The sequence below is a fragment of the Streptomyces sp. NPDC093984 genome (assembly GCF_044764595.1).
Lineage (GTDB): Bacteria > Actinomycetota > Actinomycetes > Streptomycetales > Streptomycetaceae > Streptomyces > Streptomyces cynarae.
In genome coordinates, this window is record NZ_JBIWIM010000001.1 from 619,456 (window position 1) to 676,084 (window position 56,629).

Genomic DNA, 56,629 nt, shown 5'->3' on the forward strand with positions numbered 1-56,629 from the left:
ACCTCGGCGGTCGCGGAGCGCAGCACCTCGGTCATGGGGACCGGGTTGCTCCACTGCCGGCGGGAGACGGCGCCGCCGAGCACGGCGAGGTTCTCGGCGTGGCGCCGGATGCGGGTGGCGAGGTGGTCGATGTGGAAGAGGCCCTTGAGCAGGTCCGGGTCCTCGATGTCGTTCTCCAGCTCGTCCAGGATGGAGATCTCCCGGTGCACGAGCGACTGCAACCGCCGTGCGAGGTTCAGAAACACCTCGAGCTTCTGTTCGCTGTCCGCCCGGCTGGAGAGCCGTGCCGCCTGGACCACCGCGGCGACAGCACCGTCGTGGGCGCGCGCCAGCTCCGCGGCGAGCTGTTCGAACTCGTCGGCGTCGGCGGCGGGTGTGCCGCGCGGCGCACGCACGGGCGGGGTCTCGCCGTGGCGCAGCGCCTCCACGAGGGCGCGCAGGTCGGCCTCGTCGCGGGCGCTCTCGCGGCGCAACGCGTCGAGCCGGCCGGTCACGGACCGGGCGGCTCGCTCGGCGGCCACGGCGGCGATCACGATGCCCACCACGGTGACTCCGAGGGAGCCCGCGAGCACGGCCCAGAGCGCGGGAGTGGGGCGTGCGCCGGTGGTACGGACCGCGAAGAGCACGGCGGCGCAGGCGGCGAGGGCCACCGCGAGGGGCGGCAGGACGGCCAGACGCCGCAGTTGGGGCCGTAGCCGGATCTCGGGATGCGGGAGGACCGCGTGGGCGGCCGGCCGCCCGTGCCGCCCGCCCTCGCGGCGGTCTTCGCGTGCGGCGGGTGCGCGAAGGTGAGACATCGGCGTCCTCGTCCTGGGTGCGTCGGGGGCGTGGGGGCTCCCGCGGGTCTGCGCGACTCGGGCACGCGCCATCGCGGCGCCGGTCGAGAGAGCCGACGTTCCGGCCCTGCGTCGCCCGACGGACACTCAGAGTAGTCGTCCTTGAGGCAGGCGGGGTGGGCTGTTGACAAAGTCATCCGGAGAGCTTCCCGCTCTGGTATGACCTGTCGTACGACAGACCGATAACCGTGTCGATCACGCGTTCCCGCTTGCCATTGAAGCGATCAAAGCTGGTCAGAAGTGGTCACATGCAAAAGGTGAGCCGCTGAGGAATTTCCCGCTCCGCGACCCTCGCCCCGCTCGAACGCTGATCGAAAAGTCAGCCGGCCCGGGATGCTTACGCTCCCCAGGACCCTGGACGGCCCCGCCGGGATCGTCACCCGGAGTGTCGGCGGCCGTCTGCTGATCGGCCGCCGCGGGACGGAGCTGATCGAGCTGCGGGACGGAGCTGATCGAGCCGCGCGACCAGTCGGCGTCCGAGGTCTGCCGATCATGACGGGTGCGCTTCAGCCGGAGGACGACGGCACGGGTACTGTCGTTGCCGACGAGCAGGCCGCGGGGGCGGCCGGTCCCTCGGAGAACTGACAGCACCACGGGTGGCGCGGAGGAGGACGGCTCACTCACGCCACCCTCATGTGAGGGGATACGACCATGGCTGTGGCACGCCGGCCCACGCTCAGCGACGTGGCGGAGCAGGTCGGCGTCAGCGCCAAGACGGTGTCACGGGTGCTCAACGGCGACGGACCGGTCGCCGCCGAGACCCGTGAGCGGGTGCTGGAGGCCGTGCAGCGGCTGGGGTTCCGGCCCAACCTCATGGCCCGGCACATCCGCCTCGGCGGCAGCGACACCGCCATCGGGCTGATCGTGCCGGACATGAGCAACCCGTTCTTCGCCACGGTGGTGAGCGGGATCGAGTCGGTGACGCACGGCCGGGGCCTCACCCTGCTCGTCGGCTCCTCAGCCCAGGACGCCGAACGCGAACGCTCCCTGGTCGGGACCTTCCTGGCCCGCAGGGTCAGCGCCCTGCTCATGGCGCCGATCGTGAAAGCCGACCACGGGTACCTGAAGGCGGAGCGCTCCGCGGGACTGCCGGTGGTCTTCCTCGACCGTCCCGGCACCGGCCTGGCCGCGGACAGCGTGCTCAGCTCCAACCGGCAGGGAGCACGCGAGGGCACCGCGCACCTGATCGCGCACGGCCACCGCAGGATCGGCTTCATCGGGAACACGCCCACCCATCTCTACACCCGCCGCATGCGTCTGCAGGGCTACCGGGACGCCCTCACGGAAGCCGGGCTGCCGTACGACAGGGCACTGGTGGCCGGCGGCCACGACATGCAGTCGGCGGCCGCCGACACCGAGCGCCTGCTGAGCCTGGCGGACCCGCCGACGGCCCTGTTCGCGGCGAACAACTTCGCGTCCATGGGAGCCGTGCTGGGCCTTGCCCGGGCCGGCCGCAGGGATGTCGCGCTGGTCGGCTTCGACGACATACCGCTCGCCGAGGTCCTCGAGCCCGCCCTCACCGTGGTCGCCCAGGACCCGGCGGCCATGGGCGCCGCGGCGGCGACGATCGCGCTGGCCCGCCTGGACGGCGACCGCTCCCGAGCCCGCACCACGGAGATACCCACCCGGCTCATCCCCCGCGGCTCGGGGGAACTGCGCCCCCGCTGAAGCCACCGGCGCGGCACGACCAAGGGCCCGGCACGGGCCGGGGCGCGGCCACGATCGGCGTTCGCCTGCGGCACCCGCCATGCGCGGTCCCGTCGGTGAATGGCCGGGGATCGACCTGTCCCCCCGATGGGCGACTGCGTACGATGCGAGCGCTCCCGGCCTTCACATTCCGCTCATGGTTTCTCCACAGACCGGGAGTGCGCACGGGCAAGTTTGACGTGCTCATGACTAGCCCGCGCGTGTCCACCCCCCACCGAACGAAGGAGAACCATGGCCGGCGGACTGCTCCTGAGCGGCGCGATCGCCGCTCTTCTCACCACCACGATTCCGGCACAGCACAGCTCGCCCGTGTTCACCGACCCGCCCCCGGACAAGATCGTCATCGACGTCGCCACGGTCAACGGCTCCGGCTGTCCCCAGGGAACCACCGCCGTCGCCGTCTCGGAGGACAACACCGCCTTCACGGTGACCTACAGCGACTACCTCGCCCAGGCCGGTGGGACCTCCGACCCCACCGCCTTCCGCAAGAACTGCCAGCTCAACCTGGTCGTGCACGTCCCGCAGGGCTTCACCTACGCCATCGCCAGTGCCGACTACCGCGGCTTCGCCTCGCTCCAGCAGGGCGCGAGCGGCACCCAGCGGGCCTCGTACTACTTCCAGGGCTCCTCGAACACGGCGTACCGCAGCCACCCCTTCAACGGCCCCTACAACGACAACTGGCAGGCCACCGACAGTACGGACTGGGCGCAGCTCGTCTGGGCGCCGTGCGGAGCGCAGCGCAACTTCAACATCAACACCGAACTGCGGGTCACCGCGGGCACGTCCGCGCCCGGCAAGGTCAGCTTCATGACCATGGACTCGACCGACGGAGACATCAGCACCGTGTACCACATGGCCTGGAAGGAGTGTCCGCGCTCCTGAACAAGAGCCGGCGGGCGGGTGAGCGCGGCGTCGCCCGCCCGCTGGCGGCGCCGCTGCCCGTAGGGCAGGCCGGCGTCATGACGTGGACGGCGTGGTGGACGGCCGTGTGCCGGTGGAGCCCGATGCCGTGTCCTTCTTCCACGGGCCGACACCGAGCTTCCCGGTGGTGCCGAGGTCGAGTTCCGGGGTCACCGTCACCGGGTGTGCGCCGGGCTTGGCCCACACGCGAACATACGGCGCGTTCACGGGAGTTCCGGCTTCGGTGGTGTTCCGCCACACGAGACCCGCGTAGGCGCGCTCCCCCGGCTTCAGGGTCACCGGCTCAGGGCGGCCGTCGGCTCCGGTGCCGGAGGCGATCTCATCGCCGTGGACGATCCTGACTTCGTCCACGCGCCCGTGACTCTCGTCCTGGATCTGGAGCTGCGGGTAGCCGCCCAGCCGGTAGACCTCGGTTCCGCAGTTCTCCAGGTGCAGGCTCATGACGCGCAGGCCCATGGCGGCGTCGCCGTCGTCGGCGTACAGGCGTATCCCCGAGGCTGGGCAGGGTCCCCCCGCGGAGGGCGCTTCGTCGTCGGGGACGCTGCGGACCTTGGTGATCTCGACGCGGGCCCCGCCCTTCATGTCTCCGGGAAGGTGTCCCACGGGGACGGTGCCCTTGACGGTCGCGCCGGGCCGTACGGACAACACGGTCTTCTCGGCGGTCTCCATCGCGCCGCCCGAACCGGGCAGCACCCTGAATGTGATCGTGTACGTCGTCGGCGCCGTGCCCCCGTTGGTGATCTCGAACTCCGCGGACAACGACGACGGCGGATCACAGTCTCCGCGGTGGTCACGGGCCCCGGCGAACAGGCCGGTGATCCGCACGCCGTCCTTGGCCGGGCCCTCACCGCCGGGCAGGGGAAGCGGCGCACCCGAGGGATGCCCGGTCCCGGTGGTGGCCGCCGGATCGTCGGACGGTTCGGCGCCGTACCGGGGAACGGCGGACGGGCAGAGCGGATCGGCGCTGACGATTCCCGGACCGTTGGTGACCTCGGTCCGGGTCCTCCCGTCGCCGCGCGAGTCCGCCTTCTCCGCGCCGCAACCCGTCACGACGACGGCCGCCGCGGCGAGGGCGCTCAGGGCGGCGACGTCGACGATGGTTCTGCGCATCCGCCCAGCCCATCAGCACCACACCGGCCAGGCTGTGACGGAAGCCACTCCTCCCGTCACAGGCACGTCACAGGCCCACCCCTCCACCATGACCCTGCGGCTGTCACCGGTGACGCTTCGCGACGCCAAAAAATCGGCTGCCCAATCATTGGCGGTGTGCCTTCACGACCCAGGTCGACGCCGGAATTACCGGATCTCTCATGCGCCGATCGCGAGAATGGCGAAATAGGCCTTCAATGTATATGCGCACAAGCGAGCAGGCGCACAGATGCACAGCAGCCGATTTCCCTCGTCGGCAGTACCCGAACGTGACGAGTCGCGGGTTACGAAACTTTCCCTTGCTCGGCAGCAATCCCACTGGGAAATCTCGGAATTGAGGCACCATGAAGGATGCGGAAACCGAGGCACGCCCGTCCGGCCAGTCGCTGTCGGACGTGCCCCAGGTCGAGATCACCCTCAACGTCAACGGCACACTCCACCGGCTCCGACTCGATGCGCGGGTGACGCTGCTCGACGCACTGCGTGACCACTTGGGTCTGACCGGAGCGAAGAAGGGGTGTGATCAGGGCGCGTGCGGGGCCTGCACGGTGATGGTCGACGGCCGGCGCGTCGTGTCGTGTCTCGCGCTGGCCGCCCAGTACGAGGGGCGCGAGATCACCACTGTCGAAGCCCTCTCCGTCGACGGCGAGTTGCACCCGATGCAGGCGGCCTTCGCCCGGCATGACGCGTTCCAGTGCGGTTATTGCACGCCGGGGCAGATCATGTCCGCGGTCTGCCTCATCGCCGAGGGACGTGCGAACTCGGAGGACGACATCCGCGAGTTCATGAGCGGCAACATCTGCCGTTGCGGCGCCTACCCGAACATTCGCGCGGCCATTCGCGAAGTGACGGCGAGGGGCTGACAATGGAGCCCTTCGAGTACGCCCGGGCCACCGACGCCGACCAGGCCGTGGCCGTGGTCACCGCTGATCCGCACGCGTCGTTCCTCGCCGGCGGCACCACGCAGCTGGACCTCATGAAGGACGGGGTCCTCCGCCCCGACCGGCTCATCGACATCACCCGGCTCCCCCTCGGCGGCATCACGCACACCGACTCGGCCGTCCGGGTCGGCGCCCTCACGACGATGGAAGAGCTGGCCGCCGATCGCGTCGTGAGCGAGCGGCTGCCCTTCGTACGGGAAGCGCTTCTGCTCGGCGCCTCGACGCAGCTGCGCAACATGGCCACCATCGGCGGCAACCTGCTGCAGCGGGCCCGGTGCCGCTACTTCAGGGATCCCACCGTCGCCGCCTGCAACAAGCGCGACCCCGGCTCGGGCTGCGCCGCCATCACGGGAATCCAGCGGATGCACGCCATTCTCGGCACCAGCGACCACTGCATCGCCCTGCACGCCTCGGACGTCGCGGTACCGCTGACAGCGCTCGACGCGATCGTCCACGTCCAGGGCATGGATGGTTCACGGTCGATTCCGCTGACCCGGTTCTACCTGCCGCCGGGCGGCACACCCCACATCGAGAACGTGCTGCGGCACGGTGAGCTGATCACCGCGGTCGAGATCCCCCTGCTTCCGCAAGGGGCGCGGTCCCACTACCTCAAGGTCCGTGACCGTGTCTCCTACGAGTTCGCGCTGGCCTCTGCCGGAGTCGCTCTCGTGATCGAGGACGGCCTCGTTCAGGAGGCACGCGTGGCGCTGGGCGGGGTGGGCACCATCCCCTGGCGGGCCTGGGACGCGGAGGACGTCCTGCGCGGGGCACCCGCGGGCTCCGGCTCCTTCCGCAGCGCGGCGGAGGCGGCCCTCCAGGGTGCCAGGCCGCTGCCTGGCACCGCGTTCAAGGTGGAACTGGCGAAGCGCACCCTCGTACGCGCTCTGGAGACCGTTGAAGGAGCGCTGTCATGACGACTCTCGGAACCGGCGAGATCGTCGGCGCGGGCATCGACCGCGTGGACGCCCCGCTGAAGGTGACCGGAGCGGCCCAGTACCCCAACGACTTCTCCTTCCCCGGTATGGCGCACGCCGCCTTGGTCCGCAGCACCATCGCCGCCGGCCGCATCCGCAGCATCGATGTGGCCGACGCCCTGGCGGCACCCGGTGTGCTGACCGTCATCACGCATCTGACCGCGCCGAAGCTGGAACGCGGCCCGATGACTCTGCTGGGCGGATCGCCTCCGGCTCCGCTGCAGGACGACCGCATCCTGCACTACGGCCAGCACATCGCGATCGTGGTGGCCGAGAGTGCCGAGCAGGCCCGGCACGCCGCACGTCTGGTACGCGTCGAGTACGAGGCGACCGAGGCCGTGCTCGAAGTGGACGATCCTCGGGCCGAGATCGTCGTCAACCCGTGGGGAATGGACACCGAGCGCGGTGACGTCGCGGCCGGGTTCGCCCAGGCGGACGTGGTCGTCGAGGGGACGTACACCACCCCCGACAACACCAACAACCCACTCGGGCTGATGGCCACCGTCGCGTCCTGGCACGGCGATTCGCTGACCGTGCACGACTCGACGCAGTGGACGCACAATGTGCGCACCTCGCTCGCCGCGGTCTTCGGGATCCCGGAGAGCGGCGTCCGGGTCCTGGCCCCGTTCGTCGGGGGCGGCTTCGGTGCCGGGCTGCGGATGTGGCCGCACGTGATCCTCACCGTGCTGGCGGCGCGCGAGGTCGACCGTCCGGTCAAGCTGGTCCTGACCCGGCCCGAGATGTTCACCTCCGTGGGGCACCGGCCCAACAGTGTCCAGCAGATCAGGGTCGGTGCCACCCGCGAGGGCGACCTCGTCGCCATCGAGCATCACAGCATCTCGTCGGTCGCCATGGAGGACGACGACTGGGAACCGGTCTCCTCCGGGTCCGCCGTCTCCTACGCCTGCCCCAACGTGCGGACCCGTGACCGCCAGGCGCGCCTGAACATCCCCTGCCCGGGCTCCATGCGCGCGCCGGCCGAGGGCCAGGGCAACTTCGCTCTCGAGTCCGCGATCGACGAAGTAGCCCACGCCCTGGGCATGGACCCCCTCGAGTTCCGGCTGCGCAACTATGCGGAAACGCACCCGGTCCTCAACCTCCCCTGGTCGAGCAAGGCACTGCGGGAGTGTTATCTCGAAGGCGCCGAGCGGTTCGGCTGGTCGAGGCGCACGCGGGAACCGGGCTCCATGCGTGACGGCCGCTGGCTCGTCGGTTACGGCCTGGCCGGGGTCTCCTACCCCTTCTACCAGGTACCGTGCCAGGCCCGCGCCTCCATGCGCCGCGACGGCTCGGCGTATGTGCGCAGCGCCGCCACCGACATCGGAACCGGCACCTACACGGTCATGACCCAGCTTGCGGCGGAGTTTCTGGGGCTCGACGTCTCCCGGGTGCGATTCGGTCTCGGCGACTCCGACATGCCCTACTCTCCCCAGGCCGGCGGATCCGGTCTCACCGGGGCCCTGGGCAACGCGGTCCACGCCGCCTGCCGTCACCTGGTGCAGGAATTCCTCGACGTGGTGCGCGACGACGCCGCATCCCCGCTCCGCGGAGCCGCCGTCGATGACGTGACGGTCACCGACGGGCGCATTCACCGCGCCGGCGATCCGGGGCGGGGAGAGTCCTACGTCGACATCCTGGCCCGTCACGGCCTGGAGGAACTAAGCGCCGACGGCAGAAGCACACCGCCTTCGAGCGAGGAGCTGGGGATGGCCCTCTCCGGCGCCTTCGGTGCGAAGTTCGTCGAGGTGCGCATCGATCCCGAACTGGGCCTGCTGCGCGTGGCACGCGTGGTCTCCGCCATCGACGGCGGCCGCGTCCTCAACGAGAAGACCGCCACCAGCCAGATCGTCGGCGGCACGGTCGGCGGCATCAGCCAGGCCATGTTCGAGGAGACGGCCACCGACCGGGGCACCGGGCGCATCGCCAACGCGACCTTCGGCGACTATCTGATGCCGGTGAACGCCGACATCCCCGACATCGACGTGCTGTTCGTCGGCGGTCCCGACCGAGCAACCGCCGTCGGATCCAAAGGAATCGGTGAGGTAGGTCTGGTCGGTCTGGCAGCGGCCATCGGCAACGCCGTCTTCCACGCCACCGGACGCCGCATCCGCTCCCTTCCGATCACCATCGACCAGCTCATGCTCTGAGATCCGCTCCGCGGCCCATCGGCCGCGGAGCGATCCTCGTCGCCGGGGAGAAACACATGCTCGACATCGCACGAGGGTTGTGGCAGTGGATTGAGCAGGGCCGTGACTTCGCCGTCGCTTCCGTGGTCACGGTCAGCGGCAGCGCACCGCGTGCGCCGGGCGCCGCTCTTGCCGTGGACGAGGACGGCACCGCCATCGGCTCGGTGTCCGGCGGTTGTGTGGAGGGCGCGGTGTACGACCTGTGCCGGCAAGCGCTGAGAGACGGTGAGACCGTGCTGCAGCGGTTCGGGTACAGCGACGAAGACGCCTTCGCCGTCGGCCTGACCTGTGGCGGTGTCATCGACATCCTGGTCACGCCGGTGCGGGTCGGTGATCCGGGCCGGGACGTCGTCGCCGCCGCGTTGTCCGCTGCGTGCTCGCGAAAGACGGTCGCGCTGGCTCGTGTCGCCGACGGGCGGGCCGAACTGCTGGGGCGCGGGCTGACGGTCCACCCCGACGGGTCCTATGAGGGGACGCTCGGCGTCCGACGCCAGTTGGATCGCACTGCGGCGGCCGAGGCTCAGGCGATGCTGGAACTGGGGCGCACCGCAACAGTGGTGATCGGCGAGAAGGGGCCCGAGTGCGGTCGCCCGCTGACACTGCTGGTGGAATCCGGCGTGCCCGCCCCCCGACTGATCGTCTTCGGTGCGATCGACTTCACGGCGGCTCTGGTACGGCTCGGCAAATTCCTCGGCTACCACGTGACCGTCTGCGATGCCCGGCCGGTGTTCGCGACCCGGGCGCGTTTCCCTGAGGCGGACGAAGTGGTGGTCGAGTGGCCTCACCGCTTTCTGGAGGCCACTGAGGTCGACCACCGGACGGTCCTGTGTGTGCTCACGCACGATGCCAAGTTCGACGTACCGCTCTTGAAACGCGCGCTGAAGCTGCCGGTCGCCTATGTAGGGGCCATGGGGTCCCGGCGCACCCACGAGGATCGCACGCGGCGCCTGCGCGAAGCGGGGGTGACAGATCAGGAGCTGGCACGGTTGCGTTCACCGATCGGCCTCGACCTCGGCGCGCGCACGCCCGAGGAGACGGCTCTGTCGATCGTCGCCGAGTTCGTCGCCGACCGCCACGGCGGCTCGGGACTCCCCCTGACCAGCACACCTACTCCGATCCACCGTGACACTGCGGCTGCCTCGGGTGGCGCCGTGCGACAGCGGCCCGTACAGCGATCCGTCAGATGACGACTCGTCCTCGCCCCAGGCGGGGACTCCACGGATGCGGTCAGGTGACCGATGCCTCAAGGGCTGATCCGGCGCGATGCTTGCCGCATGCCGCCGAGTCGAGGAAGGGAGGGGCGCCATGCCGGACAAACAGACGCGATCGACTGGGAGTCGTGGGCGGAGCGCCTGATGGACGGTGCCTGAAAAAAGTCGGTCGGCTACGGAGATCGCCTCCCGTCCACACCTGCGCGAGGGCATCCTGTACGCCTGTACGCACTGGTGGCGCGTACACCCAACCAGTCGTTCAATCCGGTGTGGAGAAACGCGACATGACTGCATGGATCGCCGCGGCACGGGGATTCTTCACGATCGGTGGCGAGCTGACCCGGCCGTTGCAGCGTACGCCCGTCGTGCTGCAGATCCCCGGCACCTCGACGGTCGCGCACGGGGAGGACGACGTCGCGGCGGCAACCGTCGAGCTGTCCGACGAGGACTTCGAGGCACTCGCCACCGCGGTCTGAATCTTCACTGCCCCCTTGCCCGGGTCGGACGGGCTTCTGCGACCCGTCGACTGACACTCATGACCCCAACGGAGAGACACATGCCCCGCACGTTCCTCATCACCGGCGTCAGCAGCGGCCTCGGCCGCGCCTTCGCCACCGCCGCCCTCGAGGCCGGCCACACCGTCGTCGGCACCGTCCGGAAGCCGGACCAGATCGCCGAATTCGAGCAACTGGCCCCGGGCCGCGCCCATGCCCGCATGCTCGACGTCACCGACACCGACGCCATCGCGCCGACCGTCGCGGCGATCGAGGACGAGACAGGGCCCATCAACGTACTCGTGAACAACGCCGGGTACGGCGTCGAGGGCACCTTCGAGGAGACCCCGCTCGACACCTTCCGCCGCCAGTTCGACGTCAACGTCTTCGGCGTCATCGCGGTCACCCAGGCCGTTCTGCCCCGCATGCGCGAACGCCGGGCCGGGCACATCCTGTTCGTCACCTCCATGGGCGGTCTGCGCGCCTTCCCCGGCCTGGCCGCCTACCACGGCTCCAAGTTCGCCGTCGAGGGCATCGCCGCCACGCTCGCCCAGGAGGTCGCGCCGCTCGGCATTCACGTCACGGCGATCGAGCCCGGCTCCTTCCGCACCGACTGGGCCGGCCGCTCCATGGACCGCGTGGAGAGCACCATCGCCGACTACGAACCGGTCTTCGCCCCGATCCGCGAACGCCGCATCGACATGAGCGGTCAGCAGCTCGGCGATCCCGACCAGGCCGGCCGCGCCCTGCTCACCGTGGTGGAGGCCGAGAAGCCGCCGACCCACCTCATACTCGGCAGCGACGCGCTCCGGCTCGTCGCCGACGGCCGCGCCGCCTTCGACGCGGAGACAGCCGCTTGGAGCGAGCTGTCGAAGTCCACCGACTTCCCGGACGGGCAGCAGATCGCCTGAGAGCCACTGCGTGGCAGCAGCCCCTGCGTCACCCCGTCCGCGGCCGGCGGCCGGCGGGCGGCGGGCGGCGGGCGGCGGGCGGCGGGCGGGGAAACCGTCGGCAGACGCCCCTCATGGGCTGCGGCGGGCGGGCTGAACGCCGGATGCGAGGCGTGGTACTCGGTCATCGGCGGCCTCTCCCCCGCCACCGCAGCCCACGTCGACCTGCCGGCGGCCTGGACCTCGGTGGCCGGGTTCACCCTGTGGAGGGCGCGGGAGAAACATCCGGCGGCAGGTTGAACGGCGTGACCACCTGGATCGCCGACGGCAGGATCGGGCCGTCGTCCGGCAGTGCGTTGTGGGCCCGCATGATGGTCTGGCAGGCGCGGCGTACGTCCTGGCGCAAGTCGTGGTGGAGCACCGCGGAGAGGCGGCGCTCCCGCAGAAGGCGCGTGTTGTCGTGGTCGAGGTCGTGCGCGATGAAGACGGCGCAGGGCCGGTCCAGGGCGCGGAACGCGTCCAGTGTGGCGAGGTTGCCTCCGCCCATCGAGTAGACGGCGACGATGTCCTCGTCGCTCTTGAGTGCCTGGAGAACCAGGTCGTGCTGGGTGGCGTCCAGTCCGTCGCTGTCGGTGACCTCCACCAGGGAACGCTTGGAGTCGGCGAGGCGCATGGCGCTGCGGAAGCCCATCTCGCGCTCCTCCTCGCCTCGGAAGGAGCCCCGGCTGATGGTGGTGAGCACGTTGCCGGGACGGTCGCCGAGCCACTGCTGAAGGAGGTAGGCGGCGGTGGCGCCCGCCGCGCGGTTGTCGATGCCGACGTATGCCAGCCGCGCGCTGTGGGGCAGGTCGGTCACCAGGGTGACGACGGGTATGCCTGCCGCAGCCAGTCGCCCGACTGCTGCCGCGATCTCCGGCAGGTCGGGGGCTTTGAGGATCACGCCCTTCGTACCACGCTTGGCGATCTTGTCGAGGGTGCCGATCAGTTCGTCGGGTGCACAGGTCTCGCGGAAGTGGAAGCGTGAGCGTACGACGGCGGGATGCAAGGAGGGAAGCTCGGCCTCCAGCGCCTCGCGTACGGCGGTGGAGAATCGCTCCGGCGTCTGCATCACGATGTCGATCATGAAGGTGCGGCCCGCGATCCGGACCTGGGTCTGCTGGCGGTCCAGGTCCTTGATGGCTTCGTGCACCTCCCGGACGGTGCTCTCGCGCACATTGCCCCGGTCGTTGAGCACGCGGTCGACCGTGGCCGTGCTCAGTCCGGCCTGACGGGCGATTTCCCTGATCGGATAAGGGTGACGCATGGTGATCCCAAAGGGCGATGATGGATTTTTGATGTACTGCTGAGGATTGAATGATGAGTTCGGGTTCCCAAGACTGGCAGAAAGGCAAGAACTGCGAAAGGACCCGGATGCCCTCCAAAGCCGTGGGAAAGCGGACTTGGCTGACCGAGGCCGACTGCGATCTCGACGCGCTCCGCTCGCTCGTGGAGCAGAAGACGGACGCCGACGACCACCCCTTGGCCGCAGGCGTGGAACAGAACGTGCTGCTCTACGACAGTGAGCGGCTCCGCATCCTCGCTGCCTCCGCCGAGGGCCGCCGGGAGGTACAGGGTGAACTGATCCGGGCGCTGCTCGACGGACCCGGCATCGTGGTCCTGAAGGGCGCGTTCACGGACGATGCCGTCGTGGACCGGGCGTCCGCGGCCTTCGACGCGCTGATCGAGGAGGAGCGCGCGAGCGGCGCCGCTCGAGGCGACCACTTCGCCGCACCGGGTGCCAACGACCGCCTGTGGAACGCGCTGGACAAGGTGGCGCTACGAACACCGGAGGTCTTCGCCGACTACTACGCCAACGACATGCTGGCGATGATCGCCGACGCCTGGCTGGGCCCCGCCTACCAGGTGACCTCGCAGGTCAACGTCGTCAATCCGGGCGGAGCGGCGCAGCGCGTGCACCGCGACTACCACCTCGGTTTCCTCACCCAGGAGCGCGCCGCCGCCTACCCTGCGCACGTCCACCGCCTGTCGCCCGTGCTGACGCTGCAGGGCGCGGTGGCCCACTGCGACATGCCCGTCGAGTCCGGCCCGACGCTCTACCTGCCGCACTCGCAGAAGTTCGGGCCCGGCTATCTCGCATGGCGGCTCCCGCAGTTCGTCGAGTACTTCGGCACCCACCACGTCCAGCTCCCGCTGGCGAAGGGCGACGCGGTCTTCTTCAACCCCGCGCTCTTCCACGCCGCCGGGCACAACCGCTCGACGAGCATCCGGCGCATGGCCAACCTGCTGCAGATCTCCTCCGCCTTCGGGCGCGCCATGGAGACGGTGGACCGTGCGGCGATGGCGAACGCCCTGTTCCCGGTGCTGCGGCGACGCAAGGCGGAAGGCGTCTCGGAGGACTGGCTGCGCCGCGTGGTCGCCGCGACCGCCGAGGGCTATCCCTTCCCCACCAACCTGGACCTCGACCCGCCGGTCGACGGTCTCGCACCGCCCTCCCAGGCGGACACCCTCTGGCAGGCCGTCACGGAGGGCTGGACTCCCGAGCGGCTGCAGGACGTACTGCGAGCGAGCGCCGAGCGCCGCCTGATCGTGACGAGGACACAGCACTGATGGGACTGCTTGAGGGCAAGGTCGTCCTCGTCAACGGGGGCAGCCAGGGCGTCGGCGCCGGCATTGTGCGGGCGGCCGTACGGGAGGGCGCGGCCGTCGTCTTCACCGGCCGCCGGGCCGACGTGGGCGAGAAGCTGGCGGCGGAGACGGGTGCGCACTTCGTGCGGGCGGACCTCGCCGATCCGGCGCAGGCACGCGACAGCGTCGTACAGACCGTGGACGCCCACGGGCGCATCGACTGCCTGGTCAACGCGGCCGGGCTGACGACACGGGGCTCACTGCTGGACACCACGCCGGAACTGTTCGACCAGCACATGGCGATCAATCTGCGCGCGCCGTTCTTCGCGATGCAGGCGGCGGTGGCCGATATGACGGCCCGAAAGGCGCCGGGCAGCATCGTCAACATCGGATCGAACTGCGCCCACGGCGGGCCGCCCCACCTGGCGCCCTACTCCGCGGCCAAGGCCGGTCTGGCCGGACTGACCCGCAACGCCGCCCACGCCCACCGCTGGGACCGCGTCAGGATCAACGACCTCAACATCGGCTGGACGGACACCGAGGGCGAGGACGCCACACAGCGCGCATTCCACGACGCGGGCGACGACTGGCGGGAGAGGGCCGCCGCATCACTGCCCATGGGCAAGCTCGGGCAGGTCGACGAGATCGCCGACTTCGTCGTCTTCCTGCTCTCCGACCGCAGCGGTGTCGTCACCGGCTCGGTCATCGACTGGGACCAGATCGTCTTCGGCGGCCAGGACTGAGCCGCCCTGTTGGGCTGAAGGAGCACGACTGTCATGCGTATAGGCATCATGGGGCTGGGCCGGATCGGCGCGTTCCACGCGGAGACCCTCTCCGGGCTCGATGCGGTGGACTCCCTGGTGGTCACGGATCCGGTGGCTGCTGCCACCGCCTCGGTGGCCGAACGGTTCGGGGCCACGACGGTGGACTCTCCCGAGGCCGTGTTCGCGGCAGGAGTGGACGGCGTCGTGATCGCCGCCGCGACCGACGCGCACCCGGAGCTGATCCTCGCCGCGGTCAAGGCGGGCGTCCCGGTCTTCTGTGAGAAGCCCGTGGCCCGCAGCCTCGAGGAGAGCCTCCAGGTGCTGCGTGCGGTGGAGGGCAGCGGTGTCGAGGTGCAGATCGGCTACAACCGGCGCTTCGACGCGGGCTGTGTGGCGGCACGCCAGGCCGTGGTGAGCGGTGAGCTCGGCAAGCTGCACACCGTACGGTCGACCACGTTGGACCCCGCACCGCCGCCGGCCGCCTACGTGGCCGTCTCGGGCGGCATCTTCCGCGACTGCAGTGTGCACGACTTCGACATCGTGCGCTGGGTCACGGGGCGCGAGGTGGTGGAGGTGTACGCGACGGGCGGCAACCGGGGTGCGGAGTACATCCGTGAGGCGGGCGACGTCGACACCGCGTCCTCACTGCTCACCCTCGACGACGGCACCATCGCCGTCATCTCCAACTCCCGGCACAACGCCCGCGGTCACGACGTACGCCTGGAGCTGCACGGCATGAAGGACAGCATCGCCGTGGGCCTGGAGGACAGGCTGCCGCTGCGCTCCGTCGAGCCGGGAGCCACGTTCCCCGCGGGCACGCCGCACGACTTCTTCATGGACCGCTTCGCCGACGCCTACCGGTCCGAGCTCACCGCCTTCACCGAGGTCGTCGCCGGCACCGCCCCCTCCCCCTGCACCGTGGCGGACGCCGTCGAGGCCAGCCGGATCGCCGACGCGTGCACGCTGTCGCTGCACGAGCACCGGCCCGTACGACTCGACGAGGTACGCAAGTGACGACGAACGAGCCCCTGCGGATCGGTGTCCTGGGCGCGGCCCGGATCGCCGAACTCTCCATCGTGAAGCCGGCCCGGACGTGCGGCCACCGCCTCGTCGCGGTGGCCGCCCGCGACCGCGACCGTGCCGAGGCGTTCGCCGCCGCGCACGGCGTCGAGCGCGTGGCCGACTCCTACGCCGACCTCGTCGCCGACCCCGAAGTCGAGGTCGTCTACAACCCGTTGGCCAACAGCCTGCACGGACCGTGGAACCTGGCCGCCCTTCAGGCCGGCAAGCACGTCCTCACCGAGAAGCCGTCCGCGAGCAACGCCGAGGAGGCGACCGAGGTCGGCGAGGCCGTTGCCAAGGCGGGCACCGTGTTCATGGAGGGTTTCCACTACCTGTTCCATCCGGTCACCCAGCGCCTGCACGAGCTGCTCGACAACGGGGAGTTGGGCGACCTACGGCATGTCGAGGCCATGGTCGCGATGCCGGCACCGTCGGCCGACGACGTACGGTGGTCGTTTCCACTGGCCGGCGGTGCGCTGATGGATCTCGGGTGCTACAGCCTGCACGCCCTGCGGATGCTCGCTCCCTGGGCCGGTGGGGCGCCCCGGCTGGTCGCCGCTCGCGGTGGAGAGCGGGAGGGGGCTCCGGGCGTCGACGAGTGGCTGTACGCCGATCTGGAGTTCCCGGGCGGTGTCACCGGCACCGCCCGCTGCCACATGGCGTACCACCGATGGCAGATGAGCTGCCGCATCGTGGGCACGCGCGGCGAGGCCACGGCAATGAACTTCGTACAGCCGCACCTGGACGACCGGGTGGTGGTGCGCACGGCCGCCGGTGAGCGCACCGAGGAACTCGGTCGCCGCTCCTCGTACACCTATCAGCTCGAGGCCTTCACCGCGCATCTGCGCGACGGTGCACCGCTGGCGCTCGAGGCCGGAGATGCGCTGACGAGCATGCGGCTCATCGACGAGTGCTACCAGGCGGCTGGGTTCCCCGTCCGACCGCATACGGTCCTTCCGACCACGGCCTGAAGGGAAGACAGTTGTGAGGGCGGTACCGGTCCGGTACCGCCCCAAGAGCAGCAGCTCAGTGGTCAGTGCTGGTCGCGGGTCTCCCAGCCGGGCGCAGTCTTGGGCAGGCTGACGAGTGCATCGATCCCCAGGTGCTCCAGCAGGGGAGCTTTGAGCCCGCGGCCGTCGATAACTCCGAACATCCGATACTTGTGCAGGTGAGCACACCTATCAGCGGCGACAGCGACCGGTCACTCGATCCCGCGCCAACCGATATGGCCAACAACGTCTGCGGCATCGTCGAAGGAGGTATCGATCCCGCTCAGCTCGCATCCCGCTTGGAGTCGCTTGGCTGGAGGACGCGGTCAGCCTCCTGGTACTCCTACGAAGCAGCAACCGCCTGGTGCGCGATCGAAATCGACAAGACCGACGATGGGACAACTCTGATCAACGGCGTCGTTGCCCCACAGCGGATCGACGACCTGAGCGAACTCCTTGCCGGACTCGGCTTGAGACACAGCCTCGAGCTCTCCGACGAGAACAACGACGTCATCGACGAGCGACAGCACTGACCGCCGGCATCACGGAACTGCGGCCAGAGCCCTGAAACGGCCGGGGTCGCTCCTCGCCTCGCTTGGTCGGTCTTTGAAGTGAGTGGGGAGGAGGGGGAGCAAAGAGCAGTTCTTGATCGCCTGTGGGTAGGTTCGGGCCATGACTGGTGAGTGGCGGATGGACCGGATCGGGGCTGCTCTGCGCGGTGAGAATCCGACCGTGCTGCGGCGGCTTGAGTCTGGCTTCGCGGTGATCGGCGACGTTCAGTTCCTGCCCGGGTACTCAGTTCTCCTCGCGGACGAGCCGGGTGTTCAACGGCTGTCTGACCTGCCGAGGGCCAAGCGGCTTTCGTTTCTGTCCGACATGGACCAACTCGGAGAAGCGGTTGAGCGGGCCTGTCGGCGGCTGGACCCCGATTTCCGCCGGGTCAACCTGGAGATCCTCGGCAATACGGACCCGTTCTTGCATGCCCATGTCTGGCCGCGGTTCGAGTGGGAGCCGGCCGAACTGGTGGGCAGGCCAGTGTGGCTGTACCCGCGTGAGCGGTGGAGTGAGGAGCGGTTCAGGCTCGGTCCGCAGCACGATGTGCTGCGGGATGCGATCGGCAGTGAACTGGACGAGTTGCGTTTGAGCGGCTGATGGAGCGGGCCCGGCGACCGTCAGGTCGGCGGCCCGGTGATCAGGGACGGTCAGTGGACCTCACGAAGTTTGTCGCAGCGGAACGATGTCGAGGGGCTCCGGCGGCGAGGCCGGGTCCCCTCCAGGGCCGGTTCCGCATCCTTGCGGCAGGTCGGTGAACAGTAGATCTGGCGGCTGGTGGCGGTGGCGACGGTGAAGACGGTCTCGACCGGGCAGCGGCGGGCTGAGAAAGGATTGGACGGTGTGATGCCCGGGCTTGTAGCTTGCAGTTGCCCGTGACGCCGCCCGAGGAGGTGAGACCCATGAACGCTGTATCGATGTGGGTGCTCCCCCTTCCCGTCACGGTCGGGCGAATGACGTAGGTGTCGCCGGGAGCGCCTCGACAACAGGGCACTCCCGAAAGGCAACACCTATGCACTCTCCGCAGTTCACCGTCGAGCCGTCGTCGAACGATACGGTCGAGCGCGACTTCACCGTGGGCGACGTCCCCGGACTCCGGTCGTCGGCCTCCGGCGCCGATCGCGCGCCTCTCATGTTCGACGTGATCATTGCCGGGTGCGGGCCGACTGGCGCGATGCTGGCCGCCGAACTGCGCCTGCACGGTGTGCGGGTACTCGTTCTGGAGAAGGAAACCGAGCCCGTGTCGTTCGTCCGCATAGTCGGTCTGCACATTCGCAGCATCGAGCTGATGGCAATGCGCGGACTGCTGGATCGCGTTCTCGAACACGGAAGGCAGCGTCCGGCCGGCGGATTCTTCGCCGCCATCACCAAACCCGCGCCCAAGGGCCTGGATTCCGCACACGCCTATCTGCTGGGCATCCCGCAGCCGGTCATCGTTCGCCTGCTCGAAGAACATGCGATCCAACTGGGTGCGCAGGTCAGGCGCGGTAGTGCGGTGGTCGATTTCGAGCAGGACGACGAGGGCGTGACCGTCGGGCTGGCAGACGGCGAACAGCTGCGTTCGCGCTATCTCGTCGGCTGTGACGGCGGGCGCAGTACGGTGCGCAAACTGCTCGGCGTCGGTTTCCCCGGCGAGCCCTCGCGGACCGAAACGCTGATGGGCGAGATGGAAGTGGGTGTGCCGCAGGAGGAGATCGCCGCCAAGGTGACCGAAATCCAAGAGACCCACAAGACTTTCAGTCTCAGGCCCTTCGGCGAGGGGGTCTATCGCGTCGTAGTCCCCGTCGCGGGAGTCGGCGATCGCGCGGAACCGCCCACCCTCGAGGATTTCAGACAACAGCTGCGCGCCGTCGCCGGAACCGATTTCGGCGTGCACTCCCCGCGCTGGTTGTCCCGCTTCGGGGATGCCACCCGGCTGGCCGAACGTTATCGGGTCGGGCGGGTGCTGCTGGCCGGCGATGCGGCACACATCCATCCACCCACCGGGGGACAGGGCCTCAACCTGGGCGTTCAGGACGCATTCAACCTCGGCTGGAAACTGGCCGCACAGATCCGCGGGTGGGCGCCGGAAACACTGCTGGACACCTACCAGGCCGAACGTCATCCGGTGGCCGAGGATGTGCTGGACAACACCCGCGCCCAGATGGAACTGCTGTCCACCGAACCGGGCCCGCAGGCCGTGCGCAGGCTGCTCACCGAACTGATGGACTTCGACGAGGTGAACCGCTATCTGATCGAGAAGATCACCGCGATCGGTATCCGCTACGACTTCGGCGAAGGCCCCGACCTGCTCGGCCGCCGCCTGCGCGACATCGACGTGAAACAGGGCCACCTCTACGGTCTGCTGCATCGCGGCCGCGGACTGCTGCTGGACCGCACCGAACGCCTGACGGTCGGCGGCTGGTCGGACCGGGTCGATTACCTCGCGGATCCCACCGCGGTACTGGATGTTCCGTGCGTCCTGCTCCGCCCCGACGGCCACGTCGCCTGGATCGGCGACGATCAGCAGGACCTGGACGACCACCTCTCCCGCTGGTTCGGCAAGCCCGCCAACTGATTTCGCCTGAGCAACCAAAAGGCCCGAGTCGTCCCTACTGCTGCCGCACGAAAACACGGTGCTGCCCGCGGGTTCCACCACACCTCTGAACGGCACAGGTCACGGTGACGGGCGGTTCGGTTTGTCGGCGTCCTCGCCGCGCTGGTGGCCGCGGCGGGCATCGCGGTCGAAGATGCCCAGGATCTCGCACGGTCCGCCCTCGGCGCCGATGGCGTGTGGAAGCATCGTGGGGAACTCCGCCGCCTGGTTGGTCTCGATCCGGAAGTGCCGGTTGCCCAGCAGCAGGATCGCGGTGCCGGACAGGACGACGAGCCATTCGCGGCCCGGGTGGGCACGCATGCGCGAGGTATTGTCGGGCGGCGGGTTGGTCATGCGCTGACGTACGACGGTCATGCCGGGGTCTGCCTTGACGGGCCAGCGCATCAGCCCGTGGGCCGCGTCGATCATCGGGTTGGAGACGACGTCGTCGGTGGCGGTCTCGACCAGTTGGTCGAGGGTGGTGTCCAGGGCGCGGGCGAGGGTGACGAGCTGGTCGAGGGCCAGGCGGCGCCGGCCGTTCTCGATGCGGCTGAGCGTGGACTGGCTGACCTTGGCGCGGGCGGCCAGCTCCTCCAAGGACCAGCCGTGGGCCACACGCAGTGCGCGGATGCGTTTGCGTACCAGGCTGTCCAGCTCGCCATTGTCTTGCGTCATAGGCAACATCGTATGCCAGTAGAGCAAGGTGCGGTTAGCGTCGTTCGTGCTCGGCCCCACAACGACTGGTGGGGCAGCGACGGAAAGGGGACGACGACATGCCTGCGACGACTACCGCACGCGCGGCCGCCGAGTTGCCGGGCGGGACCGTGGACGCCGTGGTGATCGGTGGTGGCGCCGCCGGTCTGAGTGGAGCGCTGACGCTGGCCCGTTGCCGCCGGTCGGTCGTCGTGATCGACAGCGGCACCCCGCGCAACGCGCCCGCCGAGGGCGTGCACGGGCTGCTCGGCCTGGACGGCACTCCCCCGGCCGAACTGCTGGAACGGGGACGTGAAGAAGTCCGCCGCTACGGCGGCACGGTAAGAACCGGTGAGGTGATTGAGGCCGCTGCGGCTGATCCCTCCGCTGACGGGGATCCACGCTTCACTGTCACCCTGGCCGACGGCACCACCCTGCACGCGCGCCGCCTCCTGGTCGCCACCGGTCTTCGGGACGTTCTGCCTGATGTTCCCGGGCTGGCCGAGCACTGGGGACTCAGCGTGGTGCACTGCCCCTACTGCCACGGCTGGGAGGTACGCGACGAGCCCATCGGTGTCCTGGCGGTGGGCCCGGCTTCCCTCCACCACACGCTGCTGTTCCGCCAGTTGACCGACGACCTCATCTACTTCACCCGCGGCACCCGACTCGACGAGGACACCCGGGCGCGCTTCGCCGCCCGCAGCATCCGTATCGTCGACACCCCCGTCGACCAGGTCGTGGCGGCCGAGGGCGGTGGTATCGCGGGCGTGCGTCTGACGGACGGTCAGATCGTCCCTCGCCGCGTCCTCGCCGTCGCGACCACCATGCGGGCCCGTTCCGCGGGCCTGGAGGGTCTGGGGCTGCCGATGCAGGACCTGCCTGGCGGGATGGGACGCCACTTCGTCACCGGCATGGCCGGGACCACCGAGGTGCCGGGCGTGTGGGTGGCCGGCAACGCCACTGATCCGACCGCCCAGGTCGGCGCCTCGGCAGCAGCCGGCGCCCTGGCCGGGGCCCGCATGAACGCCGACCTGGCCACCGCCGACACCGAGGCGGCCCTCGCCGCCGCGCAGCGCGACATCACTCACGCCTGACCGCCTGCCCGTTCACCGGCCCCGCAGCCGCTGCACTCCCGCCGCGTCAGCGATGGGCGGGGCCCAGCCCTGGGCCCCTTGGTGATCCAGCTTTGCTCCGGCGCCGAGATCGGCATGTCCTGTTGAGAGGAATTGATGAGTACGAACCAGCCTGGCAAGGTGAGCGCTGAGCCGAGCGGCGTCCCTGGCGAGGGGGTGCCCGACGCGCGTCAGCGTCGGACGATCCTGATCGCCGTCTGTGTCGCGCTGATGGCCGTCATCGCCTCGGTGTCCGGGCTCAACGTCGCCCAGCCCGACCTCGCCGTCGCCTTCGGCGCCTCGCAGAGCACGATTCTGTGGATCATCAACGTCTACACCCTCAGCCTGGCCGCACTCCTGTTGCCGCTCGGCGCGATCGGCGACCGCTTCGGCCGCAAGCCCATGCTGCTGGCGGGCCTGACCATTTTCGGCGTCGCCAGTGCAGCGGCAGGTCTCGCCCCGTCAGCAGCGGTCATGCTTGCCGCACGCCTGTTCAGCGGCGTCGGCGCGGCGATGATCATGCCCATCACGCTCGCCGTCATCACCTCCACCTTTCCCGAAGAGGAACGGGGACGGGCGATCGGCGTGTGGACCGGCGTCGCCGGAGGCGGCGGCATCCTGGGCATGTTCCTCTCCGCCGCCCTGGTCGACGTGGCCGGCTGGCGGTGGCTGTTCGTCCTGCCCGTCGCACTCGTCATCGTCGCGCTGACCAGGACGCTGCGATCCGTACCCGACTCCCGCGAGACGCCTCGGCACACTTTCGACACCGTCGGCGCGCTGACCTCCATCGTCGCCGTGGTCGGGTTCATCTTCGTCCTTCAGGAAGGCCCGGTGCGCGGCTGGACCGCGCCCGCGACCCTGCTCGGCCTCGCCGTCGGCATCACCGCCGCCGGTGCCTTCGTGGCCTGGGAACTGCGCCGCCGGGATGCCGCGCTCCTGGACGTGCGCCTGTTCGGCGAACGCTCTCTGGCCGGCGGCTCCACCACGCTGTTGGTGGTCTTCGGGGTCCAAGCGGGCATCTTCGTGGTCCTCTTCCCCTTCTTCCAGGCCGTCCTCGGCTGGTCGGGGCTGCTGTCCACCCTGGCGCTGATGCCCATGGCCGTGCTCATGATGATGGCCTCCGGCCTCGCCCCCAAGCTGGCCGCGCGTATCGGCCCCCGAGCGACTACGGCCACCGGAATCCTCCTGGCCGGTGCCGGTCTGGCGCTCATGGCCGCCACCGTCTCCGTCGACGGCGGCTATCCGTCCGTCCTGCCCGGCATGCTCGCCATGGGAATCGGCATGGGGCTGTCGATGACACCCTCCACCGAGGCCATCACCAGTGCCCTCCCCCGCGAGCGCCAGGGCGTCGCGTCCGCACTCAACGACGTCACCCGCGAATTCGGCACCGCGCTCGGCGTTGCCCTGCTCGGAGCGCTCCTGTCCGCCGGCTACCGAGGCGCCATCGACTCCCGACTCACCGGCGTTCCCAAGGGCCCGGCCGATGCCGCGCGCGAAGGCGTCGCCAACGCCGTCGACGCCGCGCACCAGGCCGGCCCCCATGCGCAGGTTCTGATCCGCGCCGCCCAGGAGTCGTTCGTCGACGGCTGGCAGCACGCCATGTGGGCAGGGGTCGCCGTCATGGCCGCCCTCATTTTCCACGTCCTCGCCCGAGGCCCACAGCGCCCCGTCCGCACACCGGCGAACGAACCGGAACCAGCCGACGCGACCGCTCGATAACCCCGGACCACCGCCTGCCGCTGCCCAGTCCCATCGACGGCCCGTACGCTCCAGGCGCCCGGGTGGGAGAGCGTGACGGCCCCCGCCAGGGTGCCTGGCACGTGCATCGGCTCCACTCTTACGACGCGGGTCGCGAGCGGCTCGCGGAGCCGACTTCCGCTCAGCCCGGAGAACGAGGAAGGGCAGCCGCCTGCGCTTCAGTCGGTCCGAGGTCAGCCCTCCGCCACCAGGTCGAGGTCTTCATGGGTCGTCGTCCGGGGCAACTCGGGGACCGGCCACCTGTGGTCGGGTACGTACCCCACACCGCGCCACCACGGCTCGGTGGGCAGGTCCCCAGCAGACTCGAACGGCTGGCCGGGAACGGGGAGTGCCACTGCCTGGCCGACGGCATCGGCGGCGGCCTTCGTCCACTCGCCGGGCTCCGCCCACGCGTGCGGGGCGAGGTTGAAGGTGGCCCAGTGGATGGGGAGCAGCACACCGTGCGGCTCGCCGCCCTGGAGGTCGAGGTGGGCGCGCGTGCCCTCCTCGGGGGTCATGTGGATGTCCGGCCAGAAGTCGGAGTACGCGCCGATCTGGATCATCGTGGCGTCGAACGGGCCGTGCGCCGCGCCGATGTCCTTGAATCCCTCGAAGTAGCCGGTGTCGCCGCTGTGGTAGACGCGGTGCTCGTCGCCCGCCACGGACCACGACGCCCACAGCGTGTGCTGCCCGTTGCGCAGGCCGCGGCCGCAGAAGTGGCGGGCCGGGGTGGCGGTCAGTGTGAGGCCGCCGACCCGCGTGGACTCGTGCCAGTCCAGCTCGCGCAGCCGGTCCGCGGACACACCCCAGTGCTCCAGGTGGGCGCCGACGCCGAGCGGTATCGCGAACACGGTGTCCGTGCCGGCCAGGGCCTTGATGGTGGGCAGGTCGAGGTGGTCGTAGTGGTCGTGGGAGATCACGACGACATCGACGGGGCCGAGCGCGGCCAGCGGCAGCGGCACCGGGTGCAGCCTCTTGGGTCCGGCGAAGTCGAACGGCGAACAGCGCTGCCCCCACACCGGGTCGAACAGCACCCGGTGCCCGTCGATCTCCGCGAGCACGCTGGAGTGACCCATCCAGGTCAGCCGCAGTCCGCTCGCCGGGGGCCTGGCCAGGTCGGCGTAGGTCGTCGGGTGCACGGGGATCGGGCCGGCCGGGGCGCGGCGGGCGCGCTCCTCCTTGCGGAAGTACATCTTCGCCAGCTCCAGCGCGGAACCACCGGAGGGGCGGGTCCGGGTGCCCTCCGGGTTCACGAAGGCGCCGTCCGCGAAGTGCGGTGATCTGCGGATGCGCGCCAGGCGCTCCCCGCTGGGATCCACGCCGAAGGCGGTGGGTCGCAGCGCGCGGAGCCCGGAGCTCAAGGGACCGAAACCGGTCACGGCACCTCCAGTGGAGTGGGTGAGGTCCTCATTATGGTCGGCCCGTACGACAGTGCCGGGTCGGCCAACGTCACACGGCGGCGTCCGTCCCGGTCGCGGCTCGCCGCGCCGGCCGGATTTCACGTCCGCGCGGGCCGGATGTCACATCCGTGCGCGCCGGTCCGTCGTACCCGTGTGGGCGCTCGGCACGGAGCGCCCGGGAACGACGCACTGGAGGTGCCCCATGGCCCGTATCTCCCTAACCCCGCGCCGCACGCTCTTCTTCCGCGTCATGGAGTGGTATTCGAAGCGGACGTACGGAAAGGTCCTCGACCCCGGCAAGGCGCTCGCCCACCAGCCTCGCGTGCTGTGGAGCGATCTGCGGTTCGAACAGTCGGTGGCGAAGTGGAACAAGCTGGACCCGGACCTGAAGGCGCTGGCCGAGATGGCGTCGGCCGCGGCGATCGGCTGCGCCTGGTGCATGGACTTCGGGTACTGGGTGAGCCGGGAGCGCGGCATGGCCCGCGAGAAGCTGGTCGACGTGCCGCGCTGGCGCGACAGCGACGTGTACACGGAACTGGAGCGCGACGTCATGGAATACGCCGAGGCGATGACGGCCACCCCGCCCGCCGTCGACGACGCCCTCGCGGCCCGGCTCCTGAGCCGGCTGGGCGAGCCCGCGTTCGTTGAGCTGACGGCGATGGTCGCGGTGGAGAACCTGCGCTCGCGCATCAACGCCGCGCTCGGACTGACGAGCCAGGGCTTCAAGGACTCCTGTGACCTGCCGCCCGTGGGGGAACGGCGGACGACCTCCGCGCGGTAGCGGTCACTCCCAGAGCATGGGGTTCCGGCCGGCTTCGGCGACCGCCGTGCCGGCCTTCCAGAGGAAGCGGGTGACTCCTTTGAGGCTTCGGTAGGCGGGTGTCCGACGGGCCGGACGAGCGGCCCCGGCCCTGCGGGTCCGCCGCGCTCGGCTCCTGGGCGAGCCCCGGGTCCTCGCCCGTGAACCGCGGCGGCGGGCGCCTCGACGTCGTCGACGGACAGCTCCGCAGTCGCCGCCGAGATCGTCGGCACGGGCTCCGACCGCGTGGACGCCCCGGTCTGGGCCATCGGCGGCAGGGCGCGGTCCGGGTGGCTGAGGGCTGCCGCCCCCAGCCACCGGCCCCGGGCTCCGCCCCCGGATCCACGCTTCGGCCTGAACGGCCTCCCCCCTCCCCCGAGCTCTTCGAGCAGGGGGACTCGCAGACCAGCTGAATGATGCCGTCCGGTGCAGCCGGTTCGGGCACATCAGCCCCTCCGGCGGTCGAGGAGTGGAGGCCCGGGCCTCACACCGCCTGCGCGATCCGCACCCTGATGTCGTCCGGCGACAGCGTCCCCTTGGCCACCACCCGGTCCCCCGACGACTCTCCGCGCAGCCGCCGTCCGATCCACGGCACCAGGTACTCGCGCGCCCAGTGGATGTCGTCGCGCCGTACCTCGAACGTGCCGCGCGGCGGCAGGGGCGGCCACGGCTGGTCCGGATCGGCCGGTACCTCCATGCCGAGAACCTGGCCCGCCCGCAGGGCGACGCGGGTGTGGCCCTCGGGCGAGAGGTGGAGACGGTCGTCGTCCCAGGCGCGCCGGTCCTGCACGGACTTGAGCGACCACAGGTCGAGGACCGGGCAGCCGTACCGGTCCGCGATCGCCCGCACATGGCCGTTGTAGGTGGCGATCTTTCCGCGCAGATGCTTGAGCACCGGCACGTCCCGTGTGTCGAACCCGGTGGTCACCATCACCGTGCCGACGGCGGACGTCAGGACCGCGACGGCCCGCTCGAACCGCTCGGCGACGTCGTCGGGGTCGGTGCCCGGCCGGATGATGTCGTTGCCGCCCGCGCAGAACGAGACCAGGTCCGGAGCCAGTTCGACGGCCTTCGGGACCTGGTCCTCGACGATCTGGTCGAGCAGTTTGCCGCGCACGGCGAGGTTCGTGTACCGGAAGTCGCCCTCGGGCCGCCGGTCGGCGAGGAGGACCGCGAACCGGTCGGCCCAGCCGACGAACTGCCCGTCGGGCCCCGGGTCGCCGACACCCTCGGTGAAGCTGTCCCCCACCGCCACGTACGACCCGATCACTGATCTGTTGTCATTCTTCGAATCGTCTGCCACATCGGTCCATGATTCACCTTGTGATGTGAGCTACGCGACCGTAGGAAAAGGTTGACGGATGGTGAGATAAACCACTCGCCGCATCTGCGCCGATCAGGAATAGGCCTCTGATCGGGGGTGTTGGGCGAGCCGCCGGACGCTGAACCCGGTGATCCGGAAGTGGCTCCAGACCGTCCGGAACGCGAAGTGCCCGCTTGTGTACGGCTCGGAGTCCACGTAGTCGAAGACGAGGCGGCCGTTGTTCCACCACTGGACCCGGCTGCCGTCGGACACGATCCGGACGTGGTTCGGCTCGCCCGCGACGAGCAGCGGCTGCGTGTAGTCGTGGACCAGCGGGCGGACGCCCGGCTCGCCCACGTAGCGGCGCATTCGTGTCGTGGTGTTGGAGTTGGCGCCGTAGCCCACGTAGTACGTCTTCAGGTAGTCGTACTCGGCCAGGGCGCCGCCCCGCGGGGTGGCGAACAGGTCGTCCGGGGAGCGGACGTCGACGGCGTTCCAGAAGTTGTTGAGGTCGGAGACACGGTCGTTCGCGCCGCCGGCCGAGACCGCGGTCGCCGTGTACCCGAGGACGTACGGCCCCTGGAGCCGCTGCCGGAACCAGACCGTGGCGCCGCTCGGTACGTCGATGTCGAGCACCCCGCGGTCGGCCGTGACCGTGCCGCCGTCCTGCAGTTCCACGGCCCACTGTCCGAGTCCGTGCCGGAAGTCGTCGTACGCGAGGAGTCGCCCCCGGCGGTGGCGGGGCGCGGCGTTCGCGGTCGCGGCCGGTGCGAGCGCGGCCAGGGCGGCACCGGAGGCGAGTGCTCCGAAGGCTCTGCGAGTGGTCGTCATGCGGTACGACTCCTTGGGTGGGCGCGGCGGCACATTCAGAAAGCGCTTGCTCCCGATCACTGTGGGCCGTGGTCGCACTCCTGTCGAGACCGCGTGAACGCCGGAGGCCGGACCCCCAACGGGGCCCGGCCTCGCGGAAAATCGCGGCGGGTGGCGTCAGCCGACGGTCACGCCGTGGGAGCGCAGGTAGGCCACCGGGTCGACGTCCGACCCGTAGTCGGGGGTCGTGCGGATCTCGAAGTGCAGATGCGGTCCGGTGACATTGCCGGTCGCGCCGGACCGGCCGACCTGCTGCCCCTCGGCGACGGTCTGGCCGGCGGCGACGGAGATGTGGGACAGGTGGGCGTACTGGGCGTAGCGGCCGTCGGCGAGCCTGATGACGACCTGGTTGCCGTACGCGCCGCCCCAGCCGGCGGCGACCACGGTGCCCGCGGCGACGGCCTGCACGCTGGTGCCGGTCGGGACGACGAAGTCCACTCCGGTGTGGTGGCCGCTGGACCACATGCCGCCCGCGACGTGGTAACCGGTGCCGAGGACGGCACCCGTGACGGGCAGGGTGAAACCGGCGGAGACCGTGGCGGTCCTGGCGGCCTTCCTCGTGACGGCCCTGGACGGCTTGGACTTTGCGGCCGGCGGGGTGGTCGTCCTCGTCGCGGCCCGGGCGCCGTCCAACGTCAGCTTCAGCCCCGGGTGGATGAGCGACGGGTCGGAGCCGACGGCCGAGCGGTTGTCCTCGTAGAGCCTGTGCCAACCGCCGTCGACGTGCTGTTCGCGGGCGATCTTCTCCAGCCAGTCGCCGGCCTCGACCGTGTAGGTCCTGCTGCCGGTCGCCCGGTCCGCACCCTGCTTCACGGTGACGGGAACCGCGGTGGCGGCCTTCTCGGCAGCGGTGGCAATCCCCTGGGAAGCGGTGGCGGTCTCCTGGGAGGCGGTGGCGGCCTTCTCGGCAACGGACGAGGCCGGGGTGGCGGCATGGGCTTCGGCCGCCCCGACCAGGGGCAGCGCGAGCGCGGCGCCGCCGGTTCCGGCGACGGCGAGGGAACGGGTGAAACGCCGGGGCTTGGGACGGCGGTGCTTACCCTTCGCGGGCATGGTGAATTCCTCTCCGGCGCCTGCGAGGTGAGCTGTCGGGTGCGGACTGGAGATGTCCGGCCGTGCTCACGCACGGCTTTACCCCTAGCCGTTCCGGAGACCGGAACAGGCATGGTTCCTGTGGGTCCCCCGCTCCTGCCGGGCATGGGTGTGTGTGCGGGCTCCGGGCGGCGGCAGGATTCGGCGTTCCGTCCGGATGGATGGGGAACGTAAGCGAACAGGACGCGCAGCGACAACTGTTCGCCTCCCGGCGCGCACCTTTCTCATGCTCCTCACCGCAAGCCCCCGGTGACGCTCCGTCGATCCGGCGGCTCGGGGCTTCACCATTTCCCTGGACAATCACCGAATTACATGCACATGGCAACAGCGGAGCGTCACGCCTATGACACTGCTCACGTGCCGGCTCTTCAGAAGCCCTTCATCCAGGCCGAGTTACAAGGAATCAGTCAATCCGGGCACGACGATTTCAAATTCAGACGCAGATTCAGATCCGGCGCAGCCGGATGACCGTCGCATCGAAGTCACCGCGCAGCGCGGGCCGCAGCCCATGATGCAGAAGGACCGCGCCCCGGTGCAGTTCGCCGGTTTCCCGGCATTCGTACGTCGCCGCCGGGTCCAGGCCGCGCAGCCGCAGCGGGGCGACCGGCTCGCCGTAGTGCTGTGCCTGGAGCCAGGCGAGGACGACGCTCTCGTCGCCGAGGACGTACTGCACCGCGCTCAACCCGCCCGCCGGCGGCCGCAGCCGGTACAGGTCACCGCGCTGGACCACGGGCCGGATCTCCTTGTAGAGGCCGACCCAGTCCCGCGCTTCGGCCAGCTCCTCCTCGGTCCACTGCGCGAGGTCGCCGCCGACACCGAGCACCCCGGCCATGGCGCTGACGAACCGGAAGCGCAGCGCGCTCACCCGCCCGTTGAGCATCGCGTTCGGACTGTCGGTGACCCAGGCGGCCATCACCCGGGCCGGATGGATCTGGCTGAAGCCGTGCTGGATGGCGAGTCGGTCGAGCGGGTCGGTGTTGTCGGAGGTCCACACCTGGTCCGTACGGCTCATGACGCCCAGGTCGACACGTCCGCCGCCGCCCGAGCAGGACTCGAAGGCGACATGGGGGTGCGCGGCCCGCAGCCGGTCCAGCAGGGCGTAGAAGGCGCGCACGTGGTCGACCCACAGTCGCTGCGGGTAGGGCTCGCCGGGCCAGCCGGCGTCGGTGAAGCAGCGGTTGAAGTCCCACTTCACATAGTCGATCGGGGCGCTGGAGAGCAGGGCGTCGAGCTGCTCCCAGAGGTACTCCTGGACGTCCTCGCGGGCGAGGTTGAGCACGAGCTGGTTGCGGAACTCCGTCCGCTTCCGCCCCGGCTGGTACTGCACCCAGTCGGGGTGGGCGCGGTAGAGGTCGCTGTCCGGGTTGACCATCTCGGGCTCGACCCAGATGCCGAACTGCATGCCGAGGGCGTGCACGTAGTCGGCGAGCGGTTTGATGCCGGAGGGGAAGCGGTCCGGGTTGGGCCGCCAGTCGCCGAGCCCGGCGCGGTCGCTGGTACGGGTGCCGAACCAGCCGTCGTCGACCACGAACAGCTCCACCCCTATGGCCGCCGCCCGCCGCGCCAGCGCCCCCTGCTGCTCCTCGGAGATGTCGAACTCGGTGGCCTCCCAGGAGTTGTAGAGCACGGGGCGGTCCCGGTCGGCGTCCGGGACGATGTGCGCGCGCTGGTAGGCGTGCCAGGCACGGCTCGCGCCGCCGTGGCCGCCGTCGCTCCACAGTCCCGCGAAGACGGGGGTGGTGTACGTCTCCCCCGGCGCGAGGAGCAGCAGACCCGAGTCGTCGTACCCGGCGCCGCCGGTGATCTGCACCCGGGCGTCCGGGAGCTGGGCGACGGCGATCCGCCAGGTGCCCGACCAGGCGAGCACGCAGCCGTAGACCTCGCCGCTCTCCTCGGTGGCGTCCGTGTCCAGCGCGACCCACGGCAGGTGCTGGTGACCGGTGTGGCCGCGGCGGCTGCCGATGACCTTCTCGCCGTGGGTGAGGTCGGACCGCACCAGCCGGGACTCGGCCGCCCAGCGCCCGTGCAGGTGGGAGAGGCGCCAGCCCTCGCGCTCGGGCAGGGTCCAGGTGGCGGAGTCGGCGCGGAGGAGTTCGGCGGGGGCGGGGCCGTCGTTGGCGAGGGTCACCCAGCGCTCTACGACATCGCCGCGCATCCGGTAGTGGAGGATGATCAGGAGTCCGGCGTCGGTGAAGCGCAGCCGCAGTTCGTCGCCGTCGGCCTCGTACGCCTCGAACGCCCACTCCGTGCCGCGGCGCTCCTCGGTGCGCACGGACAGGGCGGGGCGCACGAAACGGGGGCCGCCCTCGACCGGGTACTCCTCGCGGCCGTCGAGCGGGGACTCGAAGGGCCGGTACGGCGGTGCCGGCAGGGCCGCGAGCGCCTCGGCGTCGGCGAGGGCGATCCGCGGGCCCCAGTGCAGGTGCAGCAGCGTGTCGTCCTCGGCGAGCCGCAGGGCGTAGCTGCTCGTGGGCCCTGACAGCAGCCAGGTGCGGCCGTCCGCGGCGATCTCCAGCATCACATGCCCCCACAGATTCGAACAGGTGCGATCAGGCCTCAACATCATCGGGTGTGAGGTGCCTCGGGGGCAACGCCTGTCCGTCACGCGGGCGCCTGCCGGGGACGATCGCCTGATCACACGGTGCCGTATCGTCGAGGCGCGGCCCGCCGGCGAACAGCGCCGGCGGACGGATGGGAGGAGCCCTCGTGACGCAGCAGGTCCCGTCTACCGAGCCCGAGCTGACCGGCGTACGCAACTTCCGCGACGTGGGTGGCCTGCCGACCGTGGACGGGCGGCGGGTGCGGCGCGGAGTGCTCTTCCGCAGCGGCCACCTCGCGCACGCGACGGAGCGGGACGCGGCATTCCTCACCTCACTGGGCCTGCACACGATCTTCGACTTCCGCAACGCGGCGGACAAGAAGCTGGAGGGCCCGGACGTCGAGCTGCCCGGCGTGCGGAACGTCAACCTGCCGCTGACCGACCCGGCGCACGGCGCCGAGTTCTGGAAGATGGTCCGCGACGGCGACCTGGAGCAGCTGCGCGCGCTGCTCGCCGACGGCAAGGCGGAGAACAGGATGATCCTGTCGTACCGCACGATCATCAAGGAGCGCACGGCCGAGCACTCCCAGGTGCTGCACGCGCTGGCCGAGGACAGCGTCCCCGCGCTGATGCACTGTGCCGCGGGCAAGGACCGCGCGGGGCTCTCGATCGCGGTGACGCTCCTCGCCCTCGGGGTCGAGCGTGAGGCGATCGTCGCGGACTACCTGGAGTCGAACGCGAAGCACCGCCGCTACAAGGTGCGCCGCAACGGCTCGTCGCCCGACGCGTACTCCCCCGAGGTGATGGAGCTGCTCAGCCCCCTCTTCGACGCGCGCGCCGAGTATCTCGCGGCGGCGCTGGAGACCGTCGAGGAGACCTGGGGCGGTGTCGACACCTACCTGGAGAAGGGGCTGCGGATCACGCCCGCGGTGCGGGAGCGGCTGCGCGACCGGCTGCTGGACTGAAGTGCGGTCCGGGGTGGGCGCTCACTTCGCGCCCAGCTCGAACAGCAGGTAGACGAAGGCGGCGAACAGGTGGCCGACCGCGATGTAGACGATCAGCCGCACCCACAGTGCGCGCGGGAACTTCTCCTCCATCACCTTGCGGGGGCGGGATTCCGGTTGCTCGGTCATGGCATCTCTCCAGGGGTGGGGCCGAGGCAGAGCGCGGCGGTCGGGCTCTGCAGCAGGGTGTGGACGAAGAGCAGCTCGGTGCCGTCGTGGTCGGCGGCGGCGAGACGGTGCGGGGTCAGCGAGTCGAAGTGCGCGCTGTCGCCCGGCGCGAGTACGTGGGTGGAGTCGCCGAGGCGCAGCCGCAGCCGCCCCTTGAGGACGTACAGCCATTCCTCGCCCGGGTGGACGCGCACGATGTCGCCCTGGGTGCCGTAAGGGATGTGCACCCGCAGGGCCTGCATACCGCGTCCGGACCCGCCCGCCTGCCAGTACGCCCAGCCGCCCGCCCGGGTCGGCTCCATGTCGGCGGCGCGCACGACGGCGTCCCGGTCGGCGACGTTCTCGCCGAGCAGTTCGGAGACGGTCGTACCGTAGATACGGGCGAGCGCAAGCAGCATGGGCAGGGACGGCTGCCGCCGGCCGGTCTCCAGCCGGGACAGGTGCGCGGGCGAGAGCCCGGCGGCACGGGCCGCGGCCTCCAGGGTCAGCCCGGCGCGGCGGCGCAGCGCACGCAGCTGCGGCGCGACGACGGGCAGGTCCTCGGACGGCCCGTCCTCGGTCCCGGTGCCGGGATCGGTCTCAGGAGAGCTCATGCCTCCATTGAGCCGGAGGCTTGCCCCTGCGGCAAATTTCTTGCCTCAGAGGCAAAAGCCCGGCTCCCGGAGGGTCAGCGGTTCGCCACCGCCTGCTTGATCAGCGTCTTGCCGAAGTCCCACATCAGCCCGCCGCCGTGTGCGTCGTCCATGACCGCGGTGAAGGCGTCCACGAACCGGTCGACGTCCGCCTCACCGATGATCAACGGCGGGATCAGCTTGATCACCTCCAGGTGGTCGCCGGAGACCTGGGTGAGGATCCGGTGGCGCTGCAGCAGCGGCACGACGACCATCTGCGCGAACAGGCCCTTCCGGGCGGCCTGGAGCAGGCTCCACCGGCTGCGCAGCTTGAGCGAGCTGGGCCGGCCGAACTCGATGCCGATCATCAGGCCCCGGCCGCGGATCTCGCTGAGCATCTCGTACTTGTCGACGAGCTCGGTGAGCCGGGACTTCAGCTGCTCCCCGACGGCCCGGGCGTTCGCGACGACCTGCTCGTTCTCCATCACGGACAGGACGGCGAGCCCGGCCGCCATGGCCTGCGCGTTGGACCCGAAGCTCGCGGAGTGCACGAGGACCCGGTCCATGGACGAGTAGACCTTCTTGAAGATCCAGTCCTTGCCGAGCGTCGCGCCGACCGGGACGTAGCCGCCGGAGAGCGCCTTCGCCACGCACACCAGGTCGGGCTCGGCGCCGTCCTCGTGCTGGTAGGCGTAGAAGTCGCCGGTACGGCCGAGGCCGGTCTGCACCTCGTCCGCGATGAGCAGCGCCTTGTGCTTGTGCAGCAGCTCCTGCGCGGCGCGCAGATAGCCGGGCGGGGCCTCGTGGACGCCCTTGCCCTGGATCGGCTCGACGATGAGGGCCGCCACGTCCCCCTTCTTCAGCTCCCGGGCGAGGGCGTCGAGGTCGCCGAGCGGGACGGCGGTGTCGGGCAGCAACGGGGCGAAGCCGTCGCGGAAGCCGTCCTCGCCGTTGACGGAGAGCGACCCGGTGGTCAGACCGTGGAAGGCGTGGGTGCAGTACAGGATCCTGGGCCTGCCGGTGGCGTACCGGGCGAACTTCAGCGCGGTCTCGACCGCCTCCGTGCCGCTGTTGCCGAAGAACACCCGGTCCAGGTGCGGGCTGTGGGCGAGCAGCTTCTCCGCCAGCAGGCCGGGCAGGGGCTGGCAGTCGAAGCGGGTGAGGTCGGCGAGCTGGGCGTCCAGTACGTCGTGCAGCGCCTTGCGGACCACGGGGTGGTGGCGGCCGAGGCCCATCACCCCGAACCCGGCGAGCATGTCCAGGTAGTCGTTGCCGTCCGCGTCCCAGAAGTGGGCGCCCTCGGCCCGCTCGTAGACCTTGTCGAAGCCGATGGTGTGGAGCATGCGCGGAAGCTGGTGGTTGAGGTACTTCGCGTGCAGCTCGTAGCGCTCGGCCCCGCGTTCGGCCAGGAGCGCGCCGAGGTCGAACTCCCGTTGCCCGGTGGGGATGGTCATTCCGCGTTCACTTTCTCCTGGGACAGCTCGTCCTTGGACAGCTCGTCCTTGGCGGCCAGGCAGGCGCTGATCCGCCCGGCGATCTCCACGGGCGTGAGGCCGATGTCGGCGAGCACCTCGCTGCGCTTGGCGTGCGCGAGGAACTGCTCCGGGATCCCGAACCTCCGCACCGGTACGTCCACGTCGGCGTCGCCGAGCGCGAGGGCGACCGCGGAGCCCACGCCGGCGGAGCGGCTGTTGTCCTCGACGACCGCGACGAGCCGGTGCTCGGCGGCCAGGCCCGGCAGGGAGCGGTCGACGGGTTTGACCCAGCGGGGGTCGACGACCGTGCAGCCGATGCCGCGGGCCTGAAGCAGGTCGGCGGCCTGCAGGCAGACGGGCGCCATGACGCCGACGGCGACGAGCAGCACCTGGGGCGCCTCGTCGCGGTGCAGCACGTCCAGGCCGCCCACCCGGTCCACGGCCGGGATCGCCGGGCCCACCGACTCCTTCGGGAACCGGATCAGGGTCGGCGCGTCGTCGACCGCGACCGCCTCCCGCAGCTGGGCCCGCAGCTGGTCGGCGTCGCGTGGCGCGGCGATTCTCAGGCCCGGCACGACCTGCAGGACGGACATGTCCCACATGCCGTTGTGCGAGGGTCCGTCGACGCCCGTGACCCCGGCCCGGTCGAGCACGAAGGTGACGCCGCAGCGGTGCAGGGCGACGTCCATCAGGACCTGGTCGAAGGCGCGGTTGAGGAAGGTGGCGTAGACGGCGACGACGGGGTGCAGTCCGCCGGTGGCCAGACCGGCCGCGGAGACCGCCGCGTGCTGCTCGGCTATGCCCACGTCCCAGACCCGGTCGGGGAACCGCTCGGCGAACCTGCCGAGGCCCACCGGGTGCAGCATGGCCGCCGTGATGGCGACGACGTCCTCGCGTTCCTCGCCGATCCGCACGATCTCGTCACCGAACACCGAGGTCCACGACGGAGCCTGGGACGGCACGAGGGGCTCGCAGGTGCGCGGGTCCATCACGCCGACCGTGTGGAAGTGGTCCTCCTCGTGGGCGAGTGCGGGCTCGTAGCCGCGGCCCTTCTCGGTGAGGCAGTGGATGAGGACCGGACCGTGGAAGCGTTTCGCGCGGCGCAGCGCGGACTCGACAGCCAAGATGTCGTGGCCGTCGATCGGGCCGACGTACTTCAGGCCCAGGTCCTCGAAGAGGCCCTGCGGGGCGAACGCGTCCTTGAAGCCCTTCTTCGCGCCGTGCAGGGCCTCGTAGACGGTGGGGCCGATGACGGGCGTGCGCTGCAGCACGTCCTTGCCCCAGGCCAGGACCTTCTCGTAGCCGTCGGTGGTGCGCAGGGTGGCGAGGTGGTTGGCGAGGCCGCCGATGGTGGGCGCGTAGGAGCGTTCGTTGTCGTTGACGACGATGATCAGGGGGCGGTCCTTGGCGGCGGCGATGTTGTTGAGCGCCTCCCACGCCATGCCGCCGGTGAGCGCGCCGTCGCCGATGACGGCGACGATGTGGCCCTTCTCCCCCTGCACCTCGCGGGCCTTGGCGAGCCCGTCGGCCCAGCCGAGCGCGGTGGACGCGTGGCTGTTCTCGATGACGTCGTGCTCGGACTCCTCACGCGACGGATAACCGGACAGACCGCCCTTGCCGCGCAGCTTGGAGAAGTCCTGACGCCCAGTCAGGATCTTGTGGACATAGCTCTGGTGGCCGGTGTCCCACAGGATGCGGTCGACCGGTGACTCCAAGGCCCGGTGGAGCGCGATGGAGAGTTCCACCACCCCCAGGTTGGGCCCCAGGTGCCCCCCGGTCCTGGCGACCGCGTGGATCAGGAACTCCCTGATCTCCTCGGCCAGTTGACTCAGTTCCGCCTCGGACAGCGCCTTCAGGTCGCGTGGTCCCCGGATGTTCTCCAGAATGGTCACGCCGGGCCCCCTCTCGGTCCGTGCTGTTCAACTCACGGTGACGGCCGGCGCTCCCGGCCCGACGCCGTCCTTCTCCATCCGTTCGGCGATCCTCATCGCCTCCTCGATGAGGGTCTCCACGATCTTCGACTCGGGCACGGTCTTGACGACCTCCCCCTTGACGAAGATCTGGCCCTTGCCGTTGCCGGAGGCGACCCCCAGGTCCGCCTCCCGTGCCTCCCCGGGGCCGTTGACCACACAGCCCATCACCGCGACCCGCAGCGGCACCTCCATGCCCTCGAGGCCGGCGGTGACCTCGTCCGCGAGCTTGTACACGTCGACCTGGGCGCGCCCGCAGGACGGGCAGGAGACGATCTCCAGGCGCCGCTGCCTGAGGCCCAGCGACTGCAGGATCTGGATGCCGACCTTGACCTCCTCGGCGGGAGGCGCCGACAGCGACACCCGGATCGTGTCGCCGATGCCCTGCGACAGCAACGCGCCGAACGCCACCGCCGACTTGATCGTGCCCTGGAAGGCGGGACCGGCCTCCGTCACGCCGAGGTGCAGCGGGTAGTCGCACTGGGCGGCGAGCTGCCGGTAGGCCTCGATCATCACGACCGGGTCGTTGTGCTTGACGGAGATCTTGATGTCCCGGAAGTCGTGCTCCTCGAAGAGCGAGGCCTCCCACAGCGCTGACTCCACCAGCGCCTCCGGGGTCGCCTTGCCGTACTTCTTCAGCAGCCGCTTGTCCAGGGAACCCGCGTTCACCCCGATCCGGATCGGGGTGCCGTGGTCCTTGGCCGCCCGGGCGATCTCCCTCACCTTGTCGTCGAACTGCTTGATGTTCCCGGGATTCACCCGAACGGCCGCGCAGCCCGCCTCGATCGCCGCGAACACGTACTTCGGCTGGAAGTGGATGTCGGCGATCACCGGGATCTGCGACTTGCGCGCGATCGTCGCGAGGGCGTCCGCGTCGTCCTGCGTGGGGCAGGCGACGCGGACGATCTGGCAGCCGGAGGCGGTGAGTTCCGCGATCTGCTGCAGGGTGGCGCCGATGTCCGACGTACGGGTCGTCGTCATCGACTGCACCGACACCGGGGCCCCGCCCCCGACCGCCACCGGCCCGACATGGATCTGCCGCGACATGCGCCGCTCGGCGATCGGCCGGACCGGTACCTCGGGGACGCCCAGAGGAACGGCGGTCATCACGTCACCCGTTCTGCTGGAAGGTCTCGCGCATGGCCCGCAGGGACTCCTTCAGGGAGCCCATGGTGGCGAGGACGGCGGTGGGCTCGTAGCCGCAGTGCGCCATGCAGTTGGCGCAGCGCGGGTCCTTGCCGCGGCCGTACTTGTCCCAGTCGGTCTTCTCGATCAGCTCCCGGTACGTCGGCACGTACCCGTCGCTCATCAGGTAGCAGGGCCGCTGCCAGCCGAAGAGGGAGTAGTTCGGGATCGCCCAGGCGGTGCACGGGAAGTCGACCTTGCCCTCGAGGAAGTCGAGGAACAGCGGCGAGTGGTTGAGCCGCCAGCGACCGCGGTTGCCGCCCGCGAAGGCCTTCTTGAACAGCTCACGCGTCTGTTCGACGCCGAGGAAGTGCTCCTGGTCTGGCGCCTTCTCGTAGGCGTAGGCGGGCGAGATCATCATCTCGTCCACCTTCAGGTCGTCATTGAGGTAGTTGAGCACCTCGATGACGGTCTGCGGGGTGTCCGTGTTGAAGAAGGTCGAGTTGGTGGTGACCCGGAAGCCTCGCCGCTTGGCCTCCTTGATGGCCTCCACCGCCTCGTCGAACACGCCCTCCTTCGCCACGGACTCGTCGTGCCGCTCGCGCAGGCCGTCGATGTGCACGGCGAACGCGAAGTACGGGGACGGCGTGAACTTGTCCATCTTCTTGCGCAGCAGCATGGCGTTGGTGCACAGGAAGACGTACTTCTTGCGCGCCACCAACTGCCGGACGATCTCATCGATCTGCGGGTGCATCAGCGGCTCGCCGCCCGCGATCGACACCATCGGCGCACCGGACTCCAGAACCGCTCCCACGGCCTGCGCCACCGGCATGCGCTGCTTGAGCACTCCCGCCGGATGCTGGATCTTGCCGCAGCCCTCACACTTCAGGTTGCAGGCGAAGAGCGGTTCCAGCTCCACGATGAGCGGAAACTTGTCCCGCCTGCGCAGCTTCTGTTCGAAGAGATAGGTCGCCACCTTGATGGACTGGCGCAGCGGCATGGCCATCTGGCTCACCTCCTGGGGAGCAGCAAAGAACGGTGCCATTCAAAGAAAACAGGCAGCACGGCACGAAGAACACGGAAAGCTGATATTCCACCGCGAACGGTGCCGATACGGACGAGTTCATGTTCTGGAGCGTCCACGACCACCCGGACGGCCGCAACCGGGCGGGCGCCCGTGCGAACGGCGCTCAGGAGCGTGGCCGCGGACTCCATGTCGACCGCGATCGCGCCGGTCGCCAGCAGTTCGGACCGCTCCTGACCGCGCACGACGTGGTCCGAGCCGGTGAGCGGTCCGGTGTGGACGGTGCGGCCCGGGACGGCGCGCACGAGTTCCTTGACGAGCAGATCGGTGCCCTCGCACGGGGTGGTGCCGCGCGGATCCCGGGTCTCCTCGGCGACGACCAGGTCACCGGGGTGCATCCCGGGTGCGAGTCCCGCGCAGAAGCCCGTGGCGAGGACAGCCGCGAGAGCGAAGCCCGGCTCGCCGAGCGCCCGGGTGACCGAGCGTTCGGCCGCCCGGGGTCCCATACCCGTACGGAGTATGGTCACGGGCCCGTCGGAGCCCCAATTGTTCGGTTCGGCTGCGGGGCGCTGAAAGCCGGTGCCGGGAGGTCGACCGTGCTCAGCCCCTCCTTCGTCCGGGCCTCCGCGCTCCCCCAAGCTCTCGGCTCCTCCCCCACTCTCGGCTTCGCTCGAGCGGGGGGACCCCCATGAGCAGGGGGGACCCCCACGACCTCTCGACCCCGGCGCGCCCCTCCGCCTCACGCTGTGGCCGCCGCTGCGCAGGGCGAGGTGCTCGATGCCGAGCGCGCAGGCGATCAGCAACGGGGCCGGCTCGGGCTTGACGCTCATCAGCTCCCCTTGGCCTTGGCGAACGGCTCGCCGTGCACATAGCGGCCCAGTGCGGTGAGCGGGAAGACCTGCCGGTAGAGGTGGTAGTTGATGGAGAAGTCCCAGGGGAAGCCGGTGCCGGTGAAGTACGGCTCGTCCCAGGAGCCGTCCTCGTTCTGGGTCTGGGCGAGGAACTCGATGCCGCGCTCGACGGCCTTGGACTCGCTCTCCCCCGCGGCCAGCAGCGCGAGCAGGGCCCACGCCGTCTGCGAGGCGGTGGAGGCGCCCCTACCGCTCCACTTCCCGGCGTCCTTGTAGGAGCGCAGGTCCTCACCCCAGCCGCCGTCGTCGTTCTGCACGCTCTCCAGCCAGGCGACGGCACGCCGGATCGCCGGGTGCGCGGCGGGGATGCCGGCCGCCACCAGGGCCGGCACCACGGACCCGGTACCGTACACGTAGTTGACGCCCCAGCGTCCGAACCACGAGCCGTCCCGCTCCTGTTCGGCCAGCAGCCACTCGATGCCGCGGCGGGTGCGCGGATCGTGGGCGAGGCCCTCGACCGCGAGCATCTCCACGACGTGCGCGGTGACGTCGGCGGACGGCGGGTCGATGACCTCGCCGAAGTCGCAGAACGGCAGCCGGTTGGGGAACGGGCTCGTGTTGTCCACGTCGAAGGCGCCCCAGGCGCCGTTCCTCGACTGCATGCCGAGGTTCCAGCGCACCCCGCGCCCGATGGCCTTCTCCAGCCGGTCCGGGTCGTGGTGCCTGACCCGGCGCAGCGCGAGGACGACCTCGGCGGTGTCGTCGATGTCGGGGTAGTTGTCGTTGTGGAACTCGAACGCCCAGCCGCCCGGCGGGAGTCCGGGCCGCTTCACCGACCAGTCGCCGGGGCGCACGATCTGCTCGCCCAGCATCCAGTCGGCCGCCTTGACCAGCTGCGGGTGGTCGGCGGGCACTCCCGCGTCGGCGAGCGCGATGGTCGCGAGACAGGTGTCCCACACCGGGGACTGGCACGCCTCGATCATGCGGGCGCCGTCCTCGCGCCAGACGGCGAAACGGTCCAGCGAGGCGAGGCCCTCGCGCATCACCGGGTGCTGGAGGTCGTAGCCGAGCAGGTGCAGGGCGATGACCGAGTACACCGCGGGCGGCTGGATCCCGCCCCAGCAGCCGTCGTTCTCCTGCCGCTCGATGATCCAGCGGGCGGCGGTGTTCATCGCGGCCCTGCGCAGCCGGCGCGGGGCGACCTTGCGGAACTGGTGCAGCGCCTTGTCGAGCCGCTGGAAGACCCCGTCCCAGCTCGCCACCGGGGCGAGGTCTCTTTCCGGGTTGGGGTGGTCCGGGTCGGTGTGCAGCTCGTCGAGCGGGAACGGCGCGGGCCGCACCGGGCGCTTGGCGGAGACGATGGTGAGCGGCACGATGGTCTGCCGTGCCCAGCAGCCGAAGTCGTAGATGTTCAGCGGCATCCACTTCGGGAACCAGATCAGCTCCGGCGGGAGTTCGGGCAGGTCCTCCCACTTCCACCAGCCGAACAGGGCGAGCCAGATCCGGGTGAAGACGCGGGCGGCGGCGATGCCGCCCTGTTCGCGGATCCAGGCGGACGCCTTGGCCATGTGGGGTTCGTCCGGCGCGTCGCCGGCCAGGCGCAGGGCGACGTACGCCTCGATGGTGGTGGACAGTTCGCCGGGTCCGCCGTAGAAGGTGGCCCAGGTGCCGTCGTCGCGCTGCTCGCCGCGGATGAACAGCGCGGCGGCGTGGGTGGTCTTCTCGTCACGGATGCCGAGGAACTGACGCAGCAGCAGGTCCTCGGCGTCCATCGTGACGTTGGTCTCGAGGTCGCCCTTCCACCAGCCCTGGGCGTCCTGCCGCGCGAGCAGGAAGTCTGTGGCGCGCCGCATGGCGCGCTCGGCGGCGTCTCGAGTGCCCCCGGCCCCGGCCGCCCCGGGGATCGGTTCGCTGGTGTCGCTGGCCGAGGCAGCACGGGGCGGCAGGGCCCCGGGGCTTCCGTCGGTCGTCGCTGTCATGGCTTCCCCTTCGTGCAGTCGTACGAAATCGTGCTGCTGTGGGTCCGCCGTCGGCCGGTGCGCGTGCGCTCAGGGCACCGGCCGGCGACTACGCGAGGTGTATTCGACCGATAGTGATCATCTCTTTCGTACGACGACGAAGTCGGCGAGCGCCGTGAACCGGTCGCGCACCTCCTGGGGCATCCGGACGGCGTCCAGGGCTTCGATGGCGATCGCGTGCTGGCGACGCGCCTCCTGAGCGGTCCATTCCCGGCCGCCGGCCTCCTCGATGAGCGCGGCGCGCGCGGCGAACTCCTCCTCCGAGAAGTTCTCGAAGTCGCTGCTCTTGGCGTCCTCCGCGAGCAGCTCGCCGAGCCGCGCGGAGGCTTCTCCGCCCGCCGCCAGCGCGGCCACGACCGGCAGGGACTTCTTGCGCTGGCGCAGATCGCTCCAGGTCTGCTTTCCGGTGGCCTCCGGGTCGCCCCAGATGCCGAGGAGGTCGTCGACGGCCTGGAAGGCGAGGCCGAGGTGGTAGCCGTACTTCTCCAGCGTGTCGGCCGTCGCGTCGTCCGCGCCGCCGAGGACCGCGCCGATGGAGGAGGCGCAGGCGAGCAGGGCGCCGGTCTTGTTGCCCTCCATCTCCAGGCACTCGGCGACGGTGACCCGCTCGCGGTGCTCGTAGGAGATGTCCTGCGCCTGACCGTCGATCAGGGCGCGGGTGGCGGTGGTCAGCCGGCGGGTGGCGCGGCCGGCCTCGACGGTGCCGAGCTCCAGCAGGACCTCGTTGGCCAGGGCGAACAGCGCGTCGCCGACCAGGATGGCCTGTGCGGGGCCGTGCACCTTCCACACGGTGTCGCGGTGGCGGCGCTGCTCGTCACCGTCCATCAGGTCGTCGTGCAGCAGGGAGAAGTTGTGCACCAGCTCGACCGCGACCGCGCCGGGCACGCCCACCTCGGGGGCCCGGCCGGCGGCCTCGGCGGACAGCAGGGCCAGCGCGGGGCGCACGGCCTTGCCGCCGTCGCCGTCCGCGGGGTTGCCCTGGGCGTCGATCCAGCCGAAGTGGTAGGCGGCGACGGTGTCCATCGGCGGCGCCAGGCGGTCCACGGCCGACCGCAGCACCGGGGCGGCCAGGGTCCGGCCGCGCTCCAGGAGCGCGGACACGTCCACCGCGGTCCTCGGGGCGGCCGTCTCGGCCGGGGGCACAGTGGGCACGGTCTCTCCTCTTGTTGCGATACCGGGGGTGCGGGGGCCTGTCTCCAGCGAATCGACGCTCATGCCGCCTCCTCGAAGAGATCGGGGAGGTGGGCGCCGGACCGGCCCAGCGCGCCGAGTGCGGCGCCCGCCGCACTGATGCCACTGCGGACCGCACTCTCCATGGTCGCGGGCCACCCGGTGGCGGTCCACGCTCCGGCCAGGCAGAGGCCGGGGGCCTTGGTGCGGGCGCCGGGCCTGAGGCGCCCGACGCCGGGGCTGGGGGCGAACGTCGCCGTGCGCTCCCGGGTCACGAAGAAGTCCTTCACCTGGGCGCCGCGGGTGGCGGGCAACAGCCGCTGGAGTTCGGGCAGATACCGCTCGCGGAGTACGGCGACCGGCTCGTCGATCTCCCCCTGGGCCGCCGACTGGGACAGCGCCAGGTACTGGCCCTCGCGCAGTCCGGAGGCCTCGGTGCGGTCGAAGACCCACTGGACCGGGGAGCCGAGGGCCGCGAAGAACGGGCGGTTGAGCACCTTGCGGTCGTAGACGACATGGATGTTGAGGATCGGCGCGGTGCCGATGTCCAGCAGCCGCTCGGGGGCCTCCAGGGCGCCGGGGGGCAGCAGATCGTGGGCCTCGCGCTGCGGTACGGCGAGGACGACGGCGTCCGTTTCGATGCGCTCGCCGGGAACCTGAACGCTCCAGAGCCCGTTTTCGTCAGTGGAGATGGAGGTGACGCGTGTACGGAGCTCGGTACGGACGCCCGCGGAGTCGAGCGCCTTGCGGGCCAGCCGGTCGTGCAGTTCGCCCAGCGGGACGCGTGCCCAGCCGATGTCGGCCGCGCCCGGGTCGGACAGCAGGCCCGTCTTGAACACCATCGCGGCGAGCCCGAGCGAGGCGTCGCCGGCCACCGCGTTGAGGGTGGCGACCCCGACCAGGTCCCACAGTGCCTCGACGGCACGCGCCGACTGACCGTGCGCGGCCAGCCAGCTGCCGAAGTCCTGCGCGTCGAGCGCGGGGTCCGCGAGGTCCAGTGCCCGGAGCGCCAGTGCGGCACGCCCCACTTTGGCGCGCTCGGCGAGCGAGAGATGCGGATAGGTGGCCAGGCTGCGCCCGAGGTGCAGGGGTACGGGCAGCGCGTCGCGCCGTAGTCTGCCGAGCCGCCGTCCCGGTGCGGCGTTCGCGTCGAGGACGGGCACGTCGAGACGATCCTGCAGGGGCGCCAGCGTGGAGGCGTCGATGCGGTCGAGGAACCAGCGGTACGCGGTGCAGCAGCGCAAGTAGACGTGCTGGCCGTTGTCGACGGTCAGGTCGCCGCGGTGGAAGGAGAACGCGAGTCCGCCGAGCCGGGGCCGTCCCTCCAGCAGGGTGACCCGCACCCCGGCGTCGGCGAGCGCCAGCGCGGCCGTGATCCCGGCGAGCCCGCCGCCGACCACCACGGCGGACGTCCCGGGCGAGGACGGCATGCCGCGGTGACCCGCGGTGTCCGCGACCGGGTCCTCCGCCTGGGTGCCGTCGCTCATCGTGCTTCCTCCCGTGCCGGTCCACCGTGGTGCTTGAACGATGCACGGCAGGCCGTCGCAGTCAGGGACGCCGCGCCGCACCGGAGGGTTGCCTGCCGCTTTTCGGAGGCGGCGAGTGGGGGTACCCCCTGCTCGAAGAGCTTGGGGGAGCCTGCCGGGCGTCGCGACCGGGCGAACGTTGCCTGTCGGGGCGCTGGTGCCGGAACCGGGGTGTCGGTCACGCACGCCTCCTGACGGTCCGCCGGGACACGTTCCGCGCGTCGAGCCCCGACAGGCCGCGCACGGCGACGTACGCCTTCTCACGCCCGGGCAGCGAGACCCGGCCGCGCAGCACGGCCTCCGGCTCGCGCTCGATACGGTCCAGGAGCCGGCGGTAGATGCCGGCCATGGCGGCGACACAGGCGCCGCTGCGCCGGTCGAGCATGGGCAGCAGCCGGTAGCCCTCGGCGAAAAGGGCGCGGGCCCGACGCACTTCGAAGTGCACGAGGCCCGCGAAGTCGGAGCCCTCGGGTGGGGTCGGTCCGTGGAACCCGGCCGAACAGCCGAACTTGGCGAGATCGTCGGCCGGAAGGTAGACGCGGCCGCCCTCGGCGTCCTCGCGGATGTCCCTGAGGATGTTGGTGAGTTGCAGTGCGAGCCCGAGCGTGTCGGCATACTCCGGCGCGCGCTCGGTGCCGCGCGCCCCCGGTTCCGTGCCGAACACGCCGAGCGAGAGCCGTCCGATGGCCCCGGCGACACAGCGGCAGTAGACCTTCAGATCGTCCCAGGTCTCGTAGGTCTCGCCGCGTACGTCCATCAGGACGCCGTCGATGAGTTCGTCGAGGCCGCCGAGGGGGATCGGGAAGTGCCGGGCGGCATGGGTGAGGGCGACCGCGACCGGGTCGGTGTCGTCCTCGGCCACCTCCTCGTCGCGGATACGGGCCAGCAGCGCGCGGGTCTCCTCCAGCCGTGCCGTCTTGACGTCGGCCTCCAGCGCGCCGTCACCGATGTCGTCGACACGCCGGGAGAACGCGTAGAGCGCCGACATCGCGCGGCGCTTCGGCGTCGGCAGGAGCCTGATCCCGTAGGCGAAGTTACGGGCCTGCTGCCCGGTCACGGCCTCGCAGTAGCGGTACGCGGCGAGTACCGGTGGGGACACGTGTTCTTCCGACTCCACGGTCCGGATCACCCCTCTCCTCGCAGAGTCACGCCCACCTCGCGCAGCAACCGGAGCTTGCCGGGCTTGGGCGGGCCGGGAAGTACGTCGTAGTGCGCTGCGGCGATCGCGTGGATGGCCGCCCTTCCTCCCGCCACGAAGCCCGCGAGCAGCAGCTTCAGCCTGCCGTGGACGCTACCCACCAGGGGGGCGCCTTCATTCAGGAGACCGCGGGCGCGTTCTGCTTCGTACGCGACCAGTGCGCGCACCGATGCGCCCGCTGTGGGCGTGGCGAGGTCCGCCTCCTGCACGTGGAAGCGCTTCATGTCCGCGGCGGGCAGATAGACGCGGTCGCGGCCGAGGTCCTCGGCGACGTCCTGCAGGTGTTCGACGATCTGCAGCGCCGTGCAGATCGCGTCGGAGCGGCGGACTCGCTCGGGGGTGGAGGTGCCGGTCACCGCGAGGACGAGGCGGCCGACCGGGTTGGCGGAGAGTTCGCAGTAGGCGAGGAGGTCGTCGTACGTCTCGTACCGCTTGACGAGCTGGTCCTGGCGGTTGGCGGCGATCAGGCCGAGGAACGGCTCGGGGGTGAGGCCGGCGCGCCGGACCGTGGGCTGCAGCCGGCGCAGGAGGGGGTGACGGGGTGTCGCGTCGAAGACCCGGCGCAGGTCGGCCTCGAAGGCGTCCAGGAGGATCAGGCGGTCCTCGGCCTCCTCGGGCGACACGCCGAGCAGGCGGGCGTCGGACCCACCGGGGGCGAGGTCGCCGTCTCCGATGTCGTCGACCAGCCGGGCGAAGCCGTAGACGGCCATGAGGTCTTCCCGCCAGGCCTTCGGCAGGAAGAACGGCGCCACGGGGAAGTTCTCGTCCGCGGCCTTGTCGAGGGTGCCGCGCTCCGGGTCGCCGGTGCGCGCCGTCCCGGCATGCGTCACCGCTCGCCGCCCGACGCGGGGACGGCACATGTCCCGCGGAGCTGGAGACTTTCCGTAGCCATTGCCGTCACATCTCCCGTTCTACACCGCCGACCCAATACATCCTCTTTCGGACACGCCGCCCGACTGTCCGTGCAGCGCGGCAGGTGTGGGGGTGTATGGCATTATCGCCCCACTTGCCGCGAATCAGCACCGTCACAGCTTACGTTGTACAACGCAGGGAGCTTCGGCGGGGTGTCCTGCACATCACAACAACACACCGATTGGCGCCAAGATTCCTGAGACAAGCCCGAGTTGACGTTTCCTTTGCAGACGCGGGGCCCCGCCGAAACGTTGCGACGGGGCCCTGGGCGGTGTGGATCACTTGCCCGTGAACTTCTCGTACTCCTTGAGAACCTCTTCTGTGGGGCCGTCCATCCGGAGTTCACCGCGTTCCAGCCACAGGACGCGGTTGCAGGTGTCACGGATGGATTTGTTGTTGTGACTGACCAGAAACACCGTGCCCGCCTCCTTGCGCAGTTCCCGGATGCGCTCCTCGGACCGCTTCTGGAAGGCGCGGTCGCCGGTGGCGAGGGCCTCGTCGATCATGAGGACGTCGTGGTCCTTGGCGGCGGCGATGGAGAAGCGCAGCCGGGCGGCCATGCCGGAGGAGTACGTCCGCATGGGGAGTGTGATGAAGTCGCCCTTCTCGTTGATACCGGAGAAGTCGACGATCTCCTCGTAGCGGGCCTTGATCTCCTCCCGGGACATGCCCATCGCCAGACCGCCCAGGATGACGTTGCGCTCGCCCGTCAGGTCGTTCATCAGGGCCGCGTTGACGCCGAGCAGCGAGGGCTGGCCGTCGGTGTAGACCTTGCCCTTCTCCGGGGGCAGCAGTCCAGCGATGGCGCGCAGCAGGGTGGACTTGCCCGAGCCGTTGGAGCCGATCAGGCCGATGGCCTCGCCGCGGTAGGCGACGAACGACACTCCCCTGACCGCGTGCACCCTGCGGACACCGCGCGCCGCGTCGTCGGAGCCCCGCTTGAGGATGCGGCTCAGAGCGGCGGTCGCGCTGCCCTTGCCGGTCCCGGCACCGTTGACGCGGTAGACGATGTGCAGGTCGTCGGCGATGACGGTGGGCACCCTGGCCCCGGTGTTCTGCTCAGCCACGGCCGTACCGCTCCTCCGCCTTCCAGAAGTACACGAACCCGCCGGCGAAGACGACGACGGCCCAGAACAGCGCGATGGCCCACACGTGCGGCGGGAGGTTGGCGGCGCCGTAGTTCTTGATGAGCGCGAAGCGCATCAGGTCCATGTAGACGGCGGCCGGGTTCGCCTGCAGCGCGCGGACGACCCATTCCGGACGGCCGGCGAGCATGGTGTGGATGGAGAACATGACTCCGGAGGCGTACATCCAGGTGCGCAGGATGAAGGGCATCAGCTGCGCGAGGTCCGGGGTCTTGGCACCCATCCGCGCCACGATCAGGGACAGGCCGGTGTTGAAGAGGAACTGCAGCACCAGGACCGGGACGATCAGCAGCCAGGACAGCCTCGGGTAGCTGCCGAACCCGATGGCGACGGCGAACAGCACGATCATCGAGAAGAGCAGCTGCTGGAGCTGCTGCAGCGCGAAGGAGATGGGCAGTGATGCGCGCGGGAAGTGCAGGGCCCGCACCAGACCCAGGTTGCCGGAGATCGCCCGGACGCCCGCCATGATCGAGCTCTGGGTGAAGGTGAACACGAACACGCCGGTCACCAGGAACGGGATGTACGTCCCGTGCGACATGCCCCGGCTGGCCTTCAGGATCAGCCCGAAGATGAAGTAGTACACGAGCGCGTTCAGCAGCGGGGTGGCGACCTGCCACAGCTGGCCGAGCTTGGCCTGGCTGTACTGGGCGGTGAGCTTCGCCTGCGAGAAGGCGAGGATGAAGTGACGCCGTCCCCACAGCTGGCGGACGTAGCGGACGAGTCCGGGCCGGGCACCGCTGACCGAGAGGCCGTACTTGGCGGCCAGCTCGGCCGGGCTCAGCCCGCCATCGGCGGACGGGTCGGTGGTCACCGCGACGCGCCCGTCATGCGTTGTCTCACTCACAGGTTGGCAAACTCTCCGTTTTCGGGATGCGCGGACGGCCCGCGCTCGGGTGGGAGCCGCGATGTGGGCCCCCGCCCGCTGGCTTCCGAGTACCGAGCTTGTCAGATCACCGGGGGCCGGCCCAGTCGGGTAAGCCGCCAGACCGTACTCCACCGCATGGGCCGGCGGGGCCCGCACGGGGTCGTCCAGCCCTCCCGGAAGCCGCCGAACCAGGCCCTCAGGGCGGCCCGCGAGGGGCGGCGCAGCAGCGTCAGGAGCATCCAGACACCCAGGTACACCGGAACGAGGACGGCGGGCAGGTTGCGGCGGGCGAGCCACACCCGGTTGCGGGCGACCATCCGGTGGTAGACCGCGTGCCGGGAGGGCGCGGTCGTGGGGTGGTACAGCACCATGTCCGACCGGTAGTCGATCATCCAGCCCGCGTCCAGGGCCCGCCAGGCCAGGTCGGTCTCCTCGTGGGCGTAGAAGAACTCGTCCGGCAGGCCGCCGACCTCGGCGAACACCTTCGTGCGGACGGCGTTGGCGCCGCCCAGGAAGGTGGTCACCCGCGAGGAGTGCATCGGGTCGGAGGCGCGCAGCCGGGGCACGTGGCGGCGCTGGGTCTCGCCGGTGTCGGGGTCGGCGATGCGGAAGCTGATGATGCCGAGCCGAGGGTCGGCGGCGAAGGCCTCACGGCACAGCTCGGCGGTGTCGGTGCGGGCGAGCAGGCCGTCGTCGTCGAGGAAGAGCAGCACGTCGACGTCGGTGCCCCCGGGGCCGAAGGCCTCGATGCCGACGTTGCGGCCGCCGGGGATGCCGAGGTTCTCGGGCAGCTCGATCGTGCGGACGCCGTCGGGGACGTCCGGGACCGGGGAGCCGTTGCCGACCACGACCACCTCGACGGGATCGCCGTCCTGCTTGGCCACCGAGTCGAGGAGGGCGCGGAGCTCTGCCGGGCGGTTGCCCATCGTGATGATGACGGCCCCGACCTTCATGGCGCCGCCCGGGGTGGCGCCGCTCTGTGCTGGGCCGCTCACTTCAGCCTGCTGGAGGCCAGGATGGACACGAGGTGGAGCACCGTCTGGAGCAGCGCGATACCGGCCAGCACGGCCACGCCGAGCCGCTCGAAGAACAGGTCGCCGCGCACCGTGTCCACGATCGCCAGGACCAGGATCAGCAGGGACGCCTCGATGCCCAGGATCAGCCGGTGGAACTTGAGCGCGGCTGCGGCCCTGCGGGCCAGGGCCATGCCCGAGGAGCGCATCTCCGAAGCGGCCTCCTTCACCGGCGGCAGCCCGGCCTGGTGCCGGGCCACGCCGACCAGGTCGGTCTCGGCCTTGATCAGGATGGCGCCGAGCGCGGCCAGCGTCCCGAGGAAGGCCCACAGCCAGTCGATACGGCCGCTGCCCCACGGGTCGGCGGCGCGCAGACCGAAGCCGACGAGCACGGCGGCATCGGTCAGGTAGGCGCCGACGCGGTCCAGGTACACCCCGCCCAGCGAGTACTGCTTCTTCCAGCGCGCGATCTCCCCGTCGACGCAGTCCAGCAGCAGGTACAGCTGGACGCACACCACGCCGAGCACGGCGCCCGGGATCCCCGGCACGAGCAGTGCCGGGGCCGCGAGCACGCCGAAGACGGTCATCAGGTACGTGAGCTGGTTGGGCGTGACCCGGGTGTCGACCAGGTAGCGGTCGACCCGCAGGGACACCTCTCGCATGTAGAGGCGTCCCATCCAGTGCTCACCGCTGCGCCGGTCCTTGACCCCTGCGGGGTGCACGACGGGCCGGAGTTCAGCTACCGATGGCCTTGACATAGTCGGCGTAGGTGTCCTTGATCTGTTCGGGCTTCAGGTCGAGGTGTTCGAGGATCGTGTAGCGGCCGGGCCGGGTCTGCGGGGCGTACTCCACGACCCGGACGAACTCGTCCACCGTGAAGCCGATCTCCTGCGGCAGCACGGGCAGCCCGTGCCGGCGCAGCACCTGGGCCATGAACGCCGACTCCTCGTGCGCCCCGCGCAGGTACATCGCGAAGGCGGCGCCCAGGCCGCACTGCTCGCCGTGGGCGGCCGCGCGCTTGGGGAACAGCAGGTCGAAACCGTGGTTGATCTCGTGGCAGGCCCCGGAGGAGGGGCGGGAGTCGCCCGACACGGACATGGCGATGCCGCTGAGGACCAGGGCCTCGGCGAGGACCTGGAGGAAGTCGTTGTCGCCGATGCCTCCGGGGTGGCGCAGCACGGCCTCGCCGGCCTGCCGGGCCATGGCCGCGGCGAGGCCGTCGATCTTCTCGCCGTTGACGCGGTTGGCCAGCTCCCAGTCCGCGACCGCGGAGATGTTGGAGATGGCGTCGCCGATACCGGAGCGCACGAAACGGACGGGAGCCTCGCGGATCACGTTGAGGTCGATGACGACCGCGATCGGGTTCGGCACGCCGTACGAGCCGCGGCCCGCGTCGTTGTCGAGGGTGGCGACCGGGGAGCACAGGCCGTCGTGCGCGAGGTTCGTGGGCACGGCGACCAGGGGCAGGCCGACGCGCGCCGCGGCGAACTTGGCGCAGTCGATGATCTTGCCTCCGCCCAGGCCAACGAGCGCGTCGTAGTGGCCGGACTTCATCTCGCCGGCCAGCCTGACCGCGTCGTCGAGGGTGCCGCCGCCGACCTCGTACCAGGTGGCGCCGGGCAGGCTCGGGGAGAGCCGCTCCCGCAGGCGGGCGCCGGAGCCGTCGCTGACCGCGACGGCGAGCTTGCCCGAGTGGGAGATGCGCTCGTCCGCGAGCACGCCCGCCAGGTCGTCGAGGGCACCCGGGCGGATGTCGACGACGACCGGCGAGGGGATGAGCCTCGTCAGTACCGGCACGCGATCTCCCGCCCCCGGGCCAGGTCGTCGTGGTTGTCGATCTCGACCCACGGGACGTCGCCGATCGGCGCCACGTCGATCTTGAAGCCGCGGTTGACCAGCTCCTGGTAGCCGTCCTCGTAGTACAGCTGCGGGTCGCGCTCGAAGGTGGTCTTGAGCGCGTCGGCCAGCTCCGCGGCGGCCTCCCCCTCGATGAGGGTGACGCCGATGTACTCACCGGTCGCCTCGGCCGGGTCCATCAGCTTGGTGATCCGCCGAACGCCCTTCTCGGGGTCGACGACGACCTTCATCTCCTCGTCGGCGAGGTTCTTCACCGTGTCGAGGGCGAGGATGATCTTCTTGCCGTCGCCGCGGGCGGCGAGCAGGGTCTTCTCGACCGACACCGGGTGGACGGTGTCGCCGTTGGCGAGGATCACGCCGTCCTTGAGGGCGTCACGGCCGCACCACAGGGAGTAGGCGTTGTTCCACTCCTCGGCCTTGTCGTTGTCGATCAGGGTGAGCTTCAGGCCGTACTTCTGCTCCAGGGCCGCCTTGCGCTCGTACACGGCCTCCTTGCGGTAGCCGACGATGACGCCGACCTCGGTCAGGCCCACCTCGGCGAAGTTGCCGAGCGTGAGGTCCAGGACCGTGAGGCTGTCCTCCGCGCCCTCGGGCCCCACCGGCACCAGAGCCTTGGGCAGGGTGTCGGTGTAGGGGCGCAGACGCCGTCCGGCGCCGGCCGCCAGCACGAGGCCGATCATGCGGGTTCTCCTTCATCGTGTACGGCGGGTGCGCCGCCCTTGTGTGCGGCCACCCAGAAGCGGATGCTCTCGACGAGCACCACGAGGGCCACGTACCCGGCGAGGGCCGTGAGGGCGACCTTGAACTGTGCCGCGGTGAGCGTTGCGGCCAGAACCGTGACGAGCAGCGTCCGGCCCTCGTGTCCCCCGATCGCGCGCACCAGCCAGTGCGGCGGCGCGCCGGCGTCGCCGCGGATGCGGTACACCGTGTCGTAGTGATGGTAGGCGACGGCCGCCACCAGTCCGAAAGCCGCCGGTAGCACCCCGTTCACCCCGGATTTCGCCGCGAGGATGAGGACGGTGCCGTACTCGGCGGCGCGGAAGAGCGGGGGGACGAGCCAGTCGAGGGGGCCCTTGAGGGGCCGGGCGAGGGCCAGGGGCGACTGGAGCACGTAGAAGACGGCGCCCAGGACGGGCCACCAGCTGCCGTATCCGGCGAGCGAGGCCGCGAGCGCGACGACGGCGCCGCCGACCAGGGCGGTGTAGGCGGGTGCTCGCAGGGACACCCGGCGCGCGATGCGCGTCAGCAACTCGGCGAGCGGTCCGCTGTCCGCGAGGTCCGCAAGCGCCCGAGCCGCCCGGTCGGTGCGGCGCGCCTCGCGCGTCACCGACCGCAGCACCCGGCCCGCCGTGGTGTACGTCGCCGCGAAGGCACAGCCGATGAGCAGCACGACGAAGGTGACACGGGGAGTGGTGGCGGCCGTCAGGACGGCTATCAGCGCCCAGCGCTCCCCGATCGGCAGAACGATCATCCGGCGCACCCACACCGTCCAGCCGACGCTGTCCAGGCGGTCGGAGAGGGCCGCGGTGGGGCTGGTGTTGGCGGTCGCGTCGTGGTTGGCCTCGTTGAACGCGAAGTCGACCACGTGCCGGCAGGTCTGCAGGACCATCGCGCCGAGCGCGAGCGCCCACACGTCGTCGCCCCCGCGGGCGGCGCCGAGGGCGAGGCCCGCGTAGTAGGCGTACTCCTTGACCCGGTCGAAGGTGGCGTCCAGCCAGGCGCCGAGCGTCGAGTACTGCAGGGAGTAGCGGGCGAGCTGGCCGTCGGTGCAGTCCAGGACGAAGGACAGGATCAGCAGGACGCCGGCCGCGACGAAACCGCCCCGGGTGCCGGTGGCCGCGGCGGCCGCCGCGATGAGGGCGGTGAGCAGCGAGGCGGTGGTGACCTGGTTGGGGGTCAGACCGCGGCGGGCGCACCAGCGCGCGATGTAGCGCGAGTACGGGCTGATGAAGTGGGTGGTGAAGAAGCCGTCGCGGGCCTTGACGGCGCTGCGCAGCCGGACGGCCTCGTCGTCGACGGCGGCGACCGCCTGCCGTGCCTCGTTGCGGGACTGTGGGTCGGTGGGGACGGCGGCGACCAGGGTGCCGAGTTCGGGGCGGTGGACCGGGATCCCGTCGGCGTCGAGGGCGGCGGTGATGCGCTCGGCGAGGTTGTCGGTGACCACGGCCGCACCGCCGGCCGCGGCGGAGTTCTCGCGGGCCAGAGCACGGGCCAGGGCCTGGCGGGCGGCGGGCTGGGCGGTGACGGCACCGGGCACGGCGGCGGCCGGGAAGCGGGGGTCGGTCAGACCGAGGCGCAGCGCGTGCAGATGCCCCACGAAGCGGGCGTCGACGATCGCGACCCGCCGGCCCGCAGGCACGGCGGCGAGGAGGGCCTCGGCGTCACCGGTGCCGGTGGCGACCCGCACGTCGAAGCCGAGGGACCGCAGATCGCCCTCGAGCGACGATCCGGGGACCGGCTGTCCGGTGAGGATGGCGGTCGACAGACGAACTCACTCCCTGAAGGCCCGACGCGCGCTACGGGCGCCGGTCATGTGTGCGATGCGGTAGACCCGGGCAGGGGTCGGGCGGCATGTCGGCAGAGGCTATCGGATGCCTGGAAGCCCGCGTTCACCGGGCGTTCATGGGCTGATCAACCCGGCCTGCGCGGCCACCGCCGCGATCATCATCGGGGATGGGACGGGCAGGCCACAAACCGCGGGTGCGGATCCACCCATTCCCGGCAGCTGAGCCGGCGGGCCGGACGGCGTTCGCCGGACGGGCATAGGGTGAGGCTCCATGACATGGCTGATCACCGGCGGGGCCGGGTACATCGGAGCCCATGTGGCGCGGGCGATGGTCGCCGAGGGTGAGCGCGTCCTGGTCCTGGACGACCTCTCGGCCGGCGTTCCCTCCAGGCTTCCGGAGGGCGTTCCGCTGGTGCGGGGCTCCGCGCTGGACGGCGAGCTGCTCAAGAGTGTCCTGGCCGAGCACGAGGTGACCGGTGTGGTGCACCTCGCGGCGCGCAAGCAGGTCGGCGAGTCCGTGGAGCGGCCGACGCACTACTACCGGGAGAACGTGGGCGGTCTCGCCACGCTGCTGGACGCGGTCGCGGAGGCCGGGATCGGGCGGTTTCTGTTCTCCTCGTCCGCGGCCGTGTACGGCGACCCGGATGTGGACCTCATCACGGAGGACACACCCTGTGCCCCGATGAGCCCGTACGGCGAGACGAAGCTCGCGGGCGAGTGGCTGGTGCGGGCGGCGGGCCGCGCGCACGGCATGGCGACGGTGTGTCTGCGCTACTTCAACGTGGCGGGCGCGGCGGCGCCGGAGCTGGCCGACACGGGCGTGTTCAACGTGGTGCCCATGGTCTTCGACCGGCTGACCCGCGGCGAGGCCCCGCGGATCTTCGGCGACGACTATCCGACACCGGACGGCACCTGTGTCCGCGACTACATCCACGTCGCCGACCTCGCCGAGGCGCACCTCGCGGCGGCCCGGCGGCTGGCGGGGGGCGCGACGGGCGATCTGACGGTCAACGTCGGCCGCGGTGAGGGCGTCTCGGTACGGGAGCTCGTCACGCTCATCGGCGAGGTGACCGGTGACAGCACGCCCGCGGTCGTCGAGCCGCGCCGCCCCGGGGACGCGCCTCGGGCGGTCGCGTCGTCCGCGCTCGCCGAGCGGGAGCTGGGCTGGAGGGCCCGGCGCGGGGTGCGCGACATGGTGGAGTCGGCCTGGCAGGGGTGGCTGCTGCACCACCCGGAGGCACGCCACGACTGAGCGGGATGCGAGCCCCTCGGCGGGGGGACGCGGGGCTGCGCCACGGGTGCGCGGCGCGTGCGCGGGCGCGAGTCGCCGCGGGCGCGCGCCCGTGCGGTTCCCCGTCGGTGGCGACGGGCACGATCAGGTATCCGACCGCTTCCGGCGTCCTCTCCGTGGGGTCCCGGACCGCTTTCGATGCGTCCGTGCCGGGACATGCGGGGAGGAGCGAAGTGCCGGGAGTGCCGGATTCGTACGGCAGACTTGGGGCTGGACAACCGATGCGAAGGATGGGTATGCCGATCACACCTGCCACCGCGACGCACCGTTCGTCGAACGGCACCGCCGAAGCCATCATGCTGGAGCTGGTCGACGAGAACGGCACCACGATCGGCACGGCCGAGAAGCTCGCCGCCCATCAGCCGCCGGGCCGGCTGCACCGGGCGTTCTCGGTGTTCCTGTTCGACGAGCGGGGCAGGCTGCTGCTCCAGCAGCGGGCGCTGGGCAAGTACCACTCCCCCGGTGTCTGGTCGAACACCTGCTGCGGCCACCCCTACCCGGGTGAGGCGCCGTTCACGGCGGCGGCCCGGCGGACGTACGAGGAGCTGGGCGTCTCCCCGTCGCTGCTCGCCGAGGCGGGCACGGTCCGCTACAACCATCCGGATCCGGACTCGGGCCTGGTGGAGCAGGAGTACAACCACCTCTTCGTCGGTCTGGTGCAGTCCCCTCTGCACCCGGACCCGGAGGAGGTCGGGGCGACGGCGTTCGTGACCGCGGAGGAGCTGGCCCAGCGGCACGCCGAGGACAGGTTCTCCTCGTGGTTCATGACGGTCCTGGACGCGGCGCGGCCCGCGATCAGGGAGCTGACCGGGCCGTCCGCGGGCTGGTGAAGCGGGGGGTCCGTCCGGCCCGCCCGGACGGACCCGCACGGTCCGCGGATGCCGGACCGGCTCGACTCGGCAGAAGTCCCTGCCGGCTCAGAAGACGCCCGTGGGCTTGAGCGGAAGCGCGGCCCAGATCACCTTGCCGCCGCCGGCCGTGTGCTCGACGTCGCACACCCCGCCGGCCTCCCTCGTCACCTCCCGGACCAGGAGCAGTCCCCGGCCCCCGGTGCGGCCGTGGTCCGCCTCCAGCGCGCTCGGGCGGTAGGGGTGGTCGTCCTCCACCGCCACCCGCACCCACTCGGGACCGACGGCGACCTCCACGGCGAGCATCGGCGACAGCAGCGCCGCGTGCCGGACCGCGTTGGTGACCAGCTCGGAGACGATCAGCAACAGCGCCTGCAAGGTGTCGTCCGAGACCGGCACGCCCTGGCGGACGAGCAGGTCCCGCACGGCGTGCCGCGCCTGCGGCACCGAGGCGTCCACGGCGGCGGCGGTGAACCGCCACACCCCCTCGTACGGCAGCGGTCCCGCCGGCCTCGCGCCTTCCGGCGCCCTTCCGCCGCCTTCAGGGCGCGGGCCGGACCCTCGCCCTTCGTTCTCCATCGTCCGGTCGCCACCCTTGCGCTCGATTGTCACCACACCTCGAGTGTTGGGA

52 protein-coding genes and 1 riboswitch (1 of these 53 cut by a window edge) are annotated in these 56,629 nt (G+C 70.7%); of the genes, 22 read left to right on the forward strand and 30 right to left on the reverse strand.

The genetic code is table 11. From position 1 onward, the window contains the following. A protein-coding gene (locus tag ACIRC0_RS02930) for an ATP-binding protein (RefSeq protein WP_403610370.1) crosses the window boundary here: on the reverse strand, window positions 1-797 show its start. It extends 1,087 nt beyond the left edge of the window; only the first 797 of its 1,884 coding nucleotides appear in the window; the start codon lies at window positions 795-797; its stop codon lies beyond the left edge, outside the window. A gap of 372 nt (window positions 798-1,169) precedes the next feature. Here ACIRC0_RS02930 and ACIRC0_RS02935 point away from each other — a divergent pair, with 372 nt between their 5' ends. From ACIRC0_RS02935 to ACIRC0_RS02945, 3 genes are all read left to right on the forward strand, one after another. Next, window positions 1,170-1,421, forward strand: coding sequence for a hypothetical protein (locus ACIRC0_RS02935; protein WP_403610372.1), 252 nt, complete (start codon window positions 1,170-1,172; stop codon window positions 1,419-1,421). Window positions 1,422-1,487: 66 nt separating this feature from the next. Next, the gene (locus tag ACIRC0_RS02940) at window positions 1,488-2,504 is read left to right on the forward strand and encodes a LacI family DNA-binding transcriptional regulator (protein ID WP_403610374.1); all 1,017 of its coding nucleotides are present in this window, start codon (window positions 1,488-1,490) and stop codon (window positions 2,502-2,504) included. A 270-nt stretch (window positions 2,505-2,774) separates the two neighbouring features. Further along, complete coding sequence (locus tag ACIRC0_RS02945; protein WP_403610376.1) at window positions 2,775-3,425, forward strand: DUF4360 domain-containing protein; 651 nt, start codon at window positions 2,775-2,777, stop codon at window positions 3,423-3,425. 75 nt (window positions 3,426-3,500) lie between these two features. Here ACIRC0_RS02945 and ACIRC0_RS02950 read toward each other — a convergent pair whose 3' ends face one another. Beyond that, window positions 3,501-4,574 (reverse strand): DUF4232 domain-containing protein, encoded by a 1,074-nt coding sequence (locus ACIRC0_RS02950; RefSeq protein WP_403610378.1) that lies wholly within the window; start codon window positions 4,572-4,574, stop codon window positions 3,501-3,503. 383 nt (window positions 4,575-4,957) lie between these two features. Between ACIRC0_RS02950 and ACIRC0_RS02955 the strand changes: the two genes are divergently transcribed. The 6 genes from ACIRC0_RS02955 (at window position 4,958) to ACIRC0_RS02980 (ending at window position 11,330) form a co-directional block, all read left to right on the forward strand. Beyond that, window positions 4,958-5,476, forward strand: coding sequence for a (2Fe-2S)-binding protein (locus ACIRC0_RS02955; RefSeq protein WP_403610380.1), 519 nt, complete (start codon window positions 4,958-4,960; stop codon window positions 5,474-5,476). 2 nt (window positions 5,477-5,478) lie between these two features. Further along, complete coding sequence (locus tag ACIRC0_RS02960) at window positions 5,479-6,468, forward strand: FAD binding domain-containing protein (RefSeq protein WP_403610382.1); 990 nt, start codon at window positions 5,479-5,481, stop codon at window positions 6,466-6,468. Then, on the forward strand, window positions 6,465-8,675 hold the full coding sequence (locus ACIRC0_RS02965) for a xanthine dehydrogenase family protein molybdopterin-binding subunit (protein ID WP_403610384.1): 2,211 nt from the start codon (window positions 6,465-6,467) through the stop codon (window positions 8,673-8,675). The genes ACIRC0_RS02960 and ACIRC0_RS02965 overlap by 4 nt, the downstream gene beginning before the upstream one ends. 56 nt (window positions 8,676-8,731) lie before the next feature. After that, window positions 8,732-9,901 carry an XdhC family protein gene (locus tag ACIRC0_RS02970; RefSeq protein WP_403610386.1) on the forward strand — a complete coding sequence of 390 codons (1,170 nt, stop codon included), beginning with the start codon at window positions 8,732-8,734 and terminating at the stop codon, window positions 9,899-9,901. A gap of 308 nt (window positions 9,902-10,209) precedes the next feature. Further along, a complete protein-coding gene (locus ACIRC0_RS02975; protein WP_403610387.1) occupies window positions 10,210-10,401 on the forward strand; it encodes a hypothetical protein in 192 nt (63 codons plus the stop codon). A gap of 80 nt (window positions 10,402-10,481) precedes the next feature. Continuing rightward, a complete protein-coding gene (locus ACIRC0_RS02980; RefSeq protein WP_403610390.1) occupies window positions 10,482-11,330 on the forward strand; it encodes an oxidoreductase in 849 nt (282 codons plus the stop codon). Window positions 11,331-11,565: 235 nt separating this feature from the next. On the opposite strand, the gene ACIRC0_RS02985 is transcribed toward ACIRC0_RS02980, so the two are convergent. Continuing rightward, complete coding sequence (locus ACIRC0_RS02985; RefSeq protein WP_403610392.1) at window positions 11,566-12,612, reverse strand: LacI family DNA-binding transcriptional regulator; 1,047 nt, start codon at window positions 12,610-12,612, stop codon at window positions 11,566-11,568. 107 nt (window positions 12,613-12,719) lie between these two features. Between ACIRC0_RS02985 and ACIRC0_RS02990 the strand changes: the two genes are divergently transcribed. From ACIRC0_RS02990 to rox, 7 genes are all read left to right on the forward strand, one after another. Further along, window positions 12,720-13,916 (forward strand): phytanoyl-CoA dioxygenase family protein, encoded by a 1,197-nt coding sequence (locus ACIRC0_RS02990; protein ID WP_403610394.1) that lies wholly within the window; start codon window positions 12,720-12,722, stop codon window positions 13,914-13,916. Beyond that, window positions 13,916-14,677 (forward strand): SDR family oxidoreductase, encoded by a 762-nt coding sequence (locus tag ACIRC0_RS02995; protein WP_403610396.1) that lies wholly within the window; start codon window positions 13,916-13,918, stop codon window positions 14,675-14,677. The genes ACIRC0_RS02990 and ACIRC0_RS02995 overlap by 1 nt, the downstream gene beginning before the upstream one ends. A gap of 33 nt (window positions 14,678-14,710) precedes the next feature. Then, entirely contained in the window at window positions 14,711-15,712 is a 1,002-nt protein-coding gene (locus tag ACIRC0_RS03000; RefSeq protein ID WP_403610398.1) for a Gfo/Idh/MocA family oxidoreductase, read from the forward strand. Further along, window positions 15,709-16,731, forward strand: a complete 1,023-nt coding sequence (locus ACIRC0_RS03005) for a Gfo/Idh/MocA family protein (protein WP_403610401.1) — start codon at window positions 15,709-15,711, stop codon at window positions 16,729-16,731. The genes ACIRC0_RS03000 and ACIRC0_RS03005 overlap by 4 nt, the downstream gene beginning before the upstream one ends. 197 nt (window positions 16,732-16,928) lie before the next feature. Continuing rightward, entirely contained in the window at window positions 16,929-17,282 is a 354-nt protein-coding gene (locus tag ACIRC0_RS03010; protein ID WP_403610403.1) for a hypothetical protein, read from the forward strand. A 139-nt stretch (window positions 17,283-17,421) separates the two neighbouring features. Next, entirely contained in the window at window positions 17,422-17,901 is a 480-nt protein-coding gene (locus ACIRC0_RS03015; protein ID WP_403610406.1) for an HIT family protein, read from the forward strand. 412 nt (window positions 17,902-18,313) lie between these two features. Further along, on the forward strand, window positions 18,314-19,858 hold the full coding sequence (gene rox / locus ACIRC0_RS03020; RefSeq protein ID WP_403610408.1) for a rifampin monooxygenase: 1,545 nt from the start codon (window positions 18,314-18,316) through the stop codon (window positions 19,856-19,858). Between the two features lie 99 nt (window positions 19,859-19,957). On the opposite strand, the gene ACIRC0_RS03025 is transcribed toward rox, so the two are convergent. Beyond that, a complete protein-coding gene (locus ACIRC0_RS03025; protein WP_403610410.1) occupies window positions 19,958-20,551 on the reverse strand; it encodes a helix-turn-helix domain-containing protein in 594 nt (197 codons plus the stop codon). A 98-nt stretch (window positions 20,552-20,649) separates the two neighbouring features. Here ACIRC0_RS03025 and ACIRC0_RS03030 point away from each other — a divergent pair, with 98 nt between their 5' ends. Next, window positions 20,650-21,663: an NAD(P)/FAD-dependent oxidoreductase gene (locus ACIRC0_RS03030; protein ID WP_403610413.1), complete on the forward strand. Its 1,014-nt coding sequence runs from the start codon at window positions 20,650-20,652 to the stop codon at window positions 21,661-21,663. A gap of 135 nt (window positions 21,664-21,798) precedes the next feature. Next, window positions 21,799-23,400 (forward strand): MFS transporter, encoded by a 1,602-nt coding sequence (locus ACIRC0_RS03035; RefSeq protein ID WP_403610415.1) that lies wholly within the window; start codon window positions 21,799-21,801, stop codon window positions 23,398-23,400. Between the two features lie 212 nt (window positions 23,401-23,612). Here the strand turns inward: ACIRC0_RS03035 and ACIRC0_RS03040 are convergent, their stop codons facing one another. Further along, entirely contained in the window at window positions 23,613-24,797 is a 1,185-nt protein-coding gene (locus ACIRC0_RS03040; RefSeq protein ID WP_403610417.1) for an MBL fold metallo-hydrolase, read from the reverse strand. 223 nt (window positions 24,798-25,020) lie between these two features. Here ACIRC0_RS03040 and ACIRC0_RS03045 point away from each other — a divergent pair, with 223 nt between their 5' ends. Beyond that, window positions 25,021-25,599 carry a carboxymuconolactone decarboxylase family protein gene (locus tag ACIRC0_RS03045; RefSeq protein ID WP_403610420.1) on the forward strand — a complete coding sequence of 193 codons (579 nt, stop codon included), beginning with the start codon at window positions 25,021-25,023 and terminating at the stop codon, window positions 25,597-25,599. A gap of 502 nt (window positions 25,600-26,101) precedes the next feature. Here the strand turns inward: ACIRC0_RS03045 and ACIRC0_RS03050 are convergent. From ACIRC0_RS03050 to ACIRC0_RS03065, 4 genes are all read right to left on the reverse strand, one after another. Further along, window positions 26,102-26,887: an SGNH/GDSL hydrolase family protein gene (locus ACIRC0_RS03050; RefSeq protein WP_403610422.1), complete on the reverse strand. Its 786-nt coding sequence runs from the start codon at window positions 26,885-26,887 to the stop codon at window positions 26,102-26,104. Window positions 26,888-27,013: 126 nt separating this feature from the next. Next, window positions 27,014-27,751 carry a DUF6250 domain-containing protein gene (locus ACIRC0_RS03055; RefSeq protein WP_403610425.1) on the reverse strand — a complete coding sequence of 246 codons (738 nt, stop codon included), beginning with the start codon at window positions 27,749-27,751 and terminating at the stop codon, window positions 27,014-27,016. 156 nt (window positions 27,752-27,907) lie between these two features. After that, window positions 27,908-28,843, reverse strand: coding sequence for a peptidoglycan DD-metalloendopeptidase family protein (locus tag ACIRC0_RS03060; RefSeq protein ID WP_403610428.1), 936 nt, complete (start codon window positions 28,841-28,843; stop codon window positions 27,908-27,910). A 4-nt stretch (window positions 28,844-28,847) separates the two neighbouring features. Then, a riboswitch (cyclic di-AMP (ydaO/yuaA leader) is annotated at window positions 28,848-29,004 on the reverse strand. 323 nt (window positions 29,005-29,327) lie between these two features. Further along, on the reverse strand, window positions 29,328-31,400 hold the full coding sequence (locus ACIRC0_RS03065) for an alpha-galactosidase (protein WP_403610431.1): 2,073 nt from the start codon (window positions 31,398-31,400) through the stop codon (window positions 29,328-29,330). 188 nt (window positions 31,401-31,588) lie between these two features. Here ACIRC0_RS03065 and ACIRC0_RS03070 point away from each other — a divergent pair, with 188 nt between their 5' ends. Next, window positions 31,589-32,386 (forward strand): tyrosine-protein phosphatase, encoded by a 798-nt coding sequence (locus ACIRC0_RS03070; RefSeq protein WP_403610434.1) that lies wholly within the window; start codon window positions 31,589-31,591, stop codon window positions 32,384-32,386. A 21-nt stretch (window positions 32,387-32,407) separates the two neighbouring features. Here the strand turns inward: ACIRC0_RS03070 and ACIRC0_RS03075 are convergent, their stop codons facing one another. From ACIRC0_RS03075 to ACIRC0_RS03170, 20 genes are all read right to left on the reverse strand, one after another. Continuing rightward, a complete protein-coding gene (locus ACIRC0_RS03075; RefSeq protein WP_403612668.1) occupies window positions 32,408-32,518 on the reverse strand; it encodes a DUF6126 family protein in 111 nt (36 codons plus the stop codon). 32 nt (window positions 32,519-32,550) lie between these two features. Next, complete coding sequence (locus ACIRC0_RS03080; RefSeq protein WP_403610437.1) at window positions 32,551-33,186, reverse strand: helix-turn-helix domain-containing protein; 636 nt, start codon at window positions 33,184-33,186, stop codon at window positions 32,551-32,553. A gap of 74 nt (window positions 33,187-33,260) precedes the next feature. Further along, on the reverse strand, window positions 33,261-34,658 hold the full coding sequence (locus tag ACIRC0_RS03085; RefSeq protein WP_403610439.1) for an aspartate aminotransferase family protein: 1,398 nt from the start codon (window positions 34,656-34,658) through the stop codon (window positions 33,261-33,263). Beyond that, window positions 34,655-36,571: a 1-deoxy-D-xylulose-5-phosphate synthase gene (gene dxs, locus ACIRC0_RS03090; RefSeq protein WP_403610442.1), complete on the reverse strand. Its 1,917-nt coding sequence runs from the start codon at window positions 36,569-36,571 to the stop codon at window positions 34,655-34,657. The genes ACIRC0_RS03085 and dxs overlap by 4 nt, the downstream gene beginning before the upstream one ends. Window positions 36,572-36,598: 27 nt before the next feature. Next, window positions 36,599-37,756, reverse strand: coding sequence for a flavodoxin-dependent (E)-4-hydroxy-3-methylbut-2-enyl-diphosphate synthase (gene ispG, locus ACIRC0_RS03095; RefSeq protein ID WP_403610445.1), 1,158 nt, complete (start codon window positions 37,754-37,756; stop codon window positions 36,599-36,601). Window positions 37,757-37,760: 4 nt separating this feature from the next. Beyond that, on the reverse strand, window positions 37,761-38,780 hold the full coding sequence (hpnH, locus tag ACIRC0_RS03100) for an adenosyl-hopene transferase HpnH (protein WP_403610447.1): 1,020 nt from the start codon (window positions 38,778-38,780) through the stop codon (window positions 37,761-37,763). Window positions 38,781-38,785: 5 nt separating this feature from the next. Next, the gene (locus tag ACIRC0_RS03105; RefSeq protein ID WP_403610450.1) at window positions 38,786-39,436 is read right to left on the reverse strand and encodes a 1-hydroxy-2-methyl-2-butenyl 4-diphosphate reductase; all 651 of its coding nucleotides are present in this window, start codon (window positions 39,434-39,436) and stop codon (window positions 38,786-38,788) included. Between the two features lie 191 nt (window positions 39,437-39,627). Further along, complete coding sequence (gene shc, locus ACIRC0_RS03110; protein ID WP_403610452.1) at window positions 39,628-41,628, reverse strand: squalene--hopene cyclase; 2,001 nt, start codon at window positions 41,626-41,628, stop codon at window positions 39,628-39,630. Window positions 41,629-41,745: 117 nt separating this feature from the next. Continuing rightward, window positions 41,746-42,882 (reverse strand): polyprenyl synthetase family protein, encoded by a 1,137-nt coding sequence (locus ACIRC0_RS03115; RefSeq protein ID WP_403610454.1) that lies wholly within the window; start codon window positions 42,880-42,882, stop codon window positions 41,746-41,748. Beyond that, window positions 42,879-44,324: a hydroxysqualene dehydroxylase HpnE gene (gene hpnE, locus ACIRC0_RS03120; protein WP_403610457.1), complete on the reverse strand. Its 1,446-nt coding sequence runs from the start codon at window positions 44,322-44,324 to the stop codon at window positions 42,879-42,881. Before hpnE ends, ACIRC0_RS03115 begins: the two co-directional genes overlap by 4 nt. Further along, complete coding sequence (locus ACIRC0_RS03125) at window positions 44,321-44,545, reverse strand: DUF6380 family protein (protein WP_403610460.1); 225 nt, start codon at window positions 44,543-44,545, stop codon at window positions 44,321-44,323. The genes hpnE and ACIRC0_RS03125 overlap by 4 nt, the downstream gene beginning before the upstream one ends. Next, on the reverse strand, window positions 44,542-45,492 hold the full coding sequence (gene hpnD / locus ACIRC0_RS03130; protein WP_403610463.1) for a presqualene diphosphate synthase HpnD: 951 nt from the start codon (window positions 45,490-45,492) through the stop codon (window positions 44,542-44,544). The genes ACIRC0_RS03125 and hpnD overlap by 4 nt, the downstream gene beginning before the upstream one ends. Beyond that, complete coding sequence (gene hpnC / locus ACIRC0_RS03135; RefSeq protein WP_403610466.1) at window positions 45,489-46,391, reverse strand: squalene synthase HpnC; 903 nt, start codon at window positions 46,389-46,391, stop codon at window positions 45,489-45,491. The genes hpnD and hpnC overlap by 4 nt, the downstream gene beginning before the upstream one ends. A 360-nt stretch (window positions 46,392-46,751) precedes the next feature. Beyond that, window positions 46,752-47,540, reverse strand: a complete 789-nt coding sequence (locus ACIRC0_RS03140; protein ID WP_403610468.1) for an ABC transporter ATP-binding protein — start codon at window positions 47,538-47,540, stop codon at window positions 46,752-46,754. Further along, window positions 47,533-48,462, reverse strand: coding sequence for an ABC transporter permease (locus ACIRC0_RS03145; protein ID WP_403610470.1), 930 nt, complete (start codon window positions 48,460-48,462; stop codon window positions 47,533-47,535). Before ACIRC0_RS03145 ends, ACIRC0_RS03140 begins: the two co-directional genes overlap by 8 nt. Window positions 48,463-48,563: 101 nt before the next feature. Continuing rightward, the gene (locus ACIRC0_RS03150) at window positions 48,564-49,436 is read right to left on the reverse strand and encodes a glycosyltransferase family 2 protein (RefSeq protein ID WP_403612670.1); all 873 of its coding nucleotides are present in this window, start codon (window positions 49,434-49,436) and stop codon (window positions 48,564-48,566) included. Window positions 49,437-49,474: 38 nt separating this feature from the next. Further along, a complete protein-coding gene (locus ACIRC0_RS03155; protein WP_403610473.1) occupies window positions 49,475-50,254 on the reverse strand; it encodes a CDP-alcohol phosphatidyltransferase family protein in 780 nt (259 codons plus the stop codon). Next, window positions 50,232-51,293, reverse strand: coding sequence for an iron-containing alcohol dehydrogenase family protein (locus ACIRC0_RS03160; protein ID WP_403610475.1), 1,062 nt, complete (start codon window positions 51,291-51,293; stop codon window positions 50,232-50,234). Before ACIRC0_RS03160 ends, ACIRC0_RS03155 begins: the two co-directional genes overlap by 23 nt. After that, complete coding sequence (locus tag ACIRC0_RS03165; protein ID WP_403610478.1) at window positions 51,281-52,033, reverse strand: sugar phosphate nucleotidyltransferase; 753 nt, start codon at window positions 52,031-52,033, stop codon at window positions 51,281-51,283. Before ACIRC0_RS03165 ends, ACIRC0_RS03160 begins: the two co-directional genes overlap by 13 nt. After that, entirely contained in the window at window positions 52,030-53,838 is a 1,809-nt protein-coding gene (locus ACIRC0_RS03170) for a DUF5941 domain-containing protein (protein ID WP_403612672.1), read from the reverse strand. Before ACIRC0_RS03170 ends, ACIRC0_RS03165 begins: the two co-directional genes overlap by 4 nt. Before the next feature lie 292 nt (window positions 53,839-54,130). Between ACIRC0_RS03170 and galE the strand changes: the two genes are divergently transcribed. Continuing rightward, on the forward strand, window positions 54,131-55,111 hold the full coding sequence (galE, locus tag ACIRC0_RS03175; RefSeq protein ID WP_403610480.1) for a UDP-glucose 4-epimerase GalE: 981 nt from the start codon (window positions 54,131-54,133) through the stop codon (window positions 55,109-55,111). A 275-nt stretch (window positions 55,112-55,386) separates the two neighbouring features. After that, window positions 55,387-55,980 (forward strand): isopentenyl-diphosphate Delta-isomerase, encoded by a 594-nt coding sequence (gene idi, locus ACIRC0_RS03180; RefSeq protein ID WP_403610482.1) that lies wholly within the window; start codon window positions 55,387-55,389, stop codon window positions 55,978-55,980. 87 nt (window positions 55,981-56,067) lie between these two features. Here idi and ACIRC0_RS03185 read toward each other — a convergent pair whose 3' ends face one another. Beyond that, entirely contained in the window at window positions 56,068-56,577 is a 510-nt protein-coding gene (locus ACIRC0_RS03185) for an ATP-binding protein (protein ID WP_403612673.1), read from the reverse strand. Window positions 56,578-56,629: the final 52 nt, after the last annotated feature.

Bases quoted from the DNA above. Each gene is read 5' to 3' on its own strand.
- ACIRC0_RS03030 (WP_403610413.1), top strand. From the start codon at position 20,650: ATGCCTGCGACGACTACCGCACGCGCGGCCGCCGAGTTGCCGGGCGGG.
- ACIRC0_RS03000 (WP_403610398.1), top strand. From the start codon at position 14,711: ATGCGTATAGGCATCATGGGGCTGGGCCGGATCGGCGCGTTCCACGCG.
- ACIRC0_RS03155 (WP_403610473.1), bottom strand. From the start codon at position 50,254: ATGTCAAGGCCATCGGTAGCTGAACTCCGGCCCGTCGTGCACCCCGCA.
- ACIRC0_RS02960 (WP_403610382.1), top strand. From the start codon at position 5,479: ATGGAGCCCTTCGAGTACGCCCGGGCCACCGACGCCGACCAGGCCGTG.
- ACIRC0_RS02945 (WP_403610376.1), top strand. From the start codon at position 2,775: ATGGCCGGCGGACTGCTCCTGAGCGGCGCGATCGCCGCTCTTCTCACC.
- ACIRC0_RS03055 (WP_403610425.1), bottom strand. From the start codon at position 27,751: ATGACGACCACTCGCAGAGCCTTCGGAGCACTCGCCTCCGGTGCCGCC.
- ACIRC0_RS02975 (WP_403610387.1), top strand. From the start codon at position 10,210: ATGACTGCATGGATCGCCGCGGCACGGGGATTCTTCACGATCGGTGGC.
- ACIRC0_RS03115 (WP_403610454.1), bottom strand. From the start codon at position 42,882: ATGAGCGTCGATTCGCTGGAGACAGGCCCCCGCACCCCCGGTATCGCA.
- ACIRC0_RS02995 (WP_403610396.1), top strand. From the start codon at position 13,916: ATGGGACTGCTTGAGGGCAAGGTCGTCCTCGTCAACGGGGGCAGCCAG.
- ACIRC0_RS03065 (WP_403610431.1), bottom strand. From the start codon at position 31,400: ATGCTGGAGATCGCCGCGGACGGCCGCACCTGGCTGCTGTCAGGGCCC.
- ACIRC0_RS03075 (WP_403612668.1), bottom strand. From the start codon at position 32,518: ATGGAGGAGAAGTTCCCGCGCGCACTGTGGGTGCGGCTGATCGTCTAC.
- ACIRC0_RS03150 (WP_403612670.1), bottom strand. From the start codon at position 49,436: ATGAAGGTCGGGGCCGTCATCATCACGATGGGCAACCGCCCGGCAGAG.
- ACIRC0_RS02980 (WP_403610390.1), top strand. From the start codon at position 10,482: ATGCCCCGCACGTTCCTCATCACCGGCGTCAGCAGCGGCCTCGGCCGC.
- ACIRC0_RS02985 (WP_403610392.1), bottom strand. From the start codon at position 12,612: ATGCGTCACCCTTATCCGATCAGGGAAATCGCCCGTCAGGCCGGACTG.
- ACIRC0_RS03015 (WP_403610406.1), top strand. From the start codon at position 17,422: ATGACTGGTGAGTGGCGGATGGACCGGATCGGGGCTGCTCTGCGCGGT.
- ACIRC0_RS02965 (WP_403610384.1), top strand. From the start codon at position 6,465: ATGACGACTCTCGGAACCGGCGAGATCGTCGGCGCGGGCATCGACCGC.
- ACIRC0_RS02950 (WP_403610378.1), bottom strand. From the start codon at position 4,574: ATGCGCAGAACCATCGTCGACGTCGCCGCCCTGAGCGCCCTCGCCGCG.
- ACIRC0_RS02935 (WP_403610372.1), top strand. From the start codon at position 1,170: ATGCTTACGCTCCCCAGGACCCTGGACGGCCCCGCCGGGATCGTCACC.
- hpnE (WP_403610457.1), bottom strand. From the start codon at position 44,324: ATGAGCGACGGCACCCAGGCGGAGGACCCGGTCGCGGACACCGCGGGT.
- ACIRC0_RS02955 (WP_403610380.1), top strand. From the start codon at position 4,958: ATGAAGGATGCGGAAACCGAGGCACGCCCGTCCGGCCAGTCGCTGTCG.
- ACIRC0_RS02970 (WP_403610386.1), top strand. From the start codon at position 8,732: ATGCTCGACATCGCACGAGGGTTGTGGCAGTGGATTGAGCAGGGCCGT.
- galE (WP_403610480.1), top strand. From the start codon at position 54,131: ATGACATGGCTGATCACCGGCGGGGCCGGGTACATCGGAGCCCATGTG.
- rox (WP_403610408.1), top strand. From the start codon at position 18,314: ATGCACTCTCCGCAGTTCACCGTCGAGCCGTCGTCGAACGATACGGTC.
- ACIRC0_RS03035 (WP_403610415.1), top strand. From the start codon at position 21,799: ATGAGTACGAACCAGCCTGGCAAGGTGAGCGCTGAGCCGAGCGGCGTC.
- ACIRC0_RS03025 (WP_403610410.1), bottom strand. From the start codon at position 20,551: ATGACGCAAGACAATGGCGAGCTGGACAGCCTGGTACGCAAACGCATC.
- ACIRC0_RS03185 (WP_403612673.1), bottom strand. From the start codon at position 56,577: ATGGAGAACGAAGGGCGAGGGTCCGGCCCGCGCCCTGAAGGCGGCGGA.
- ACIRC0_RS03060 (WP_403610428.1), bottom strand. From the start codon at position 28,843: ATGCCCGCGAAGGGTAAGCACCGCCGTCCCAAGCCCCGGCGTTTCACC.
- ACIRC0_RS02990 (WP_403610394.1), top strand. From the start codon at position 12,720: ATGCCCTCCAAAGCCGTGGGAAAGCGGACTTGGCTGACCGAGGCCGAC.
- ispG (WP_403610445.1), bottom strand. From the start codon at position 37,756: ATGACCGCCGTTCCTCTGGGCGTCCCCGAGGTACCGGTCCGGCCGATC.
- idi (WP_403610482.1), top strand. From the start codon at position 55,387: ATGCCGATCACACCTGCCACCGCGACGCACCGTTCGTCGAACGGCACC.
- ACIRC0_RS03165 (WP_403610478.1), bottom strand. From the start codon at position 52,033: ATGATCGGCCTCGTGCTGGCGGCCGGCGCCGGACGGCGTCTGCGCCCC.
- ACIRC0_RS02940 (WP_403610374.1), top strand. From the start codon at position 1,488: ATGGCTGTGGCACGCCGGCCCACGCTCAGCGACGTGGCGGAGCAGGTC.
- shc (WP_403610452.1), bottom strand. From the start codon at position 41,628: ATGACAGCGACGACCGACGGAAGCCCCGGGGCCCTGCCGCCCCGTGCT.
- ACIRC0_RS03085 (WP_403610439.1), bottom strand. From the start codon at position 34,658: ATGACCATCCCCACCGGGCAACGGGAGTTCGACCTCGGCGCGCTCCTG.
- ACIRC0_RS03080 (WP_403610437.1), bottom strand. From the start codon at position 33,186: ATGAGCTCTCCTGAGACCGATCCCGGCACCGGGACCGAGGACGGGCCG.
- ACIRC0_RS03045 (WP_403610420.1), top strand. From the start codon at position 25,021: ATGGCCCGTATCTCCCTAACCCCGCGCCGCACGCTCTTCTTCCGCGTC.
- hpnH (WP_403610447.1), bottom strand. From the start codon at position 38,780: ATGGCCATGCCGCTGCGCCAGTCCATCAAGGTGGCGACCTATCTCTTC.